The organism is Novosphingobium subterraneum (genome assembly GCF_000807925.1).
GTDB classification, from domain to species: Bacteria; Pseudomonadota; Alphaproteobacteria; order Sphingomonadales; family Sphingomonadaceae; genus Novosphingobium; species Novosphingobium subterraneum.
This window is the reverse complement of sequence record NZ_JRVC01000003.1, coordinates 1-53,104: the sequence shown is the minus strand read 5'-3', so window position 1 is coordinate 53,104 and position 53,104 is coordinate 1. Positions and strand designations below refer to the sequence as shown.

64 protein-coding genes (1 of these 64 cut by a window edge) are annotated in these 53,104 nt (G+C 65.0%); 26 read left to right on the top strand and 38 right to left on the bottom strand.

All coding sequences use genetic code 11. The features are described 5' to 3' along the window. Both NJ75_RS03785 and NJ75_RS03780 read left to right on the top strand, forming a co-directional pair. Positions 1-378, top strand: the 3' portion of a protein-coding gene (locus NJ75_RS03785; RefSeq protein WP_039331618.1) for a nuclear transport factor 2 family protein. Its footprint begins 75 nt before the window's first position; 378 of the gene's 453 nt are visible here — the last part of the coding sequence; the start codon falls outside the window, past its left edge; the stop codon is at positions 376-378. Position 379: 1 nt separating this feature from the next. Continuing rightward, a complete protein-coding gene (locus NJ75_RS03780) occupies positions 380-1,123 on the top strand; it encodes an SDR family oxidoreductase (RefSeq protein WP_039331617.1) in 744 nt (247 codons plus the stop codon). A gap of 12 nt (positions 1,124-1,135) precedes the next feature. Here the strand turns inward: NJ75_RS03780 and NJ75_RS03775 are convergent, their stop codons facing one another. The 12 genes from NJ75_RS03775 to NJ75_RS03720 form a co-directional block, all read right to left on the bottom strand. After that, positions 1,136-1,345: a hypothetical protein gene (locus NJ75_RS03775; RefSeq protein WP_039331616.1), complete on the bottom strand. Its 210-nt coding sequence runs from the start codon at positions 1,343-1,345 to the stop codon at positions 1,136-1,138. Between the two features lie 112 nt (positions 1,346-1,457). Then, positions 1,458-1,817 (bottom strand): hypothetical protein, encoded by a 360-nt coding sequence (locus NJ75_RS03770; RefSeq protein WP_039331613.1) that lies wholly within the window; start codon positions 1,815-1,817, stop codon positions 1,458-1,460. Positions 1,818-1,861: 44 nt separating this feature from the next. After that, positions 1,862-2,776: a class II glutamine amidotransferase gene (locus NJ75_RS03765; RefSeq protein ID WP_052241949.1), complete on the bottom strand. Its 915-nt coding sequence runs from the start codon at positions 2,774-2,776 to the stop codon at positions 1,862-1,864. Beyond that, positions 2,776-3,738: a cyclic nucleotide-binding domain-containing protein gene (locus NJ75_RS03760; protein ID WP_039331611.1), complete on the bottom strand. Its 963-nt coding sequence runs from the start codon at positions 3,736-3,738 to the stop codon at positions 2,776-2,778. The genes NJ75_RS03765 and NJ75_RS03760 overlap by 1 nt, the downstream gene beginning before the upstream one ends. A gap of 31 nt (positions 3,739-3,769) precedes the next feature. Then, entirely contained in the window at positions 3,770-4,210 is a 441-nt protein-coding gene (locus NJ75_RS03755; RefSeq protein WP_039331606.1) for an SRPBCC family protein, read from the bottom strand. 17 nt (positions 4,211-4,227) lie between these two features. Next, on the bottom strand, positions 4,228-4,884 hold the full coding sequence (locus tag NJ75_RS03750) for a glutathione S-transferase family protein (RefSeq protein ID WP_322788200.1): 657 nt from the start codon (positions 4,882-4,884) through the stop codon (positions 4,228-4,230). Then, the gene (locus NJ75_RS03745; protein ID WP_039331604.1) at positions 4,884-5,372 is read right to left on the bottom strand and encodes a VOC family protein; all 489 of its coding nucleotides are present in this window, start codon (positions 5,370-5,372) and stop codon (positions 4,884-4,886) included. Before NJ75_RS03745 ends, NJ75_RS03750 begins: the two co-directional genes overlap by 1 nt. Then, complete coding sequence (locus NJ75_RS03740; RefSeq protein WP_039331904.1) at positions 5,369-5,998, bottom strand: glutathione S-transferase family protein; 630 nt, start codon at positions 5,996-5,998, stop codon at positions 5,369-5,371. Before NJ75_RS03740 ends, NJ75_RS03745 begins: the two co-directional genes overlap by 4 nt. Before the next feature lie 2 nt (positions 5,999-6,000). Beyond that, on the bottom strand, positions 6,001-6,789 hold the full coding sequence (locus tag NJ75_RS03735; RefSeq protein ID WP_039331601.1) for a VOC family protein: 789 nt from the start codon (positions 6,787-6,789) through the stop codon (positions 6,001-6,003). Then, positions 6,786-7,151: a DUF1428 domain-containing protein gene (locus tag NJ75_RS03730; RefSeq protein WP_039331600.1), complete on the bottom strand. Its 366-nt coding sequence runs from the start codon at positions 7,149-7,151 to the stop codon at positions 6,786-6,788. Before NJ75_RS03730 ends, NJ75_RS03735 begins: the two co-directional genes overlap by 4 nt. Before the next feature lie 6 nt (positions 7,152-7,157). After that, positions 7,158-7,763, bottom strand: coding sequence for a TetR/AcrR family transcriptional regulator (locus NJ75_RS03725; protein ID WP_039331599.1), 606 nt, complete (start codon positions 7,761-7,763; stop codon positions 7,158-7,160). Positions 7,764-7,889: 126 nt separating this feature from the next. Beyond that, complete coding sequence (locus NJ75_RS03720) at positions 7,890-8,537, bottom strand: glutathione S-transferase family protein (protein ID WP_039331598.1); 648 nt, start codon at positions 8,535-8,537, stop codon at positions 7,890-7,892. Between the two features lie 79 nt (positions 8,538-8,616). On the opposite strand from NJ75_RS03720, the gene NJ75_RS03715 reads away from it, so the two are divergent. Continuing rightward, positions 8,617-9,597: an AAA family ATPase gene (locus NJ75_RS03715; RefSeq protein ID WP_039331597.1), complete on the top strand. Its 981-nt coding sequence runs from the start codon at positions 8,617-8,619 to the stop codon at positions 9,595-9,597. 23 nt (positions 9,598-9,620) lie between these two features. Here the strand turns inward: NJ75_RS03715 and NJ75_RS03710 are convergent, their stop codons facing one another. The 4 genes from NJ75_RS03710 to fmt form a co-directional block, all read right to left on the bottom strand. Beyond that, positions 9,621-11,993 carry a putative bifunctional diguanylate cyclase/phosphodiesterase gene (locus NJ75_RS03710; protein ID WP_169745692.1) on the bottom strand — a complete coding sequence of 791 codons (2,373 nt, stop codon included), beginning with the start codon at positions 11,991-11,993 and terminating at the stop codon, positions 9,621-9,623. A 116-nt stretch (positions 11,994-12,109) separates the two neighbouring features. Continuing rightward, positions 12,110-13,219, bottom strand: a complete 1,110-nt coding sequence (locus tag NJ75_RS03705) for a zinc-binding dehydrogenase (protein WP_039331596.1) — start codon at positions 13,217-13,219, stop codon at positions 12,110-12,112. Between the two features lie 3 nt (positions 13,220-13,222). Next, positions 13,223-13,975: a tRNA pseudouridine(38-40) synthase TruA gene (truA, locus tag NJ75_RS03700; RefSeq protein ID WP_039331595.1), complete on the bottom strand. Its 753-nt coding sequence runs from the start codon at positions 13,973-13,975 to the stop codon at positions 13,223-13,225. Next, positions 13,972-14,877: a methionyl-tRNA formyltransferase gene (fmt, locus tag NJ75_RS03695; RefSeq protein WP_039331593.1), complete on the bottom strand. Its 906-nt coding sequence runs from the start codon at positions 14,875-14,877 to the stop codon at positions 13,972-13,974. Before fmt ends, truA begins: the two co-directional genes overlap by 4 nt. 52 nt (positions 14,878-14,929) lie before the next feature. Here fmt and recR point away from each other — a divergent pair, with 52 nt between their 5' ends. Both recR and def read left to right on the top strand, forming a co-directional pair. Beyond that, entirely contained in the window at positions 14,930-15,526 is a 597-nt protein-coding gene (gene recR / locus NJ75_RS03690) for a recombination mediator RecR (protein ID WP_039331592.1), read from the top strand. A 65-nt stretch (positions 15,527-15,591) separates the two neighbouring features. After that, on the top strand, positions 15,592-16,158 hold the full coding sequence (gene def / locus NJ75_RS03685) for a peptide deformylase (RefSeq protein WP_039331590.1): 567 nt from the start codon (positions 15,592-15,594) through the stop codon (positions 16,156-16,158). Between the two features lie 15 nt (positions 16,159-16,173). On the opposite strand, the gene NJ75_RS03680 is transcribed toward def, so the two are convergent. Further along, on the bottom strand, positions 16,174-16,584 hold the full coding sequence (locus NJ75_RS03680) for a four-helix bundle copper-binding protein (protein ID WP_039331588.1): 411 nt from the start codon (positions 16,582-16,584) through the stop codon (positions 16,174-16,176). Positions 16,585-16,732: 148 nt separating this feature from the next. On the opposite strand from NJ75_RS03680, the gene NJ75_RS03675 reads away from it, so the two are divergent. Together NJ75_RS03675 and NJ75_RS03670 are read left to right on the top strand one after the other, a co-directional pair. After that, positions 16,733-18,247: a DNA recombination protein RmuC gene (locus NJ75_RS03675; protein WP_174544563.1), complete on the top strand. Its 1,515-nt coding sequence runs from the start codon at positions 16,733-16,735 to the stop codon at positions 18,245-18,247. Further along, the gene (locus tag NJ75_RS03670) at positions 18,244-19,017 is read left to right on the top strand and encodes a hypothetical protein (RefSeq protein WP_156135698.1); all 774 of its coding nucleotides are present in this window, start codon (positions 18,244-18,246) and stop codon (positions 19,015-19,017) included. The genes NJ75_RS03675 and NJ75_RS03670 overlap by 4 nt, the downstream gene beginning before the upstream one ends. Here the strand turns inward: NJ75_RS03670 and NJ75_RS23200 are convergent, their stop codons facing one another. The 8 genes from NJ75_RS23200 to NJ75_RS03630 all read right to left on the bottom strand — a co-directional run bounded on the left by NJ75_RS23200 (position 19,018) and on the right by NJ75_RS03630 (position 24,923). Next, positions 19,018-19,422: an META domain-containing protein gene (locus NJ75_RS23200; protein WP_052241945.1), complete on the bottom strand. Its 405-nt coding sequence runs from the start codon at positions 19,420-19,422 to the stop codon at positions 19,018-19,020. Between the two features lie 55 nt (positions 19,423-19,477). After that, positions 19,478-20,281, bottom strand: a complete 804-nt coding sequence (locus tag NJ75_RS03660; protein WP_039331582.1) for a TrmH family RNA methyltransferase — start codon at positions 20,279-20,281, stop codon at positions 19,478-19,480. A 38-nt stretch (positions 20,282-20,319) separates the two neighbouring features. After that, positions 20,320-20,616 carry an HPr family phosphocarrier protein gene (locus NJ75_RS03655; protein WP_039331581.1) on the bottom strand — a complete coding sequence of 99 codons (297 nt, stop codon included), beginning with the start codon at positions 20,614-20,616 and terminating at the stop codon, positions 20,320-20,322. A 1-nt stretch (position 20,617) separates the two neighbouring features. Next, a complete protein-coding gene (locus NJ75_RS03650; RefSeq protein WP_039331580.1) occupies positions 20,618-21,022 on the bottom strand; it encodes a PTS sugar transporter subunit IIA in 405 nt (134 codons plus the stop codon). 151 nt (positions 21,023-21,173) lie between these two features. Next, on the bottom strand, positions 21,174-22,106 hold the full coding sequence (gene rapZ, locus NJ75_RS03645; protein WP_039331578.1) for an RNase adapter RapZ: 933 nt from the start codon (positions 22,104-22,106) through the stop codon (positions 21,174-21,176). A gap of 63 nt (positions 22,107-22,169) precedes the next feature. Then, positions 22,170-22,583, bottom strand: coding sequence for an HPr kinase/phosphorylase (locus tag NJ75_RS03640; protein WP_039331898.1), 414 nt, complete (start codon positions 22,581-22,583; stop codon positions 22,170-22,172). Between the two features lie 8 nt (positions 22,584-22,591). Further along, complete coding sequence (locus NJ75_RS03635) at positions 22,592-24,181, bottom strand: stimulus-sensing domain-containing protein (protein ID WP_052241943.1); 1,590 nt, start codon at positions 24,179-24,181, stop codon at positions 22,592-22,594. After that, a complete protein-coding gene (locus NJ75_RS03630; RefSeq protein ID WP_052241942.1) occupies positions 24,168-24,923 on the bottom strand; it encodes a response regulator transcription factor in 756 nt (251 codons plus the stop codon). The genes NJ75_RS03635 and NJ75_RS03630 overlap by 14 nt, the downstream gene beginning before the upstream one ends. A gap of 242 nt (positions 24,924-25,165) precedes the next feature. Here NJ75_RS03630 and NJ75_RS03625 point away from each other — a divergent pair, with 242 nt between their 5' ends. Continuing rightward, positions 25,166-26,770: a phosphoenolpyruvate carboxykinase gene (locus NJ75_RS03625; protein WP_039331574.1), complete on the top strand. Its 1,605-nt coding sequence runs from the start codon at positions 25,166-25,168 to the stop codon at positions 26,768-26,770. An 81-nt stretch (positions 26,771-26,851) separates the two neighbouring features. On the opposite strand, the gene NJ75_RS03620 is transcribed toward NJ75_RS03625, so the two are convergent. Continuing rightward, positions 26,852-27,694 carry an N-acetylmuramoyl-L-alanine amidase gene (locus tag NJ75_RS03620; RefSeq protein ID WP_039331572.1) on the bottom strand — a complete coding sequence of 281 codons (843 nt, stop codon included), beginning with the start codon at positions 27,692-27,694 and terminating at the stop codon, positions 26,852-26,854. Positions 27,695-27,804: 110 nt separating this feature from the next. Continuing rightward, positions 27,805-28,395 (bottom strand): J domain-containing protein, encoded by a 591-nt coding sequence (locus NJ75_RS03615; protein WP_052241940.1) that lies wholly within the window; start codon positions 28,393-28,395, stop codon positions 27,805-27,807. Between the two features lie 40 nt (positions 28,396-28,435). On the opposite strand from NJ75_RS03615, the gene NJ75_RS03610 reads away from it, so the two are divergent. From NJ75_RS03610 to NJ75_RS03600, 3 genes are read left to right on the top strand one after another with little or no spacing between them, the layout of a single operon-like run. Beyond that, positions 28,436-28,708, top strand: a complete 273-nt coding sequence (locus tag NJ75_RS03610) for a BolA family protein (RefSeq protein ID WP_156135697.1) — start codon at positions 28,436-28,438, stop codon at positions 28,706-28,708. Then, a complete protein-coding gene (locus NJ75_RS03605; RefSeq protein ID WP_039331567.1) occupies positions 28,701-29,153 on the top strand; it encodes an NUDIX hydrolase in 453 nt (150 codons plus the stop codon). The genes NJ75_RS03610 and NJ75_RS03605 overlap by 8 nt, the downstream gene beginning before the upstream one ends. Further along, the gene (locus NJ75_RS03600; RefSeq protein ID WP_039331566.1) at positions 29,150-30,040 is read left to right on the top strand and encodes a pirin family protein; all 891 of its coding nucleotides are present in this window, start codon (positions 29,150-29,152) and stop codon (positions 30,038-30,040) included. The genes NJ75_RS03605 and NJ75_RS03600 overlap by 4 nt, the downstream gene beginning before the upstream one ends. A gap of 3 nt (positions 30,041-30,043) precedes the next feature. On the opposite strand, the gene NJ75_RS03595 is transcribed toward NJ75_RS03600, so the two are convergent. Next, entirely contained in the window at positions 30,044-30,871 is an 828-nt protein-coding gene (locus NJ75_RS03595; protein ID WP_039331564.1) for a 23S rRNA (adenine(2030)-N(6))-methyltransferase RlmJ, read from the bottom strand. 240 nt (positions 30,872-31,111) lie between these two features. On the opposite strand from NJ75_RS03595, the gene NJ75_RS24260 reads away from it, so the two are divergent. The 4 genes from NJ75_RS24260 to NJ75_RS03580 all read left to right on the top strand — a co-directional run bounded on the left by NJ75_RS24260 (position 31,112) and on the right by NJ75_RS03580 (position 34,803). Further along, the gene (locus NJ75_RS24260) at positions 31,112-31,432 is read left to right on the top strand and encodes a hypothetical protein (protein ID WP_156135696.1); all 321 of its coding nucleotides are present in this window, start codon (positions 31,112-31,114) and stop codon (positions 31,430-31,432) included. A 6-nt stretch (positions 31,433-31,438) separates the two neighbouring features. Continuing rightward, on the top strand, positions 31,439-32,977 hold the full coding sequence (locus NJ75_RS03590) for a methyl-accepting chemotaxis protein (protein ID WP_039331562.1): 1,539 nt from the start codon (positions 31,439-31,441) through the stop codon (positions 32,975-32,977). 105 nt (positions 32,978-33,082) lie between these two features. Further along, on the top strand, positions 33,083-33,901 hold the full coding sequence (locus NJ75_RS03585; RefSeq protein WP_039331556.1) for an SDR family NAD(P)-dependent oxidoreductase: 819 nt from the start codon (positions 33,083-33,085) through the stop codon (positions 33,899-33,901). After that, positions 33,898-34,803 carry an alpha/beta fold hydrolase gene (locus tag NJ75_RS03580; protein WP_039331551.1) on the top strand — a complete coding sequence of 302 codons (906 nt, stop codon included), beginning with the start codon at positions 33,898-33,900 and terminating at the stop codon, positions 34,801-34,803. The genes NJ75_RS03585 and NJ75_RS03580 overlap by 4 nt, the downstream gene beginning before the upstream one ends. A 3-nt stretch (positions 34,804-34,806) precedes the next feature. Here NJ75_RS03580 and NJ75_RS03575 read toward each other — a convergent pair whose 3' ends face one another. Then, positions 34,807-35,526, bottom strand: coding sequence for an extensin-like domain-containing protein (locus NJ75_RS03575; protein WP_039331549.1), 720 nt, complete (start codon positions 35,524-35,526; stop codon positions 34,807-34,809). Positions 35,527-35,571: 45 nt separating this feature from the next. Further along, on the bottom strand, positions 35,572-36,627 hold the full coding sequence (locus NJ75_RS03570; protein ID WP_039331546.1) for a DUF2332 domain-containing protein: 1,056 nt from the start codon (positions 36,625-36,627) through the stop codon (positions 35,572-35,574). Positions 36,628-36,669: 42 nt separating this feature from the next. Between NJ75_RS03570 and hisG the strand changes: the two genes are divergently transcribed. From hisG to nusB, 3 genes are read left to right on the top strand one after another with little or no spacing between them, the layout of a single operon-like run. Then, entirely contained in the window at positions 36,670-37,341 is a 672-nt protein-coding gene (gene hisG, locus NJ75_RS03565) for an ATP phosphoribosyltransferase (RefSeq protein ID WP_039331545.1), read from the top strand. Beyond that, a complete protein-coding gene (hisD, locus tag NJ75_RS03560; RefSeq protein ID WP_039331543.1) occupies positions 37,341-38,630 on the top strand; it encodes a histidinol dehydrogenase in 1,290 nt (429 codons plus the stop codon). The genes hisG and hisD overlap by 1 nt, the downstream gene beginning before the upstream one ends. Further along, positions 38,627-39,073, top strand: a complete 447-nt coding sequence (gene nusB, locus NJ75_RS03555) for a transcription antitermination factor NusB (protein WP_039331541.1) — start codon at positions 38,627-38,629, stop codon at positions 39,071-39,073. Before hisD ends, nusB begins: the two co-directional genes overlap by 4 nt. 53 nt (positions 39,074-39,126) lie before the next feature. Here nusB and fghA read toward each other — a convergent pair whose 3' ends face one another. The 4 genes from fghA to copC form a co-directional block, all read right to left on the bottom strand. Beyond that, on the bottom strand, positions 39,127-39,972 hold the full coding sequence (fghA, locus tag NJ75_RS03550; protein ID WP_039331539.1) for an S-formylglutathione hydrolase: 846 nt from the start codon (positions 39,970-39,972) through the stop codon (positions 39,127-39,129). Beyond that, the gene (locus NJ75_RS03545) at positions 39,972-40,343 is read right to left on the bottom strand and encodes a VOC family protein (protein ID WP_039331537.1); all 372 of its coding nucleotides are present in this window, start codon (positions 40,341-40,343) and stop codon (positions 39,972-39,974) included. The genes fghA and NJ75_RS03545 overlap by 1 nt, the downstream gene beginning before the upstream one ends. Before the next feature lie 98 nt (positions 40,344-40,441). Then, positions 40,442-41,287 carry a copper homeostasis membrane protein CopD gene (gene copD / locus NJ75_RS03540; RefSeq protein ID WP_169745691.1) on the bottom strand — a complete coding sequence of 282 codons (846 nt, stop codon included), beginning with the start codon at positions 41,285-41,287 and terminating at the stop codon, positions 40,442-40,444. Positions 41,288-41,301: 14 nt separating this feature from the next. Beyond that, complete coding sequence (gene copC / locus NJ75_RS03535; RefSeq protein WP_039331535.1) at positions 41,302-41,679, bottom strand: copper homeostasis periplasmic binding protein CopC; 378 nt, start codon at positions 41,677-41,679, stop codon at positions 41,302-41,304. 143 nt (positions 41,680-41,822) lie between these two features. Between copC and NJ75_RS03530 the strand changes: the two genes are divergently transcribed. The 6 genes from NJ75_RS03530 to NJ75_RS03505 all read left to right on the top strand — a co-directional run bounded on the left by NJ75_RS03530 (position 41,823) and on the right by NJ75_RS03505 (position 46,473). Next, positions 41,823-42,080: a hypothetical protein gene (locus NJ75_RS03530; RefSeq protein WP_039331533.1), complete on the top strand. Its 258-nt coding sequence runs from the start codon at positions 41,823-41,825 to the stop codon at positions 42,078-42,080. Continuing rightward, positions 42,080-42,532 (top strand): Spy/CpxP family protein refolding chaperone, encoded by a 453-nt coding sequence (locus NJ75_RS03525; protein ID WP_052241936.1) that lies wholly within the window; start codon positions 42,080-42,082, stop codon positions 42,530-42,532. Before NJ75_RS03530 ends, NJ75_RS03525 begins: the two co-directional genes overlap by 1 nt. A 4-nt stretch (positions 42,533-42,536) precedes the next feature. Next, positions 42,537-43,103 carry an RNA polymerase sigma factor gene (locus tag NJ75_RS03520; protein ID WP_052241933.1) on the top strand — a complete coding sequence of 189 codons (567 nt, stop codon included), beginning with the start codon at positions 42,537-42,539 and terminating at the stop codon, positions 43,101-43,103. A 26-nt stretch (positions 43,104-43,129) separates the two neighbouring features. Then, positions 43,130-44,899, top strand: a complete 1,770-nt coding sequence (locus tag NJ75_RS03515; RefSeq protein ID WP_039331531.1) for a copper resistance system multicopper oxidase — start codon at positions 43,130-43,132, stop codon at positions 44,897-44,899. Further along, complete coding sequence (locus tag NJ75_RS03510; protein ID WP_039331530.1) at positions 44,896-45,918, top strand: copper resistance protein B; 1,023 nt, start codon at positions 44,896-44,898, stop codon at positions 45,916-45,918. Before NJ75_RS03515 ends, NJ75_RS03510 begins: the two co-directional genes overlap by 4 nt. A gap of 81 nt (positions 45,919-45,999) precedes the next feature. Further along, a complete protein-coding gene (locus NJ75_RS03505; protein ID WP_174544562.1) occupies positions 46,000-46,473 on the top strand; it encodes a DUF2721 domain-containing protein in 474 nt (157 codons plus the stop codon). Positions 46,474-46,737: 264 nt separating this feature from the next. On the opposite strand, the gene NJ75_RS03500 is transcribed toward NJ75_RS03505, so the two are convergent. From NJ75_RS03500 to secB, 4 genes are all read right to left on the bottom strand, one after another. Continuing rightward, positions 46,738-47,469 (bottom strand): DUF4136 domain-containing protein, encoded by a 732-nt coding sequence (locus NJ75_RS03500; RefSeq protein WP_052241932.1) that lies wholly within the window; start codon positions 47,467-47,469, stop codon positions 46,738-46,740. A gap of 155 nt (positions 47,470-47,624) precedes the next feature. After that, complete coding sequence (gene trpS, locus NJ75_RS03495) at positions 47,625-48,644, bottom strand: tryptophan--tRNA ligase (protein ID WP_039331526.1); 1,020 nt, start codon at positions 48,642-48,644, stop codon at positions 47,625-47,627. A gap of 10 nt (positions 48,645-48,654) precedes the next feature. Beyond that, positions 48,655-50,226, bottom strand: a complete 1,572-nt coding sequence (gene murJ, locus NJ75_RS03490) for a murein biosynthesis integral membrane protein MurJ (RefSeq protein WP_039331524.1) — start codon at positions 50,224-50,226, stop codon at positions 48,655-48,657. A 38-nt stretch (positions 50,227-50,264) separates the two neighbouring features. After that, positions 50,265-50,783 (bottom strand): protein-export chaperone SecB, encoded by a 519-nt coding sequence (gene secB, locus NJ75_RS03485; protein WP_039331522.1) that lies wholly within the window; start codon positions 50,781-50,783, stop codon positions 50,265-50,267. Between the two features lie 247 nt (positions 50,784-51,030). On the opposite strand from secB, the gene NJ75_RS03480 reads away from it, so the two are divergent. Both NJ75_RS03480 and mltA read left to right on the top strand, forming a co-directional pair. Next, entirely contained in the window at positions 51,031-51,708 is a 678-nt protein-coding gene (locus tag NJ75_RS03480) for a Tim44/TimA family putative adaptor protein (RefSeq protein ID WP_156135694.1), read from the top strand. An 8-nt stretch (positions 51,709-51,716) separates the two neighbouring features. After that, entirely contained in the window at positions 51,717-52,934 is a 1,218-nt protein-coding gene (gene mltA, locus NJ75_RS03475) for a murein transglycosylase A (protein WP_236727052.1), read from the top strand. The last annotated feature ends 170 nt before the right edge of the window (positions 52,935-53,104 follow it).

Here is a 53,104-nt window from a genome sequence, read left to right as displayed (position 1 = left end):
CCGAAGCAGGTGGTCAGCAACTTCATGGACGAGTTCTACATCCAGAAGAAGGTCCGATCCTCGTTCGAGCGCTGGGTCGATCCCGGTTACATCCAGCACAACCCCTATGCCGCCACCGGCCGCGAGGCCGCCATCGGGTTCCTCGAAAAGTTCGTCGCCGAAAACCCGGGCCAGCGCACCACGATCCATCGCATCATCGCCGACGGCAATCTGGTGGCGGTCCACAGTCACGGCTGGATGGAGAACGGTGATGCCGCAGCCAAGCGCGGCTTCGCGGTGGTCGATATCTTCCGTGTCGAAGGCTGCAAGGTGATGGAACACTGGGACGTGCTCTCGCCCGTGCCGGAAGCGTCGGCCAACACCAACACGATGTTCTGAGATGAAGCGCTTCGACAACAAGTGCGTGGCGATTCTCGGCGGCAATGCCGGCATCGGCCTTGCCGCCGCGCGGATGTTCGCTGCCGAGGGCGCCAGGCTTGCCATCACCGGGCGCAATGCCGAGACCTTGCGGGCTGTGGCCGAGGAACTCAGCGCGCTGTGCATCCGCTCGGACATCGGTGACCTTGCCCAGACCCAGGCGGCGTTGGGCGAGATCGAGGACGCACTGGGCGGGATCGACGTGCTGTTCGTCAACGCAGGGGTCGGCGGCTTCGCCATGGTGCCTGATGTCACCCCGGAGTTCTGGGATCAGATCCACACCGTCAACATGCGCGGGGCGTTCTTCGCGATCCAGAAGGCGCTGCCGCTGATGCGCGACGGCGGGGCCATCGTCATTACCGGTTCGATCGGATCGACCGCGGCTGTGCCGGGCAACGTCGCCTATGCCGCAGCCAAGGCGGGCCTGCGGGCCATGGCGCGCATCGTCGGCAAGGAACTGCTGCCGCGGCGCATCCGCGTAAACATGGTCAGCCCCGGCCCGACCGACACCGAAATCTTCAAGCGCGATGCAAGCCCTGAGGAGATTCAAGGCATGCGCGAAATGCTCTCGTCGGTCGTGCCCCTGGGGCGCATGGGGACCTCGGAAGAAGTGGCGCGCGCAGTGCTGTTCCTAGCCAGTACCGAGGCCAGCTTCATCAACGGTGTAGACCTCAGCGTCGATGGCGGGTGCATCGAGCTGGGCTGACACTTGGGCTGATTATTGCGTGGGCCCCGCCTCGGCGGCGCCCTTCAGCGTGGCGCCGCTGCGGTCGGGCAGGGTCCAGATGATCAGGTTCACCACCATGATCCCGGCGAGCGTCAGCATCAGCGCAGGCCGCTTGCGTTCGCCCCGGCGGAACAGGAACACAGCCCCGCCGACAAGGGCGATCGCGGCCAGCATCATCAGGGACAGCGCAGCATCAAGCATGCAGGATTCCTTGAATACGGCACCGGCCCGCTCCCCCGGCCCGACCACCCATAGGATACACTGTCGGGTGGTCGGGCCGGGGGAGCGGGCCGGTGCCGCCAATCAGAATGCGTTAGCGACTGAACAGGCCCTTGGCCATACCGGCAAGATCGTCGAGCGGATTGCCGTCGCCGTCCCTGTCGAGGAAGGCGGAAACCTTGCTCAACGCATCGGGATTCTGGCCAAGCGCCGAAGCAAAACTGGCCAGTGCGCCCTCGCCGCCGATGTGGCCTACGATCTCCTGCAGTTTCGAGGCGTCGAGGCCGGAGTTGGCCGCCGCCGTCTCGATCGTGTCGCCCTTCGACTGGTGCCCCGCAGCCAGCGCCGCAATCGCGTTCTCGGCTGTGTCGGGATCGATGCCGACCTTTGCCGCAAGGTTCTTCACATCGACATTGCCGGCCACCTGGCCAAGGATCGAATCGAACAGGCTCATGACGTTTCCCCTTCACTGCTGAGCACAAGCCTATCAGGTGCCGATCAGACTTCCAGAGCGTGAATCTCCGCCCGCCGCCTTGCCCCATCGCGCCGCACCAGCAGCGCCGAATACTCCGGCACTTCGATCCATGTCGCGAAGTCGCGGGTGAGCGGCTCTGAAGCCACGATCACGCTGTCGGCATCGATGGCTCCGCCGATCAGCTTCCACTCGCCTTCGTGAAGGCCATAGTCCCGTCCGCACGTGTACCACATCGAGAGATACTCCGAACTGCCCTGCAGCGCGCCCGCGTCGAAGTGTCCGAAGTCGAAAGTAAAGCGGACAGCGGCAAGATTGGTGCCATCGCAGAACATCAGGTTGGTCGAACTTGACCGCGTGATCCCATGCCGCGCCCTGGCCTCACGCAGCACGCTCAAGGCATGGCGGATCGCGGCGAGGATGGCGTCAGGCTCGTTGATCCCGCCCGGATCAGGCAGGGCCGAGACGACCAGCGCATAGATCCATTCGCTGTCGGTGGAGCCCTGGATCTGCTTGGCAAACTCCGGCCGGATGTGCGGAGCAAGATCGAAGCGCATGTCCCGGAAACCTGCCAAATCGCCGTTGTGCGCCATGGACAGCGGCACGCCATCGAAGCGGAAGGGATGGCAGTTCTGCTCGTTGATCTGGACCGTGGAGTTATAGGGCACGCCGCGAATGTGCGCGAGCAGCGCGGATGAACGCAGCTTGCCGGCAAGCGCCTTGAGATTGCGATCGAACAGCGCGACCTGCGTCGTACGATAACGAAACGGCACGTTCGGTGCGTGGCTTGCTTCGTCCCACGCCGCCATGCCGAAACCTGCCAGGTTAAGCATCTGCAGCATCTGCGCGCCGATCGTCTGATTGAGCAGCGAGGAATCGGGCGCATAGAGCAGGTCATCGAGCAGGACCGGCGTGCCGAGATAGCTCAGGATGCGGCACATCAGCCCAGTTCTCCGGCATGGTTGAAACGCGCCAAGGACAACGAGCGGCCGAGGTGGCGGTTGGCCTTGCGCTGGTCCTGCACCAGTTGCCGCCCGAATGCTGCGTGGAGCACGGGCAGCCACGGCGGCGCATCGGCTTCCAGCGCGGCAAGCGTCACGGCAGGAAGATGGACAAGCTGTGCCTGTTCCGCCGCCGTCACCAGCAGTGGCTGCGGCCCGCCATCGCTGTGACCGGTCAGGCCGACGAAGCAGCCGGGCCCGAACACGAAGACCTGCTCTGCCATCGCGCCCCGCGGCACCGCTGCGCGCACTGCCCCGCGCAGGACGAGAAAGAGACCGTCCTGTCTGTCCCCTGGAGCAGCCACCGTAGCGCCCCGCCGCGCTTCCAGCAGTGCCCCCGCCTGCACGATATCCCCGATGCCTTTAAGACGCGCAAGGCCATGCGCCAGCACAGCCGCATCGGAGCGCGACGGGCTGGGCCCCGGCCCGGAATGCAACTGCCGCAGCGCGTGCGGATCGAAATGGCCTTCGGCCACGATCTGTTCGAGCGTCTGCCGGGTGCGCGCGGCCACGAGGCGGCGCAAGGCGTGTCCGAGCTGCATGGCCCAGCCCGAGCCATCGGCCAGCAGCGCCCGGAAGCGGCGACCGGATACCACCAGCCCGCGGGTGTCCTCCACTGCCCTGACCCGGGCCGAGCGGGGGCCATCGTCAAGCAGGGCAAACTCACCCACGAGCTCGCCGGGCCGTATTGCCGAGATCACCGCATTGTCGTCACCCGGAATGCGCGCGGCGATCTCCAGCAGGCCCGCTTCGACAAGGTAGAGTGCATCGGCATGATCGCCTTGCCGAAACAGCACTTCACCTGCGCCAACGGCGAACGGCAAGGCATTGCCCAGCAGTGCTTCCCAAGCCTCGCGATCGAGCCCGGCAAGCTGCGCCGGTGCCTGCGCTCTCTCTCCCATCCACAGAGATTGCGCCTGCCCCGCCTTTACGTCAATCGGCCTCGGCAAGCGCCTGCAACTGGTCGGCACAGGTATTCCAACCCGCTTCGAACCCCATCTCGGCGTGGCTCTGCATCGCCTCCTCGGTCCAGTGCCGGGCGCTGGCAGTGTAGCGCGTGCCATCACCTTCCGGCGCCACTTCCCAGATTCCGATCATGAAAGGTCCGGAGGGTTCGAAGTCAGACGTAACCGCATCGGTCGTGATGAATCGCCGGCCTTCTTCCCAGGCAAGGAAAATCCCCTCCTGCGGCATCTCCTCACCATCCGGGCCATGCATGACCATCGCAGACCGACCACCGGGCCGACGTTCCTGCGCGACCATGGTGATGCGCCAAGGTTTGGGACACCACCATTCCTCCTGCCGGTTGGCCAGGACGTCCCAGACTTTGACCGGGCTGGCCGCGATATAGCGGTTGATCGAAAGCTCGTGCATGTCTGTCTCCTTGCCGCTCAATCGCGATCGGGCGCGCCGAGGGGGAAGTAATGCCGGAATCGACGCGCGTCCTCGACGCAGCGCGCCACCGGCGGCAAAGCCAGAAGGTGCGCGCGCCAAGTCCGGAGGCGTGCGCAGTCATCGGGGATGGGTACCACCCAATCGGCATAAAACAGCGCGGGCGCAGCAGCGCATTCGATCAGGCTGATGGTTGCAGACATCGCATAGCCCGTCAGCCACGCATCGATCCAGCGATAGGCGCGCGTCACTCGCTCCTCGACGCGCCCCTGCACTTCGGCCGAGACGGTTCCGTGCCGGATCGCATCGTCGACACTGTCCTGCATCGCGTTCATCACGTAATTGTCGAACACCCGGTCGATCATGCGCGTCCAGACCGCCTCGTCTGCGTCGGCAGGGAGAAGCGGCGCGGGACCGGGATGGTGAAGCGCAAGATACTCGATGATCGAAGTCGCTTCGAACACCTCGCGCGATCCATCCACCAACAGCGGAAACTTGCCCATCGGGCTGGCCTGCTGGACCCGGTCATGGGCAGCTGCCTGATCGGGGTTCTCGCCATCGAGACTGTGGAACGTGAACGGCGTGCCATTGGCATAGAGCGCGATCAGCGCCTTCCATGTGTAGGACGAGAAGGGATGGCCGTAGAGCGCGAGCATCAGGCATCACCTCGCGCCGCGGCCTCGATCGCGGCATGATCGATCTTGTGCATGGTCATCATTGCAGAGAAGACCCGCGCCCGAACATCCGGGTCGGAATGAGCCATTCCCTCGGTCAGGACCCGCGGGGTAATCTGCCAGCTCAGGCCCCACTTGTCCTTGCACCAGCCGCAGGCACTTTCCGCACCACCATTGCCGACGATGGCGTTCCAGTAGCGATCGGTCTGCTCCTGCGAGTCTGTAGCCACCTGGAACGAGAACGCCTCGCTATGCGGGAACTGCGGCCCGCCATTCAGCCCCATGCAGGGCGTGCCGAGGACCGTGAACTCGACCGTGAGCACGGTGCCGGCGGAGCCGCCGGGGAAGTCGGTCGGCGCGCGATTGACCGACCCGACCTCGCTGTCGGGGAAAGTTGCGGCATAGAAGTTTGCTGCCTCTTCGGCATCGCCATCGTACCACAGGCACAGGGTGAGCGGAGGGACGGTCACGACTGCATCTCGGCAATCAGTGCGCTATCAATCGCCTTCGCCTCGCCATAGGCCGGCCGCGCTCGCACCCGATCGAGATAGGCCAGGAACTCCGGCCGCTCGGGCAGAGACTTGAAGCCGACGCCCCAATCGACGTGGCTGCCGACATAGACGTCCGCCATCGTGAACCGGTCGCCACAGACATAGGCGTTCTGAGCCAGGTGCCGCGCAAGCGAATCGACCGTGCGATCATAGCTGCCAAAGCCGGCCATGCCTTGCTGCCGTGGGTCCTTTGGATCGAAGCCGAGGCTACGCGCCGTGACCGCCTGCTCCACCGGCCCAGCCGCAAAGAATGTCCAGCGCAGATAGGCCGCACGTTCGTGATCCTGCGGCCCCAGAGCGGCCTCCGGGAAGACCTCCGCCAGGTACAGGCAGATCGCGGCGCATTCGGTGACCACGTGATCGCCTTCGTCGGCGTGGTGCACGATCGTCGGCACCTTGCCCATCGGGTTGGCAGCAAGGAAGCCCTCCGGCTTGGCCTGCCAGTCGACCAGCACGGTGTCATAAGTCGCGCCAACTTCGTGCAGTGCCCAGCGTGCGATCTGGCCGCGCGACATCGGGTTCGTGTAGAACGTGAACTTGCTCATCTTCATTCTCCCCTGGGACCGACCACGCCAAACTGCGCACCCTGCGGGTCCTGCGCCATGACGACCCAATCGCCGCCAGGCACTTGATGCGGCTCGGTCAGGATCGTGCCGCCGGCCCGGACAATGGCGTCGCGGGCCTGCAGTGCAGACGGAACGCCGAAGTAGACCTGCCAGCCCGGCGTGCGCCCGCCAACAAGCGGCATGATGCCACCCAGCGCCTGGGCGCCAAAGTCGATGAAGGCGTATTCGCCCAGTTCACCCATCGGCATCACGTTGTTGAACTCAAAGCCGAAATGCCGGCCGTAGAAAGCCTTGGCGCCAGCGGGATCGGGCGTGGCCAGATCGTGCCAGCGCACATGCTGCACGCCATCGGCCTTGAACGCGTCGCTTTGGGCGCCCGGTTGGTTTGCGGGCGGGCGCGGCTGCATCAGGTAGAACGGCACGCCTTGCGGGTCGGTGACCATGGCAAAGCTGCCCTCGTCAATATCGGTCCGGGGCATCAGCGCACGGCCGCCATCGGCCTCGATCGCCGATAGCGCTGTGTCTATATCGGCGACGGCAAGATAGGGCACCCACGCCGGATGCGCTGCGCCCTGTCGCATGGCCTCGCTCAATTGCAGCACCCCGCCATTGCCGCCCCCATCGCTGCGCAGGATCATGCGATAGTCGATCAGCGATTGCGGATCGGGCGCGCTGAAGCTCCAGCCCACCACAGCGCCATAGAACTCCGCCGCGCCATCGGCATCGCCGGTCATCAGTTCGTACCAGCAGAACGGAACGGGGCGGCTCACGCCCGCCCTCCCAAATCGAGCAGCGTGGCGAAGCCACCGGTAATCATCCGCGCCCCGTCGAACGGCATGTCCATCGGCTCGCCGCTTTCGGACATGAGCTTCTCCATCGCGGCGTGGGCCGCATCACGGGTTTGCCGGTCAGGCCATTCCGCCCAGCTGAACACGATTGTCTCGTCGTTCGTGGCTTCGGTGGCGCGGTGGAAATCAGTGCGCTTGCCGTGGGGCACGTCATCTCCCCACGCCTCGACCACCCGCAAGGCTCCGTGCTCGACCAGCATGGCGTCGAACTTGCGGGCGACTGCCTCGTATCTTTCCCTATTGGCGGTCGGTACCGCCAGCACGAACCCGTCTACATAGGACATGGGCCTTTACTCCTCTCCGGTATCCCTCCCGAACAACATCGCGAAGTAGCGTCTCAGGTGCGCCAGTTGCTCTCGCGCCAATTCCGCGGCAGCGTCTTCCGGCTGCGTCTTGGCCAGGACGAACGCGCCCTGGATCACTGCCTGGACATGCCGCGCAAGGCTGGCCCCTGTCGTGCCTGTTACGCCGCACTGTGCCACCGCTGCGTCAAGATCCGCCTCGAGCGCCCTTGCATTTGCCATGATGCTGGCTTCGGCCGCGACGCGAATTGCCGCGCTCGACCGAAACGCCTCCTGCACCAAGGTCCCGGCCACGCACGAGAAGGCCTCGGGCGGCCCGCCAATCAACGCGATCCGCAGATCGATGTAGCCCAGCACCCGATCGACCGGGTCGGGCAGAGCGTGAAAGGGCGCCTCGGCGAAGAACCCGCCAGTGCTCGCCGACCAGTACTCCGCTGCCGCCACCCCAAGCGCTTCCTTGGACGCGAAATGGTGAAAGAACGCACCCTTCGTCACCCCGGCCTCGGCGCAAAGCTGATCGACCGAGGTGCCAGCAAAGCCGTTCGATCGGATCAGCTTCACCGCCGCTTCGAGCAGCTTGTCCTTCGCGGTCACTGCCGGAGGTCGAAAGGATCGATTCGGGATCACCCAAGAAGACATACCAACTAGTTGGTATGTCGCAAGCGCAAAGCGATGAAGCGTTTCCGGGAGGACGCAGCACGCCCTCCCGGCCCCTTGATGTCACATGGCCATGATGCGCTGCGCTATCGGCTCTTCCTGCGCCGCCACGGCGGCCCACGCCGGACGCGCAGCGACACGGGCATACCACGCCGCCGTCTTGGGCCGCGCGGCTGCGTCGACACCGTGGCCGACATAGGCCAGCGTGCGGAACATCGAGGCGACGGCAATGTCGCCTAGGCTGAAGCTCTCGCCCAGCAGCCAGCCCTCATCAGGCACAGCCGTTTCCAGCCAATCCAGCCAGCGCGGCAGTTCCGCCTCGCCTTGCAGGGCAATTGCCTCGTCGCCACCGGTCTTGATCAGCTTCGGGCCGACGAGACGGTTGAACAGGATCTTCAGGCCGGACGCGCCCAGCACGGTGTCGGCGAACTCGTCCCAGAACACTGCCTTGCCCCGCAGCCTGGCTTCATCCGGGATCAGCCGCGGCTCGGGATACTGCGCATCAAGATACACCGCGATCGCGGTCGAATCGGCGAGTTGAAAGCCGTCGTCGTCGATCGCCGGGATCTTGCCCAAGGGGCTGCAGGCAAGGAACTCAGGATCGCTGCTGCCCGGCCCGCCCCGAGCGAGATCGAAGGAAATGCCCTTTTCCGTAAGGACAACCGCCACCTTTCGCACGAACGGCGAAAGCATCGCGCCGTAGAGCTTCATCGAAATTCTCCCATTCTAACGGACAGGTTCCGTGAAACCTTATTGCAGCGCCGCGCCCGCCCGTATAGGCGAGGCAGCGATGAGCGAACTTCCGAACAGCCACGCGACGACGCTGCTCGCCGCGCCCGACACCGAAATCGATGTCCGCGAGACCTTCGGCATCGACATCGACATGAAGGTCCCCGCGTTCAGCCGCGCCGATGAGCGCGTGCCCGATCGCGATGAAACCTACGTGTTCGATCCGGACACCACGCTGGCGATCCTTGCGGGCTTTGCCTACAACCGCCGCGTGATGGTGCAGGGCTACCACGGCACCGGCAAGTCGACTCACATCGAACAGGTTGCAGCCCGCCTCAACTGGCCGTGCATCCGCATCAACCTCGATGCGCACATCAGCCGCATCGACCTCGTCGGCCGCGATGCCATCGTGCTGCGCGATGGCCTTCAGGTCACCGAATTCCGCGAAGGCCTGCTGCCTTGGGCGCTGCAGACGCCCACCGCGCTTGTCTTCGACGAGTATGACGCCGGCCGGCCGGACGTGATGTTCGTGATCCAGCGCGTACTCGAAACCGAAGGCAAGCTCACGCTGCTCGATCAGAACCGCGTGATCCGCCCGAACAAGCATTTCCGCCTGTTTGCCACGGCCAACACGGTGGGCCTTGGCGACACTTCGGGCCTCTATCACGGCACTCAGGCGATCAACCAGGGGCAGATGGACCGCTGGAACCTCGTCGTCGCGCTGAACTATCTGCCCGATGCGACCGAGGTGGAGATCGTCAGCAAGAAGGTGCCCGATCTCAATCCGCAGGTCGTGGCCGACATGGTGCGCGTTGCGAACCTGACCCGTCAGGGCTTCATCAACGGCGATATCTCGACCGTGATGAGCCCGCGCACGGTGATCAGCTGGGCGCAGAACAGCCAGATCTTCAACGATGTCGGCTTTTCGTTCCGCCTCTCGTTCCTCAACAAGTGCGACGAGACCGAGCGCGTGCTGGTGGCCGAATATTACCAGCGCGTCTTCGGCAAGGACCTCCCTGAAAGCGTTGCCCACCGCGGCTGAAGCGGGTGACGGCTGCGGCGGGCTCAGGCCCGCCGGGCCTCCTGATCCACCCGGTAATCCTCAAGCTTCAGCTCCGGCAGCCTCGGCATCGCGTCAGCGGCCTCAAGCTTTTGCCGAGCAAACTGGCGGCTGATCGGCAGGTCTTCCGCGGGTATCGCCTTGCTAATCAGATAGCCTTGCACCTGCTCGCACCCCAGCGCCCGCAGGCTCGCAAGCTGCTCCTCGGATTCCACGCCCTCGGCAATGGTCTGCATGTTCAGCTTGCTGGCCAGATCCAGCACTGCTTCGATGATCGCACTGCTTTCACTGCCTGCGTTGAGTTCACTGATGAAGCAGCGGTCAATCTTGATCTTGTCGAACGGGAAACTGCGCAAATAGTTCAGCGATGAATAGCCCGTCCCGAAGTCATCGAGCGCGATGCGCACGCCGAGTGCGTGCAGACGTTCCAGTTGCTGCAGATGATCGTCACACTCCTGCATCAGCATCGTTTCGGTAATCTCGAGCTCCAGTCTGTGCGGATCGAAGCCGCTCGCCGAAAGTGCAGCGATCACCTGTTTGAGCAGAGTGAAGTCCGCCATCTGTGCGGGAGAGACGTTGACCGCCACGGTCATGTCCGAAGGCCAGGTGGCCGCCTCTGCCAGCGCCTCGCGCAGAACCCATTCGCCAAGGGCCACGATGAGGCCGGTGTGCTCGGCAATGGGTATGAACACGTCTGGCGGGATCAAGCCCCGTTCAGGGTGCCGCCAGCGCAGCAGTGCTTCGAACCCGGCAATGCGGTCGCTCGCGAGCTCATGCAAAGGCTGGTAGTGAAGCTCGAACTCGCCATTGGCCAATGCGCTGCGCAAATCCAGCTCAAGCCGGCCGCGCTCCTGCTTCAGCTCCTCCATCGCCGGGTCGTACACGATAGCCGACCCTCGCCCACGTGACTTGGCCTCGTAAAGCGCAAGGTCCGCGCTGCGCAGCAGAGTCTCGGATGTAGCGCCGTGTTCGGGCGCAATCGCGATGCCGATGCTCGCTCCGATCCGCACCGTCCGGCGTTCGATCTCCATTGGCTGGCTGATCGCTTCGACTATCGCGCGGCCGACCTCCCGCAGATCGTCCACGGTATCGAAATCGTCGACGATGCAGGCGAACTCGTCCCCGCCCAAGCGGGCAACGAAGCCTTGTCCTCCCAGCGCCGACTTGATCCGCCACGCCGCCTCGACCAGCACGCTGTCGCCAAACTGATGGCCGAGCGTATCGTTGACCGCCTTGAAGTGATCGAGATCGACGTAAAATACGGCGAAAGGATTGTTTGCAACGGCGCCGTCAAGCGCCGCCTCCAGCCTCGCCTGGAAGTTATGCCGGTTGGGCAGGACGGTCAGGCTGTCATGGTCCGCGAGGAACCTCACCTGGCTTTCGGCAGTGTAGCGATCAGTCACATCCCGAACGAACAAACGGAAGCCGCTATGACGAAGCTCCTCGTAAAGCGGATTGCCCGTAACCGACCACCAATGCAGGTCCCCCTCGATAACGATCGGGACTACCATGTCATGGAACGGCTTCAGCTTACGTGCCGCCTCACGCAATGCCTCGGTCTCCGGTCCTGCAACAAGCAGGTTGACCAGCTTCACGCCTTCCAGATCGGCTGCATCGCGCCCCAGGGCCGTGCACAATCGTTCGGACGGCAGCGCGACATTCCCGCTGGCGTCGGTCTCAAGCATCCAGTCGCTGGCATGGGTCTCGTACGCAGTGAGCAGGCCCTGTATCGTCTCGCCCGCTGCCTTCAGCCGGCGCGTCCGCAGGATACGCGTAGCGAACATGTAGTGCAGGTTGAAAAGCATCACGTGCAGGGCGATCAGCTGCAGGCCCATGACAGGCACGATCAGTTCCCCGCGCAAGTCGGACCGGAACAGCAGCGCAAAGGTCATCAGTCCCAGCGAGATCGTCTGGGAGATGATCCCCGCCACCGGGATCGTGAACTGCAACAGCAGTTCAAGTTGGGCCAGCACCAGAACGTAGATGATCAGCGCCCCGATCCGCTCGCTCGGCACGGCGATGATGCAGCAGGCGGTAAACGCGGCAAGGAATATGGCCCTCAGCCAGATGCCCTTGGCCCATATCTCGACCATCTCCGATGGCTTGTACTGCCCGCTGCTTTCCTTTCGGCGCAGTTCGGTCAGGCCGACGCGCATCTGGGCCAGCAGCAGCACGGCACCGACATAGAAATGCCAGGTCAGGCCGGGCGCGCATATCGCCAGCATCAGCGCCATGCGCAACGCCTCGAACAGGTTGCCGCTCAGGGAATTGATGTATGCGAGCTTGCGTCGGGCGAACCACTCCACCTCGCCCGGTTCAATATCATAGTGCAACAGATGCAGCAGCGAGCCTGGCCGCTCGAGCAGCCAGAGCTTCAACCTTTCCAGCCTTCCACTGCTCGCGGTCCCGTCCATCCCTGCCGGATAGGACAACACGTGTTCAGGATTGCTGGTGAACCAGTTATGTAGGCTTACGCAGTCGGACGTTTACCGCGTCACGGCGTGATCAGGTATTTCTCGCCAGTGCGCCGCGCATTGTATTCCAGCGCGGCCTCCTTCGTCAGCGCCTGATCCAGCGTGACGCGCGCCTTGTAGCTGCTCGCAAATGTCGTGGTAAGTTCCGCCATCACGCGGCTGCGCATCTTTTCGACGACTTCGGCACCCAGCTTGCCCATCCATGGCGTCAGCAGCCAGCCGGAGACATCCCACGAAAATCCGAAGTTGCGGGTCAGCACCGTCGGCGAAAGATCGAGCGCGCCGTAGATGAAAGCGTGCTTGGGGCTGTTCGAGCCATAACGGCTGTAAGCCGCACCCGAATTGGCCACCTGCTCCATCACCGTCAGAATCTGGCTGACCAGCTTGCCACCGCCGATTGCATCGAATGCCATCGTCGCCTTGGTCGCGCCGATCGCGGCAGCGAGGTCGTCAAGGAACGTTGCCTTCGAACTGTCGACGACATGCTCGGCACCGATCCCTTTCAGGATCGCCACCTGCGCATCGTTGCGCACGATGTTGACTAGTGGAATGCCATCAGCCTGGCAGATCTTCACCAGCATCTGCCCCAGGTTCGAAGCTGCGGCCGTATGCACCAGAGCGTTGTGCCCAAGGTGGCGCATCGTCTCGGTGAAGCTCAAGGCGGTCAGCGGATTGACGAAGGCCGAAGCGCCCTGCTCCGCCGTCACGCCCTCAGGAAGTTCAAGGCACATCGCCGCATCGGCCACGGCCAGCGTCGCATACATGCCGCCGGGGAAGCAGGTCACGCGCTTGCCGAGCAGTGCTTGCGCTTCCGGAGCATCGCCGGCTGCGACGACCGTCCCCGCACCTTCGTTGCCCACAGGCATGGCTGCGCCGTGGCGCGCGGCCATCGCGCGCACAGCAGGATCGGGCATCTTCGCCACAATCCTGCCGGGCGAGAACTCCGCCTTTTCGATATCTGCCGGGCCGAACAGCAGACCAAGGTCCGAGGGATTGATCGGCGTCGCTTCCACGCGGATCACCACCTGCCGCCCCTCGGGCGCAGGCAGGGTAAAGTCTTCAAGGCTGACGGTCAGGGTGCCGTCGGGATCGAGCTGCGAGACGATGCGCTGGCCTTGAAGATCGGTCATTTTTCACTCTCCGGGATATGTTGCGGAGACGAAGTATAGACCTTCGGCAGGCGCGTTAAGTCCTAATTTGCTACGGTCTTTTGCTGCCAGCGCTTCGGCCACCTGGCCGACCGGCCACTGCCCCTGCCCCACCAGCGCAAGGCACCCCACCATCGAGCGCACCTGATGGTGCAGGAAACTGCGCGCCGCTGCCTCGATGATCACCCGGTCGCCCTCGCGCCGCACGTCCAGCCGGTCGAGCGTCTTCAACGGGCTGGCCGACTGGCAGTGCACCGAACGGAACGTGGTGAAATCGTGGTGGCCCACCAGCGCCTGCGCCGCGGCGTGCATCGCCGCAGCGTCAAGCGGCTTGGCGATACGCCAGGCCCGCCCCAGTTCCAGTGTCAGCGGCGCGCGGCGATTGATGATGCGATATTCGTACGACCTGCCGATGCAAGAGAAGCGCGCATGCCAGTCGTAGGCCACGTGGCTGCAATCGAGCACCGCGATCGGATGCTCCGCCAGGCGCAGCCGCGCATTGAGTGCTTCCATCATGCGAAACGGATCGAACGCGCGCGAAAGATCGAAATGCGCTCGCATCCCCAGCGCATGAACCCCGGTATCTGTCCGCCCTGCGGCGTTGAGCACCACGGCCTCGCCCGTGACGGATTCGACCGCCTCTTCCACCGCCTGCTGCACGCTCGGCCCGTGCGACTGGCGCTGGAAGCCCATATAGGGCCCGCCGTTCCATTCGAGAGTCAGCGCAAACCGCATCAGCCGAGCCGGGTCCCCGCCGCAATCGCCCGCCCGCGCAGAAGCGATGCCGCATCCATGGCCGGACGCCCTGCCCTCTGGATCAACACAGGCCGGATCGCGCCCGAACCGCAGGCGATGGTGAGCCTGTCATCAAGCGTCACGCCAGCCTCACCCTGCGCATCAGCGACTTCAGCCGCCAGTATGCGATACCGCTCGCCCTCAAGCTCGAAGAACGCTCCGGGCACCGGCGCAAACGCCCGTACCTGCCGTTCCACCGCCACCGCATCGCGCGTGAAATCCAGCCGGCTCTCCGCCTTGTCGATCTTGTGGGCGTAAGTCACACCCGCCTCGGGCTGCACCACGGCCGGATAGGCAGCCAGATCAGTGAGCACCTGCACCATCAGCGCGGCGCCCTTCGCGGCCAGCTCCGCAGTCAGTTCGCCCGCCGTCTTGCCATCGACCTGCGTCTTAACCTCGGCCAGCATCGGCCCGGTATCCAGCCCGCGCTCCATCTGCATGATGGTCACGCCGGTCATATCGTCACCTGCAAGGATCGCCCGCTGCACAGGCGCCGCCCCCCGCCAGCGCGGCAGGATCGAGCCGTGGACGTTGAGGCAGCCCAGGCGCGGCGCGTCAAGCACCGCCTGCGGCAGGATCAGGCCATAGGCCGCCACGACCGCGACATCGGCCCCCAGCGCGGCAAGCGCCGTCTGCTCTTCGGCCCCTTTCAATGAAGCCGGCGTGCGCACCTCGATCCCATGCGCCTCCGCCGCCAGATGCACCGGCGACGGCTGGAGCTTCTTGCCCCGCCCCGCCGGACGCGGCGGCTGGCTGTAGACGGCAACCACCTCGTGCCCAGCAGCGACCAGCGCTTCCAGCGTCGGCACCGCGAAATCGGGCGTGCCCATGAAGATGATGCGCATAAGCTGTCTGCAAGGCCTTCCGTTTGTCGGCTCCGGCCCTATCTGTGCTGCCATGGCATCGCAAGAGATCGAGGCACTTTCCGGCGCATTGGCGCGCCTCCCCGGGCTCGGCCCCCGCTCGGCCCGCCGCGCCGTGCTGTGGCTGATCAAACGGCGCGAAACCGCGCTGCCCCAGTTGCTCAACGCGCTGACCCAGGTGCAGGAACTGCTGGTCGAATGCGAGGTCTGCGGCAATGTCGATACCGCCAACCCCTGCGGCATCTGCACCGATCCCCGCCGTGACCAGCGCTCCATTTGCGTGGTCGAGGAAGTCGCCGACCTCTGGGCGCTGGACCGCGCCCGCCTGTTCACCGGCAAGTACCACGTGCTCGGCGGCAGGCTATCGGCCTTGGAAGGCGTGCGCCCCGAAGACCTGACCATCGGCCAGCTGCTCGACCGCGTGGGCCACGGCGGCATCGACGAAGTCGTCCTCGCCATGAACGCCACGCTCGAAGGCCAGACCACCGCCCACTACATCGCCGAACGGCTCGAGGACGCCCCGGTCCGCGTCACGCAACTGGCGCACGGCCTGCCGGTCGGTGGCGAGCTGGATTATCTCGACGAAGGCACGCTGGCACAGGCACTGCGGGCAAGAAGGCCGGTCGGCTGACAGCCGATCACACTGATCGAAACGCTGTTCTTGCGACTCCCGCCCACATTCCTTATCTGCCCCCCATGGCCATCCGCGAAATCATCGAAGTCCCTGACCCGCGCCTCAAGCAGGTCTCCGTCCCCGTCGAAACGTTCGACGACGAGCTCAAGACGCTGGTCGAAGACATGTTCGAGACGATGTACGATGCCCCCGGCATCGGCCTCGCCGCGATCCAGGTGGGCGTGCCACTGCGCGTGCTGGTCATCGACCTTCAACCCGATGATCCCGATGCCGAACCCGTCGCCTGCGACCACGATGGCCACCATCATCACCACCAGCCGACCAAGAAGGAACCGCGGGTCTTCATCAACCCCGAGATCCTCGACCCATCTGAAGAGCACAGCCTCTATCAGGAAGGCTGCCTCTCCGTGCCCGAGATCTACGCCGAGGTCGAGCGCCCCGCCCGCATCCGCGCGCGCTGGCAGGACCTGGATGGAAACACGCACGAGGAGGAAATGGACGGCCTGATGGCTACCTGCCTCCAGCACGAGATGGATCATCTCGAAGGCGTGCTGTTCATAGACCACCTTTCGCGCCTCAAGCGCAACATGGCGTTGAAAAAGCTGGAAAAGCTGCGCAAGGCGGCGTGACCTGATGAGGCCGCGTTACGCGGCCTCATGCACCTCACGATCCAGATCTTCGAGTGCCCGGCGGCAATCGTCGGCGCATTCACGGCACATCTGCGCGCAGCGGCGGCAATGGGCGTGGTCATGCTTCGCGCACTCCGCCTCGCAAATCTCGCAGGCCTTGATGCACACGGCAAGCTGCGCCCGGATCAACTCGCGGTTGGATCCCGTGCGGCGCGTGGCAATGCGGCTCGTCGCGGCGCAGACATCAGAGCAATCCAGGCAGGTGCGGATGCACTGATCCATGTCCATCGCCTCGGCGAGACAGGCATCTGCGCACGAATTGCAGATCGCGGAGCAATACATCGCATGCTTCACTGCCATCCCCAGCGAGGCGTTGTAGTTGTCACCCACCTGCGGGTGTTCCGAAATCATCTTCTCGATCGACATGAGCGCTCTCCTTCGTTCGCAAGGGCTTAGCGGGTCGCGCTCCTTTCCGTTCCGCGCCCTGTCCTGCCTGTGGAACACGCCGGCTGAATCGGTTGCGCCAATTTGCCCGTCACGGTAGGTTCCCATTTCGTTCCTTCTGGAGAATTTCGTGGAATCTGCCCTTTTCGTCATCGTAGCGCTTGTGATCGGGCTTGGTATCGGCTGGTTTTTCGGCTCCCGCCCTGCTGCCGAGTGGCGCGCCCGCCATGACAGCCGCGATGCCGAGGCCAAGGCCCACGAAGGCACGGTCAAGGCAATGACGGTCGACCTAGCTGCCACGGTGGAGCGCGCCAAGGCACTGGAAGCCGGCCTTTCCGAACTGCAGGATGTTCGCCGCCAGCGCGATGAACTGGCCCCTGCTCTCGCCGCCGCCCGCCAGCGCGCTGCCGATGCAGATCAGGTCCGCGCCGAACTTGCTCAGGTCCGGGCCGAGCGCGAAGCCTTGCGCGCCGAGCTTGAGCGCATGAAGGCCGATGCCGAGAACTTCGCCGAACAGAAACGCCTGCTGATCGAGGCGCAGGAGGCCCTGCGCAAGGAGTTCGAGAATGCTGGCAACAAGGTGCTGGAAAAGGCGCAGGAAGCCTTTCTCAACCGTGCTCATGCCCGTTTCGAGGAAAGCGAGAAGACCAGCGCCGAACGCCTCAAGTCCCTGCTCGCCCCTGTAGACCAGCGGCTGCGCAGTTATGAGGAACAGGTGCAGAGCCTCGAAAAGCAGCGCGTGGACTCGTTTGGCCAGCTGACCGGTCTGATCCAGTCGATGCGCGATGGGCAGGAAGCAGTGCGTGCCGCAGCCGCCCAACTCGGCAACTCGCTGCGCAATGGCCCGAAAACTCGCGGGCGCTGGGGCGAACTGCAGTTGCGCAACGTGCTGGAACAATGCGGCCTGTCCGAACACACCGATTTCATCACGGAACATTCGGTCGATACCGACGAAGGCCGCCTGCGCCCGGATGCCATCGTCCGCGTTCCCGGAAACAAGCTGCTGGTGATCGACGCCAAGGTTTCGCTCAATGCCTATCAGGATGCCTTCGAGGCGGAGGACGACGATACGCGGAAGATCGCGTTGAACGCCCACGTCCAGTCGATGCGCAACCACATCCAGACACTGGGCGCCAAGTCCTATCAGTCGCAGTTCGAAGAGGCGCCGGACTACGTGCTGATGTTCGTCCCCGGCGAACACTTCATTGCCGCCGCGCTGGAGCGTGACCCCTCGCTATGGGATTTCGCCTTCGAACGGCGCGTTCTGCTGGCCAGCCCGACCAACCTCGTCGCCATTGCCCGCACCGTGGCCCAAGTCTGGCGGCAGGACGGCCTGGCCCGCGAAGCGCGCGAGATCGGTAAGATGGGCGGCGAGCTTTACGATCGCCTTGCCGTCGCCGCCGAACACCTCAAGCGCGTCGGCAACGGGCTGGACAGTGCAGTGAGCAACTACAACAAGTTCGTCGGCAGCTTCGAACGCAACGTGCTGTCGGCTGGTCGCCGCCTGAAGGACAAGCACATCGAGATCGGCAAGCGCGAGCTTGAGGAAGTGCCTCTTGTCGAAGCCGCCCCGCGCTATGCCGAGGCAGAACCGGCGCCGCTCGCAGCGATTGCCAACGACGATGGAGACGTCGCTGCGGAATGACACAGAGGCTCGCCCGGCTCCTTTTCGCCACTGCCGCACTGGCGGCTCTGGCCGGGTGCGGGAGCGGGAGCGAGCCTCAAGCGTCGCCAAGCGCTAGTGAACCCTATCAGGCCCCGCCAGCGCCCCCGCCGGCCTCCGAGCCAGTGGTGGAGCCCGAACCTGAAGCAAGCCAGTCTGCCACCCCAGCGCCTGCTACGGTGCAGGAAGCCCGCTACGCGCCGCGGGACGAATGCCTGAAGCAGCCAGGCTGGCCCGCGTTTCACAAGGCCTTGGTGGCCGCGATCCTGAAACGGGACGCGCAAGCGATGTCCAAGCTCGCGGCACCCGATATCGCGCTGGACTATGGGGGCGGCAACGGGCCTGCCGAACTGGTCAAGCGTCTCAACGATCCCGATACGAAGCTGTGGCTTGAACTCGAAGCGATGTTGCCGCTGGGCTGCGCCGTGCAGGGCGGGCTGGCCGCGATGCCATGGGTCTTCTGGAACGTGCCAGAAGACATCGACAGCTACAGCGCGATGCTGGTGCTCGGCGACGACACGCCCATGCGGGATAAACCGGGCGGCAAACCCTTGGCGCCAGCAGGCTGGAGCATTGTCGGCATAGATCCGATGGACTTCGACAGTGAAGCCAGAGCGATCCGCGTTACCACGCATGACGGAACCAAAGGCTACATCGAAACGGCCAAGCTGCGCAGCCTGCTCGACTATCGCCTGATTGCCGAACCCAAGCAGGGTCAGTGGCAGATCACCGCCTTCATCGCCGGGGATTGATCAGCCGGTCGTCAGCTCGAGGTCGAGCGCATGTCCGCCGGACACCAACCGCATCGTCCGTCCGCGGCGCTCGATCTCGGGTGCGGCAGATAGCAATGCGTTGACCGCCTCCTCCTGTTGCCACACCGGACCCTCGCAGAACATCCGCGTCGCCATGAGCGGGCCAGCGACCAACCTCTGCCCATCGACGCGATAGTCGCCGCCGATGCCGTTGCAGCCGACGCTTGCGCTCAGCCGCCCGTCCTCGAACTTCAAGGTGGCCTTCTCGGGCGCAACCGGCGCGGCCCCATCCACGCTCAGGATCGTCCAAGCCGTACCGGCCAGCCCCGCACTACCCGAAGGCGCAGTGGCGCAACCCGCCAGGAGCGAGGCCGAAACCGCGAGAAAGGCGAGAGTAGAGCGCATGAGGCTACCCATGCTCCCGCGCGACTGAGCGTGCGATTAACCGGTTGGTACGTGGTTATTCAGGCAGGCTGGCAAGTACTTCGTAGGCCAGCACAGCCCCTGCCACTGCCGCGTTCAGGCTGTCCGCGCGCCCCTTCATCGGCATGGTCACGCGCAAGTCGCAGGCCATCTCGTAATCTTCAGGCAGCCCACGCGATTCGTTGCCGACCATCACGAAGCATGGGCTGGCATAGGCCGCACCACGATAGGGCACCGCCTCGCGCAAGGATGCCGCCACGAGTTGCCCCTTGCCCTGCCGCAACCAGGCGATGAACTCGTCCCACCGGGCCTGCGCCAGCCGCTCGGTAAAGATCGCGCCCATGCTCGCCCGCACGGCTTCGACCGAGAACGGATCCACGCAATCGTCGATCAGGATCAGCCCGCCTGCCCCCACCGCGTCCGCCGTGCGCAGCATCGTGCCAAGATTGCCGGGATCTCGCATGGCGTGCGCAACCAGCCAGATCGGCGCGGCATTGCGATCGATCAGATCGATCGAAGTGTCCCACTCGGCAAACACCCCCGCAACTGCCTGCGGATTTTCCTTGCCGGTCACCTTGGCCAGGATGTCCAGCGGCAGCTCGATCACATCGCCGCCGGCGCGGGCGACATTCGCCTCAAGCTCGTCAAGCAGAGGGTGCCCTTCGCGCCCTTGCGCCATGAGCAGGATTTCCGGCAGTCGCCCCCCCTCACGCGCATCGGTCAGCAGGCGCAGCCCCTCGGCCAGGAACTTGCGCTCGCGCCGCCGGTGCTTCTTCTCGCGCAGGGAGCGGACGAACTTTACCGTCGGGTTGGAATAGCCGGTGATGATCTTGCGCGTCATGGCATCCCCATGCGCGACTGAGCGGGTCGCAGCAACCGTTAGTCTTCGCCGAAGCCGTCCTTGATCAGGCCGGTCAGCTTCATCAGGATCGCGTCTGCCTCGCCTTCAGGGCCAGCTACGCTCACATCCACCGTATCGCCCTTCGCCGCGCCCAGCATCATCAACCCCAGGATGGAAGCCCCGGCGGCATCGGTGCCGTCCTTGGCCACGGTCACCTCGAACCCGGCAGGCAGCTTGGCCACCGCGTTGACGAACTTGGCGCTGGCACGTGCATGGAGGCCGCGCTGGTTGACGATCGTTACTGTCTCCCGGGTGACGTAACCCTGTTCAGCCATCTCATGCATCCTGCCCTAAGAATTCCGAAGCGATCGTTATGTAATTCCGCCCCGCATCGCGCGCGGCGGCTGTCGCTTCCTTTACACCCATGCAATTGCGCGCCTTTGCGAGGCGGATCAGCATGGGCAGGTTGATCCCGGCAATCACTTCGACGCGCCCCGCCTGCATCAGCGAGATCGCAAGATTCGAGGGCGTTCCACCGAACAGGTCGGTCAGGATGATCACGCCTTCGCCGCTATCGACGCGCCGAATCGCGTCGGCGATCTCCTTGCGGCGCTTCTCCATGTCATCGTTGGGACCGATGCACACGCCGATCACGTCGCTTTGCCGGCCGACGACATGCTCCATCGCATGGATGAACTCGTCGGCGAGAGCGCCGTGGGTAACCAGAATAAGACCGATCATGAAAGGGGCAGGCTCCGAAGTGCGGCCGGGCAATCTGCACTGCTGGCGATGAACGCGAGCTTGGCAGGATTGCAGGGCGCGCAAGACGACTGGGAATCAAAACGCATGGCTTCCAGTGCTGCCCCGCCCATCCTTGTTATCCCCCGCTGTCTCAAGCTTTCCGACCTTCAAGCAGATCGGCCGCGCGCGACGCGAGGTTGCGATGCAGCAATGTGGGTGAAAATCCTTCCGCGCGCAAGGCTGAAGCGATCTGCTCGGCCATGAACACCGAGCGATGCTTGCCGCCGGTACAGCCAAATGCCACGTGGACATATGCCTTGCCCTGTTGGCGATAGCGCGGAAGCAGCAGCAGCAGCAGATCGCGAATCCGTTGGAAAGTCTCGGCAAAAGCAGGGTCCTGCCGGATAAAGTCCCCCACCGCCGGGTCCTGCCCGGTCTGCGGCCGCAGTTCGTCCACCCAGTGCGGGTTGGCAAGAAACCGCATGTCGAACACCAGATCAGCGAGCGGCGGCGTGCCCCGCGAAAAGCCGAAGCTGCTGATCGTCAGCGTCGGTGCAGAGGCGGTCACATCGCCGAACTGGTCGCGAATCGCCTGCTGCAGGTCGTTCGAGGTGAAGCTGGTGGTCGAGATCACCACATCGGCCCAGCGTCGCAGCGGCTCGAGCAGTTCGCGCTCGGCCATGATCCCGGTCGAGGCCGGCTTGTCCTCGCTCATCGGGTGGCGGCGGCGGGTTTCGTTGTAGCGCCGCTCGAGTTCAGCCCCGCCACAATCGAGGAACAGGGTGGTGACTTCGATGTCCTTCCGCTGCGAGAGCTTCTTGACCAGTTGGATCGTCCTGGCCGGATCGAACCCCCGCGTGCGGGTATCGAAGCCGATCGCCATGGGCGCGCCCGATTCCATCCGCGCCGATCCCGGTTCGGTTTCGAGCAGGCGATCGAGCAGGCGGATCGGGAAGTTGTCGATCGCCTCCCAGCCCAGATCCTCCAGCGTGCGCAGCGCGGTCGTCTTCCCCGCGCCGAGCAAGCCGGTGACGAGGAGAATGCGCTGAGGGCCGGAGCCTGGAGAGCTTGAGTCTTGCGCCATCGGAAGCCCGCTTTGCGCCTTTGCCGCACGCTTGGAAAGTCCGCAAAATGGACCTGTCCCCAATCAGGAAAACGTCAACCCATAGCGGGCAAGCGCCAGCTCCGCGCGCAGCGGCAGCACCGGCGACTCCGGCCAGAGTGCCACGCAAGGAATTCTTATCCCTTCCATTTCATACGCTTGCGCCTGCTCGATGAACCGCGGTGCGGTGCTGTCCAGTTGCACGAGCAATGCAGCGGGGACCGGCGCCGAGACGGGAAAATCAAGAATACCAAGGTTGCGCACTTCCAGCTTGCCGACCGTATTGGGATGTGCGGCAACGATCAGGTGCCCCTCCTTAGCTTCCACCATCACCCCATCGTCGCCGACCAGCACTGCCCCGCGATCGATCAGCGCCAGTGCGAGACTCGACTTGCCCGTCCCCGGCGCTCCAGCGATCAGCAGGCCCCTCCCGCCAATCGCCACGCAGGTCAGTTGCATTGCCCGGCTCACTCCGCTTCCTCCTCGACCGCGAGGGGAATGCTCAGCAGGAAGTAGGCCCCGGCCTTGCCATCGGGCCGATCATGGATCGTCAGCGTGCCGTCATGGGCCTCGGCAATCGTCCGTGCGATGGCAAGGCCAAGGCCGCTGTGCGCGCCGAACGCCTCTTCGGCCGGCCGCACCGAATGGAACCGCTCGAACACCTTGTCCCGTTCCGCCACGGGCACGCCCGGGCCCTGATCGCTTACCGCAATATGCGCCCAGTCCCCGTCGCCCCAGACCTTGACGTCGACGCAGCCACCCGTCGGCGAGAACGAGACCGCGTTGTCGAGCAGGTTCTCCAGCACGCGCTCCAGCCGCGCGGCGTCGCCCGGCACGGTCGTCTCGCCGTCCAGCTGCACCATCCTGATCGGTACGGTGGCGCTGGCCCGCACATCGCGCGCGCCCACCACCTGAGAGGCCAGCAAGGCGAGGTCCACCGCGACAAAGGTCGCGCGGCTCAGCTCCGCATCGATCCGGCTCGCGTCCGCGATCTCGGTAATCAGGCGGTCGATCCGCTGCACATCATGCGCGGCAATGTCCGAAAGCTGGCGGCGCAGTGCCGGTTCCTCAACCCGCTCCATCGTCTCGAGCGCGCTGGAAAGCGAGGCGAGCGGGTTCTTGAGCTCGTGTGCAACGTCGGCGGCAAAGCTTTCCACGGCGTCGATCCGCTGGCGCAAGGCCGTGGTCATGTCCGAAACCGCGCGCGCCAGCAGGCCGATCTCGTCGCCACGATCGGGCAGGCGCGGCACCACCACCTCGCGCTCGCGCCCCAGCCGCACGCGCACCGCCGCCCGCACCAGCGCCCGCAGCGGCTGCACGATCGTCCGCGCCAGAAACAGCGAGAGCTGGACCGACAGCAGCAGCGCGATGCCGATGATGATCACCAGCGTCTGGCGGGCATCACGCACCGATTGCGTCACGTCGAGCGCATTGCGCAAGGTCAGCAGCACCTCGCCCTTGTCACCCACCGGGGTCGCCGCCGTGATCACGGGGGTGCGGTCGGGGGCATAGCGCAGGTACACTTCCGTCCGCCCCGACTGCCGCGCCGCCTGGATCTCGGGCCAGCTCCCGGCCGGCCGCTCGGAGGTATCGCTGTAACGCTCCACTGTCGGCGCGTTGACGATGAAGTCCACGCCCCGGTCCAGTAGTCGCGCCGCCTTCTGGTACCAGGGCTCGGTCTCGGGATTGATCAGCGCGAAGGATGGGGGCGCCAGAGCGAAGCTGTCGGCCAGCAACTGGCTTTCAGGATCATAGAGCCGCAAGCGCAACACCTGATCCGTGCCGATCCGCGCCAGCAATTCCTTGCGCTGCGCCATCTTCGCCCCGTCCAGAGCATCGGCGGCGATCTCCGCCTCGGCCCGGGCCAGCTTGAACCGCTCCTCGATCAGCTGGGTCCGATAGCTGTCGAGATAGAAGAACCCGCCCGCAAGCAGCGCCAGGGCAATGACGTTGACGAACAGGATACGGGTGGTCAGCGAGACGCCGCGGATGCGCCACAGCGTCCGCAGGCGCCGCCGACGCAAACCCGGCTGAACATTGCCGTCAGTCTTCGGCAAAACTGTAACCGGCGCCGTAGAGCGTCTCGATCGCCCCGAACTCGCCGTCCACCGCGCGGAACTTGCGCCTCAGGCGCTTGATATGGCTGTCGATCGTGCGGTCGTCGACGAACACGTCATCGTGATAGGCCGCATCCATCAGCTGGTTGCGCGTCTTCACCACGCCCGGCCTGATTGCCAGCGCTTCAAGGATCAGGAACTCGGTCACCGTAAGCGAAACGGGCTCACCCTCCCAGGTCACCGCATGGCGCGCCGGATCCATGACCAGTCGCCCGCGACGGATCGGCTCGGGCAAGGGTTCGCTGTCCGCCTCCTGTTCGGCCGCCTCGCGCCGCACGATTTCGCTGCGCCGCAAAATCGCCTTTATCCGCGCTACGAGCAATCGCTGGCTGAACGGTTTGGCGATATAATCGTCGGCCCCCATCGACAGGCCGAGCGCTTCGTCGGCCTCGTCGTCCTTGCTCGTCAAGAAGATGACAGGCAGATCGCTCTTCTCGCGAAGCCGGCGCAGCAACTCCAGCCCGTCCATGCGTGGCATCTTGATGTCGCACACAGCCAGATCCGGCGGATTGTCGAGCAGCGCCTTCAGGGCCGCGTCGCCATCATTGTAGAGCCGCGTGGCGAAGCCCTCGGTCTGCAGTGCGATCGAAACAGTCGTCAGGATATTGCGGTCGTCGTCCACAAGCGCGATCGTGCGCGGCAGGTCTGCACTTTCGGCGCGAGGCGGTTGCGGCGTGGCCATGGTTTCGAGCGATACCGGGCCGACGCAAAGCTTGCAACTTCAAGCGCAAATGCCGCTGCACTGCAGCATTCCCAGTTGCATGGAACGCAACCTGATGCGCAAAAAAACTTCGTTGCCGCGTGTCATTTGACGCAGCAAACGCAGGTGACTATGCGCAGGTCGAGAATCAGCGCATTCGTATTCGCAATCCGTGCGCAAGCGGGCAAATCTCTGTCCAAAGCGCCACCAACGGGAGGCCCCAAGTGTCCGATACCAGCCTGAACGTGTCCCTCGCCAGCCAGGGCTATCCCGAACCGGCAGAGCTGTTCGCCAACCTCGGCACCGCGCCTCTGGTCGAACACGCCGTCCGCAACGGTGAAGGCCTGCTCTGCGTCGATGGTCCGCTCGTGGTCGAGACCGGCAAGCACACCGGCCGATCCGCCAAGGACAAGTTCATCGTCCGCGACGCCGAGACCGAGAACACCGTGTGGTGGGGCAAGACCAACGTGCCCATGACGCCGGAGCACTTCGCCGCGCTCAAGGCCGATTTCATCAAGGCCCTGGGTGAAAAGGACCGCCTCTACGTGGCCGATCTGTTCGGCGGCTCGCAGCCCGAACACCGCGTCAACGTCCGCGTCATCAACGAATTCGCCTGGCACAACCTTTTCATCCGCACCCTGCTGGTCCGCCCGACCACTGACGAGCTGGCCTCGTTCGTGCCGGAATACACCATCATCGACCTGCCGAGCTTCCGTGCTGATCCGGAACGCCATGGCAGCCGCAGCGAAACCGTGATCGCGGTCAACTTCACCGAGAAGCTGATCCTGATCGGCGGCACCCCCTATGCGGGTGAAATGAAGAAGTCGGTGTTCGGCATCCTCAATTACCTGCTGCCGACCAAGGGCGTCATGCCGATGCACTGCTCGGCCAACGTCGGTCCTGATGGCAAGACTGCCGTGTTCTTCGGCCTGTCCGGCACCGGCAAGACCACGCTGTCGGCCGATGCTTCGCGCACGCTCATCGGCGATGACGAGCATGGCTGGTCCGACACCGCCGTGTTCAACTTCGAAGGCGGCTGCTACGCCAAGATGATCCGCCTCTCGGCCGAAGCCGAACCGGAAATCTTCGCCACCACCAAGCGCTTCGGCACCGTGCTCGAAAACGTCGTGATCGATCCCGTCACCCGCACGATCGACCTCGACGACAATCGCCTCGCCGAAAACAGCCGCGGTTCCTACCCGATCGACTTCATCCCGAACTGCTCGGAGAAGAACCTCGGCCCGGTTCCGGCCAACCTGATCTTCCTCACCGCCGATGCCTATGGCGTCCTGCCTCCGATCGCGCGCCTCACGCCCGATCAGGCGATGTATCACTTCCTCTCGGGCTACACCGCCCGCGTCGCCGGCACCGAGATCGGCGTGACCGAGCCGGAAGCCACCTTCAGCACCTGCTTCGGCGCGCCGTTCATGCCGCGCCACCCGTCGGTCTATGGCAACCTGCTCAAGGAACGCATTGCCAAGGGCGGCGTGAAGTGCTGGCTGGTCAACACCGGCTGGTCGGGCGGCAAGGCCACGCAGGAAGGCATCAAGCGCATGCCGATCAAGGCCACCCGCGCCCTGCTCAACGCCGCGCTCGATGGCAGCCTGAACAACGCCACCTTCAAGAAGGACCCGAACTTCGGCTTCGAAGTGCCGGTCGAGGTTCCGGGCGTCGACACGAAGCTGCTCGATCCGCGCGGGGCATGGGCCGATGCCGAGGAATACGACAAGACCGCGCAGGAACTCGTGCGCAAGTTCGTCGACAACTTCCAGCAGTTCGCCGAACACGTTGACCAGTCGGTCCGCGATGCGGCGCCGGTAACCGCCTGATCGCAGGTACCACTGCTGAAAACGCTGCGGGGCTCCTTCGGGAGCCCCGTTTCGTTTCAGGCGCCCGCTTCCTTTCTGGCCTCAGTCCAGATCAAGATAGTGGCTGTGCACCCAACCGGTCTTGCTGGGCTTGCCCGCCGCATCGAGAGTGGTGACCTCGATCCACGATCCGTTCACGCCCATCGGCATGACCTTGCTGCCGTCAGCCAGCAACTGGACCACGGCGAAGTTCGTGCCCGGACCGCTGCGCAGGTTGAGCCCGCCGGGCGAGCGGACCACGCCCACGTTCGCGCCGTTCTGGTCGCGCCCGCCCAATGCCCGCTGGCGGAAGCGGACCATGTCGAACGCCGGGCCGGGATCGGACTTGCGCACCGGGGCGATATCGTCATGCCCGACGATCTCCGCAATCGGATAGACTTCGCGCAGCGCCCGCACGAGGGCGACCACGGCCTCGAACTGCGCTGCCGGATAGGCCTCCCAGCCGATCGGCGTGCGCGATCCATCGGGATTGCCGTTGCGGTGGACCGCCATCACCACATTGTCGACCTTCTGCCCGGCCGCGTTGTACCAGCCATTGGCGCCGCCCCGCAGCGCCCCCCAGTTGGCGATCTCTATGCCGATGGAATGCTTGTTCAGCCCGGCGAGACCGCGCCAGCTCGACTTGCCCGCATGCCACGCCACCTCGTTGAAGTTGACGCATTGGATGATCGAGCCATCCCGGTCGACGACCACGTGTGCCGATGAATTGGTGTTTTCCCGCGAAGCGAACCAGTTGGCCGACGAGGCGGCAGATCCGCCTGCGGTAAAGTGAATTACGACGATTCCGGGCGGTGCCGGAAAGGCGCCGCCGGTGTTGCGCGATCTGATCTGTCTTACGGGATTGGAGTTGTCGTTGAGGATTCCGTTCTTGATGACGTAAGCCATGTCCGTGCCTCCATGCGCTGTTGGCATGGAGTGCATAGGAAATTTCCTATGAAAAGTCTGTGCGAGACGTCACCAGACTGGCGCGAGAAATGTCATTCAGCGCCCGGAAATCAGGCGAACAGCGCACTGCCTTTGAGCAGGTTGTAGGCCTCGACCACTTCCTGCAGCCGCCCTTCGAAGGTGCGGTCGCCGCCGTTGCGGTCCGGGTGATACTTGCGCACCAGCTCGGAATAGCTCTGCCGCAACTGCCGCCGATCGGCGTCATAGGCCAGATGCAGCGCGTCGTAGGCCTTGCGCTCGTCAGGACTGATCCCGCGCCGCGCCGCGTCGGCGGCCTTCTGGTGATCGGCCCGCCGCGCCTTGGCGCGCTGGGCGATCGCCTCGAGCGGATCGGCAAAGTCCGCCCATCGCGGCGCCTGGTCGATCCCGGCGTCGGGCCGGAACGCCCGGGTCTCGCGCTCCCAACCGGCCAGCGGCGATTGTGCCTTCAGGATTTCCTCCGGCGTCATTCCGGCAAAGAAATCATATCCCGAATTGAACTGCCGCACGTGTTCGAGGCAGAACCAGCGATAATCGCCCGGCCCGTCGAACCCGGCTGAGCGCACGCCCGGCGCGCGGAATTCGCCCGGCTCGTCGCAGCCGGGGGCATTGCAGATACGCCCCGTACCCTGGACTCGACCGTGGAACTTGTCATTTCGCATGTGCTGTCCACATGGCGATGAAGACGCTAGAAGAAAAGCCATGACCGGACCAATCGCACAGGAAATCGAACGGCTTCTGACCGAAGCCCTCTCCCCCACCCATCTCGCTGTCATCAACGACAGTGCCAGCCACTCGGGCCACATGGGCGATGATGGCACCGGCGAATCGCACTTCACGGTAGAGATCGAAAGCGCCGCCTTTACCGGCCAGTCGCGCCTCAGCCGCCAGCGCATGGTCAACAAGGCACTGGGCGACTTGCCCGGCCAGCGCGTCCATGCTCTCGCCATCAAGGCCAAGGCTCCCGGTGAGTGAAACTCCGCGCCGCATCCGCCGCGCTGCCCGCATCCTCCTGCTCGACGAGCAAGACCGCCTGCTCCTCATCCGCTTCGCCCCGGCAGACCGCCGCCCGTTCTGGTGTGGCGTCGGGGGCGAATGCGATCCGGGCGAGGACTTCGCCATTGCGGCGGTGCGCGAGCTTTACGAGGAAACCGGCCTCGTCGTTGACCACTGCGGCCCCGAAGTCGCCGCCCGCGCCGACGATTACCTCACACTCGAAGGCGAACCGATCACTTCGGACGAACGCTTCTTCCGCGTCCGCACGCAAGGCTTCACCCCGGACACCTCGGGCCACACCGCCATTGAGCGCGAACTAATCAAGGAATTTCGCTGGTTTACCCGCGAAGAACTGGCAAACTGGCATGAACCGGTGTTCCCGGTGAATCTGCTCGAACTGCTTGACCTCGAGGCGGACGCATGACTGATTTGATCATCCAGACCATCACCCCCGTCGCCCATGATCTCGGCGCGTTCGAAGTCCGCCGCGCCATTCCTTCGCGCCAACGGACCATGGTGGGTCCGTTCATCTTCGTCGACCAGTTCGGCCCCGCCCACCTGCCTGCCGGCACCGCGATGGACGTGCGCCCCCACCCGCACATCAACCTCGCCACCGTCACCTGGCTGTTTGAAGGCGCAATCGACCATCGTGACAGCCTCGGCTCCTTCGCCACGATCCGCCCGGGGCAAGTCAACCTGATGACCGCCGGCACCGGCATCGTTCATTCCGAGCGTTCGCCCGAGACAGAGCGCCCCGGCGGCCCCCACCTTTATGGCATGCAGACCTGGCTCGCCCTGCCCGATGGCAAGGAAGAGATCGCACCCGCCTTCGAACAGGTCACCGCCCTGCCGCTCGTCGAGGACGTCTGCGTCAGCGCCCGCGTGATCATGGGCACGCTCTGGGGCCAGACCGCGCCGACCACCCAGCACGCCGCCACGATCTACGCCGAAATCCTGCTGGCGCCGGGCGGCGCCCTGCCGATCGACGCCGAGGCCGACGAACGCGCCGTCATGCTCGTTGGCGGCGAAGCGCAGGTCGACGGCTTGCCGCTGGCCCTCTACGACCTCGTCGTCCTCGCACCCGGCGCCGTGCTAAGACTGCAGTCCGAAACCGGCGGCCGCGTCATGCTGATGGGCGGCGAAGCCTTTGCCACCAAACGCCACGTCTGGTGGAACTTCGTCAGCTCCAGCCGCGAGCGCATCAACCAGGCCAAGGCCGACTGGCAGGACGGCCGCTTCCCCAAGGTGCCGGGCGACGAGGAAGAATTCATACCCCTGCCCAAGGTGGCGACGACGGTGAGCTATCCGTAGTCGTCAACTCAACCACTCCGCGCCCAGCGTGCCCCGATGCCCCTCCGGCGCCAGCGCGGCGCGAAGGGCTTCCAGCATCGGCGCCAGGCCTTGCGTAAAGACATAGGGCGGGTTCACGATGAACAGCCCTGCGCCGTTATAGATGCCGGGCTGGTCGGCATCGTAAAGCCAGTGCTCCACGTTCAGCAGCTTCGTGATCTCCAGCCTGCGCAGCTTTTCCTTCCAGTGCACGTGCGCAGACCGGTCCTTCAGCGGATACCAGATTACCGTCACGCCATGGGCCCACTTGCGGTGCGCGGCAGCGAGGGTCTTGGTGATCCGTGCGCGTTCGTCGGTCTGCTCGTAGGGCGGGTCGACCACCACTAGCCCTCGCGGGGTCCGGGTCGGCAACATTGCCAGCCAGAACTCGTAGGCATCGCGCTCATGCACGGCAGCATGCGTGCCGCGCATTGCACCGCGCAGGGCATAGGCGTCCTCGGGATGCTTTTCGTTGATGATCAACAGGTCTTGCGGACGGAGAAGCTGTGCAAGAATCCGAGGCGAGCCGGGATAGAGCAGCGGCTCAGGCCCGGCATTCACCGCCCGCACCGCGGCGCGGTAGTCGTCTAGCAGAGGGTTCGCGCCGGCAAAGACACGCTCCACGCCCTGCGCGGCCTCCCCGGTGCGCTGCGCATGATCCCCACGAAGGTCGTACAACCCGCAACCGGCATGGGTATCGATCAGCGTCAACGCGCCCGGCTTTTGCTGCAGGGCACGGACCAGGGCAATCAGCAGGCTGTGCTTCACCACGTCGGCGCTGTTGCCGGCATGAAAGGAATGGCGATAGTTCACTGTGCTTCGATATCCCGACGACCGGCCCTGAACACGCCAGAGCGCCCCAAGGCGATCAGCCTCGTAAGCTCCAGCCGCCGCCACATCAACCGGGCAGAGATCCGATTACCGCGAGGGCATGGCCCAGGCGCGCGAAGCCCTCCGTTCCATCAATCCGTTCATAAATCCTGCGTCCGACCCACGCATTTTCCCGGAGCACGTCCTAGGCAACCAGAAATAATCTTTCGTTATCGCAAGCTTATGAGGACAGATCCGCATCCGCGAGAAACCAGCCAGTCCGGCAGCCTTGCGCTGCTGGGATTTGCAGGCGTCCTTCTCCTCGCCACCGCACTTGCACCAAGGCAGGGTTCGGCGCTTGCCGTGCTTTCACTCCTGCCATCCGGGTCGGCGTCCTACGTTAAATGGGCGATGGAGCGGGGAGGCCGGATCGTCGGCACGACACCGCTTGGCGGGTTGATCATCGATCATGCTCCCGACGGAGCGTTCTACGCAGCATTGCGACACGGCACGATCGCCATTGCGGTCCCACTGGGGCTGTGCAGTCCCACACCAGGAAGTTGAACGGCCATGGAACAATTGCAGGCACTTCGCGCAAACGGTCTGCGGGCACTCGCCTTCACATCGATGATCGGCGCCCTGATCATATGCGTTGGAGCGATCTGGGCTGGATCGGGCATAATCCCCCCGATTGTCGCGGCCGTCGCGGCAGGCCTCACCACTTTCGTCGCCAGAAGCCCGGACGGCGATGCCACACAGCGCTGTGCTGTCGCCGCGGGCATAATGACTTTCCCGATGATCCTGCTCTACCAGTGGGCCGAATCGGCCTGGATGGTCGACCTGCACATGGTCTTCTTCGCCTGCCTTGCGATCATCGTCGTTCTCGCAGACTGGCGTCCCATCGTCACCGGTGCGGCATTGACGGCAGTCCACCACCTGCTTGGCAATCTTGTCGCGCCTGAACTGGTCTACAACAATGGCGGCGACATTCTGCGGGTAATCCTGCACGCGGTCGTCGTCGTTGCCGAAACTGCCGCGCTGGTGTTCCTGAGCGTTCAATTGCAGCGCCTGATCATTGCCCAGGCAGAAGCCGAGGCGCACAAGCTTGCCATGGAGGCGGCTGCCGCCGCCGAGCGGCAGCGTATCGCCGACGAACAGAGACTGGTAATCGCAGCCGTCGAGCAGCGGCTCGAAGAGCTGGCCGGCGGCGATCTCAGCACCAAGATCGAAGTCGATTTTCCGCCAGCCTACATCAAGCTCAAGAACAGCTTCAACGCCGCGACGAGCGATCTGGACCGGCTGGTCGGCGCCGTATCGTCCACCACCAACCACATTGCCCGTGGCTCTTCCGAGATCCGCGGGGCGTCGGACGACCTCGCGCGCCGGACCGAGCAACAGGCGAGTGCCCTCGAACAGAACACCTCGGTCACGCGCGAACTCGTAGCCGAGATCGATCAGACCGCCAGAAACGCAGGCAACACCCGGGAAGCCATTGGCGAAGCCCAGCAGTTTGCCGAAACGGGCGGCGCGGTCGTATCGAGTGCGGTTGCCGCGATGAACGAGATCGAACGGTCCTCCAATGAAATCGGACAGATCATCTCCCTGATCGATGGCATCGCCTTCCAGACGAACCTGCTCGCCCTCAACGCCGGTGTCGAAGCAGCGCGCGCTGGCGATGCCGGCAAGGGTTTCGCAGTAGTCGCGACAGAAGTCCGCGCGCTGGCGCAGCGCTCCGCCGAAGCGGCGAGCAGCATCCGCAATCTGATCCAGACGTCGAGCGAACAGGTCGCCCAAGGCGTCAGCCTTGTCGGCCGGACCGGAACGGTGCTCGACGATATCGTCAGCCGCGTCTCGCAGGTCAGCGGCTCGGTTTCGGAAATTGCCGATTCTGCGGTACGCCAATCGGCAGAGCTCGCGCGCGTCACCGGTTCCTTTGCGAACCTCGACACTCTTACGCAGCAGAACGCTGCAATGGTCGAGGAAAGCAACGCAGCGGCCCACCAGCTGGCAAGAGCGGCAGAGGAACTGCGCCAGCTGGTCAGCAGGTTCCGCACCAGCCAATTCGATACCACCGCAGATCGCATGGCCCCGATGCTGCGGGTGGCTTGAAAACGACGCACGGCCGGAAGGAATTCACCCCCTTCCCTCCTTTGCAAAAGCCTGACACGATGCCTTTAACGGGTCGATTAAGGCCCGACGAAGGAGAGCAGGCCGATGGCATTCGCAGGGCAGGTCACGTGGATTACCGGGGCGTCGTCCGGCATTGGCGCAGCATTGTCACGGGCCCTTGCTGCGCAAGGCGCGCATCTGATCCTGTCCGGCCGGAATGAAGCCGCGCTTGGCGAAGTCGCAGAACAGTGCGGCAGCGCCCTCGTCCTGCCATTCGAAGCGACTGACTATGCCGCTGCTGCCCGCGCGGCCGATCAGGCATGGGGCTGGAAGGGCCGCGTCGACATGCTGGTCAACAATGCCGGCATCTCGCAGCGCTCACTGGCTGTAGACACTGCCTTCCCCGTCTATGAACGCATTGTCGCGGTTGATCTGCTTGCGCCCATCGCGTTGACGCAGGCCCTCCTGCCGCGCATGGCGGAGCGCAAGTCCGGGCGGATCGTCATGGTCTCGAGCATTGCCGGCAAGGTCGGCTCGCCGCTGCGCACCGGTTACAGCGCCGCCAAGTTCGGCCTGTTCGGCTATTCCGATGCGCTGCGCGCCGAGGTCGCCGGACTTGGCATCAAGGTCCATGTGATCGCGCCCGGCTCGATCCGCACCGACGTTTCGCGCAACGCCATTACTGCCGACGGATCGCGACGCGGGGTCAGCGATGCGGTCATTGAGCGCGGGCTCGACCCGGATGTAGCTGCAGGAATGATGCTCGATGCCATTGCTGCGGACGAGCGTGAGATCATCATGGGCGAAGGCATGGAAAAGGAAATCGGCGAACTGCGCCGCACACCTGATGCGCTGCACGACCGCATGGCCGCAGTCGTCGCAGCAGGCTATGCGCAAAAGATGGACGAAGGAGCGCCGGAATGACTGCACTTGCCCCTGCAACGCCACTTCAGCGCGTGAAACTTGCCAGCGGGATCGAACTCGATGTGCTGGATGTGGGTCCCCGCGATGCACCGGCCCTGATCTTTCTTCACGGCTTCCCCGAAAGCCACCGCACCTGGCGCCACCAGATCGCCCACCTCTCCTCCCGCTTCCGCTGCATCGCGCCCGACCAGCGGGGCTATCGCGGCTCGTCCAAGCCCGAGGGCGTGGAGAACTACACCCCGGACAAGCTGATCGGAGACGTTTTCCAGCTTGCCGATGCATTGGGCGTGCAGCAGTTCACGATCCTCGGCCATGATTGGGGCGGTGCGATCGCCTGGGGCGTTGCGCTGCTCGGCCAAGGAACGCGGGTCACCCGCGCGGTCATCGCCAATGCCCCGCATCCGGTGATCTTCCCGCGCCTGCTCTGGACCGACCGCCAGCAGCGCGAGGCCAGCCAGTACATGCGCGCCTTCCGTGATACTGCAAACGATGCCATGGTGCGCGAACATGGCCTCGGGGCGCTGTTGATGAAGGCGCTCAACTGGAACCGCTCACCGGTAATGGAAGAGGAAGAGCGCGCCGCCCTGTTCAAGGACTGGTCGAACCCTGATGCCGCAATCGCCATGCTCAACTGGTATCGCGCCAGCCAAATGGCCGTACCCCCGATGGACGCTCCGTTCGGACTGCCTGAAGGTTATCAGGACACTCCCGTTCCGCCGCTGCAGATACCAACGCTGGTGATCTGGGCGATGGACGACATGGCCCTGCCGCCGTGCAACCTGGATGGCATGGACAAGCTCGTCACCAATCTCACCGTAGAGCCGGTGCACGATTGCGGGCATTTCGTGCCATGGGAAGCACCGGACACGGTGAACGCCGCGCTCGACAGGTTTCTTGGCTGAAGCCTAACGGCAAGCCGCCCAGCCGCCAGCGCGCTGCGCCTGATCGAGGTGCAGGTGGTCGGCATGGGCGGCGTTGTAATCGGGGGACAGCACGGTCGCGAAGCCGAGGCACGCCGCATCGCGCACGGCCCGGAGGAACGCCGCTTTCTCGTCGCCCGATCCCCAGTCCTTGAGTACTGAAACGCGGCGTCCGTCCTCCAGCACGAACGCGCTCACATCGATGGCGTTGCCGGTCGCGTGCTCGCTCCACGTACCTTGCTGCCCGCCACCAATCCTGCGGCAGTTGCTGGTGCCGAAATGCTCGACCGATGCAACAGCGCTGCCAAGCAGCCGCTGCGCCGCGGGCTGGATGCCATGCTGCAGCCAAAGGGCCAGCCCCGCATCGATCGCGCAAGTCGCCTGCGCTCCGCCCGGTGCCAGCTTCACTTTCGCCTGTGCCAGACCTTGCAGAACCTGCCGGTCATGCCGCAGGCATTGCCCTTCGCCAGCAGGCGGCAGGGCCTCGGCCATAATTCCGCTGCTTTCCAGAAACCTGCTGCACACCGCTCGGTCACCCCGCAACGTCTGCAGCTTCATCGCTGTCGCCCAGCCCGGTGGATCGGCCAATGCCAGCGGCGCCCATGGGTTATGCTCGGGATGCCGTTGCAGCCATTCACGCCCCGCCAGCCCTGCCGAACCGATGATCAACAGGACGACGACAGTGCGGAGAAAAGAGCGGCGCATCCTCGCTCAACCCTTGCGCGCAGCGATCGTTTCGCGACACAGACCTTAGGCTGTAAACTCCACCCAGGCGCCATGGGCATGGGCGGTGCCGAGCAAGGCAGGCTCCTCTCCGCCGGGCCAATGGCGCACGGTCAATTCATGCCGGAAGGTCTGGCGGTTGGTTTCCAGCATGACCCATGCCAGCCGCCGCGAGGCATCGGCCTTCGCGCCCGCCTGCGCCATCAGCGCCTCGATCCGCGCCCGGGTTTCGGCCGGCAGATATTGCCAGACGATGGAATGGAAGATCACGCGCGTGGTGTCTTCCTCCTGCGGTGCCGCCAGCCGCTCGGCCACGAAGTCGCCCGCATCCATCTGCACCACGTCCGGCGCCCGCTGGGCCGCAAGCGCAATCGCCGCATCGATCCGCCCTATCCGCTCGGTCACCTCAGCCCAGACATAGGACTTCAGCCGCAGCGCCTGTTCCGGATCGGCCAGGTTCATCGGCGCGCGATCGCATCCCCTGATGCCGACGATCTCGACCCCGGCCCGCGGCGGCGGGGCCCCCCGCCATTCCGGCACGATCCGCATCGGCGAATCCGCGGGGCCAGTGGTCATCCCGCCAAGGTCGAAGAAGAAGCGCTCCATCATCGTGTTGACGCCAGCGCTTGCGCCCAGCTCGTTCAGCTCGAAGCGCGGGCCAATGCGGACCGAAAGCCACAGCAGCGCCGCCATGATCGAGGCCGACCGCCCAGCCTCATTGGTCTGCGGGGGTCCATCCAGCCACGGCAAAAGCTCCGCATCATGCTCCCGGGTCACCGCCACCACCAGCGCATCGACTTGCCCCTGATCGGTCACCTCGCCGCGATAGACCGGCGCCAGCCGCATGTCCTTGCCGGTCAGCACCAGATTGTGATGTCCGCCAGCCAGCCGCAATGGCAGCGCATCTTCCAGCGGCTTTCCCGGCCACGCAGCGATTCGCCTGCCCACCTCGGTTTCGCGATCCAGCAGCCGCAATTGCGCCCGCACCACGCGGCCAGTGCAGGGTGCACCATTGTTCGTGGCGTGGTCTGCCTGCCATTCTATGGCCTTTGCGACCTGTTCGATCTCCATGATCGGGTTCATTCGGTTGCCCTTTGCGCCGTGCTGCCATAAGGGCGGCGGGTTATGTCCACCGCCGCACCGCTCGTTTTCGCCCTGCCCAAGGGTCGCATCCTCGACGAGGCCCTGCCTCTGCTCGAGAAGGCCGGGATCGTGCCCGAGGCCGATTTCTTTAACAAGGCCTCGCGCGCACTCTCCTTCGCCACGAACCGCGACGACGTGAAGATCATTCGCGTCCGCGCTTTCGACGTGGCGACCTTCGTCGCGCATGGCGCGGCGCATGCCGGCGTGGTGGGATCCGATGTGATCGACGAGTTCGACTATGCCGATCTCTATGCGCCGGTTGATCTCGACATCGGGCACTGCCGCCTTTCGGTGGCCGAGCCGGTCAGCATGGTGGAATCGGGCGCGAACGCGCGCGAAAGCCACGCCCGCGTGGCGACCAAGTACCCCAACCTGACGCGGCGGCATTTCGAAAAGCTTGGCGTTCAGGCCGAAGTCGTCAAGCTCAACGGCGCCATGGAGCTGGCCCCCTCGCTGGGCCTCGCCAGCCGCATTGTCGACCTGGTGTCGACCGGTCGGACGCTCAAGGAGAATGGCTTGGTCGAAACCAGCCAGATCCTGCCCGTCTCGGCCCGCCTGATCGTCAACCGGGCCGCGCTCAAGACTGACAGCGCCCGCCTCGGCGCACTGGTCGATGCTTTCCGCGAGATGGTCGCCACAAGGAAGGCCGCCTGATGCTGCGCCTCAAGTCCAGCGATTCCGGCTTCGCCAAGGCCTTCGCCCGCCTCGTCAAGGACCGCCGCGAGAGCGACGAGAACGTCGCGCGCGACGTGCAGACGATCATCGATGACGTGCGCATTCGCGGCGACGAAGCGCTCGCCGAATACACCGCCAAGTTCGATGGCCACGCTCCGGCAGATGACGACTGGCGCATTTCGCCCGAAGCCTGCCGCGAAGCCTTCGACGCGCTGAAGCCCGATCTTCGCGCCGCGCTCGAACTCGCCGCACAGCGCATCCGCGACTATCACCGCGCCCAGTTGCCGGAGAATCGCGATTATACCGACGCCAGCGGCATGCGCCTCGGCGCACGGTGGAGCGCTGTAGATGGCGCCGGGCTTTATGTCCCCGGCGGCCGCGCAGCCTATCCCTCGTCGCTGCTGATGAACGCCATTCCGGCCAAGGTCGCTGGCGTCGAGCGGCTCGTCGTCGTCACGCCGACGCCCAAGGGGGAGGCCAACCCGCTGGTTCTGGCCGCAGCCCACCTTGCCGGTGCCGACGAGGTCTGGCGCCTGGGCGGGGCCCAGGCCGTGGCCGCGCTCGCCTATGGCACCGGCCGGATCAAACCTGTCGATGTCATCACCGGACCCGGCAACGCCTGGGTAGCCGAAGCCAAGCGCCAGCTGTTCGGCGTGGTCGGTATCGACATGGTCGCAGGGCCATCCGAAATCCTCGTGATAGCGGACGCGAAGAACGATCCGCAGTGGATCGCCGCCGACCTGCTCAGCCAGGCGGAGCACGACCCGGTGGCTCAGTCGATCCTCATTACCGACGATGCCGCCTTTGCCGATCAGGTGGCGGACATGGTCGGCGTCGAGATCGCCATGCTGCCAACGGCCAAGGTCGCCAAGGCCAGCTGGGACGATTACGGCGTCATCATCGTCGTGGACTCGCTCGACGAAGCTCCCGCGCTCGCCAACGCCCTTGCCGCCGAACACGTCGAGATCGCGACCGACGATCCGCAAGCCCTGTTCGACAAGATCCGTCATGCCGGCTCGGTCTTCCTTGGCCGCATGACCCCCGAAGCCGTCGGCGATTACGTCGCCGGGCCGAACCACGTCCTGCCCACCGGGCGCCGCGCGCGCTTTTCCTCGGGCCTTTCCGTTCTGGATTTCATGAAACGCACCAGCTTTATCGAGGCGACTGACGCCGCGCTTGCCGCCGTTGGCCCCGCCGCCATCGCCCTTGCCGAAGCCGAGGGCCTTGCCGCCCACGCCCGTTCGATCGAAGTGAGACTGGGCCTGTGAACGCGATCTCGGGCAAGGCCCGCGCCGCCTCGCGTCTTGCCGCGGTGCAGGCGCTCTACCAGGTCGACATGGAGAAGACCGCGCTGCACCTGCTGCTGGACGAGTTCCACCAGCACCGGCTGGGCGCGGAGATCGAGGACGTCGAATACCTCAAGGCCGACGTCGCCTTCTTCGATGATGTGGTGAAAGGCGTCGACGCCCGCCGCAACGAGATCGACCTGCTGCTCTCGTCCAAGCTGGCGAAGGGCTGGTCGCTCGCCCGGCTCGACAAGACCATGCTGCAGATCCTGCGCGCCGGCTCCTATGAACTGCTCGCCCGCAAGGACGTGCCGGTGGCAACGGTCATCACCGAATACGTCGATGTCGCCCACGCCTTCTTTGAAGAGCGTGAGGCGAAATTCGTCAACGGCGTGCTCGATGCCGTGGCCAAGGACGTGCGGTAAGAGAAAGTTCCTCCCCGTTTTCCCGAAGGACAAAGGGGGAGGATTTCCAAACGCTACAACCGCTCGGCATGCCAGCGGATGTGGTCTTCCATGAACGTGGAAATGAAGTTGTAGCTGTGGTCGTACCCCGGCTGCAGCCGCAGCGTCAGGTCAACGCCGGCCGCCTTGCACGCCGCGTCCAGCAGTTCGGGCCGTAGCTGCTCCACAAGAAACCCGTCGGCATCGCCCTGATCGACCAGCACCGCGCCTGCGGGCCGCTTGCCATCCTCGATCAGCGCCACGGCATCATGGCTGCGCCATGCCGCACGGTCATCGCCCAGATAGCCGCCCAGTGCCTTGTGGCCCCACGGCACCTGCCCCGGCGCGACGATGGGCGCGAAGGCCGAAAGCGACTTGAACTTCTCCGGGTAGGTCAGCCCCAGCGTCAACGCGCCGTGCCCACCCATGGAATGGCCGGTGATGCCCATCCGATCCAGATCGACCGGGAAGTTCGCGCCCAGCAGGGCGGGCAGTTCCTCGGCGATGTAGTCCCACATGCGGTAGTGCTGTGCGAACGGCTCCTGCGTGGCATTCACATAGAACCCCGCGCCAAGGCCGAAATCGTAGGCCCCATCCGCATCGTCGGCCACGCCTTCGCCACGCGGCGAGGTATCAGGCGCGACAAAAACGATGCCGAGTTCGGCGCACGCCTTGCGGTATTCGCCCTTGTCGGTGACGTTGGCGTGGGTGCAAGTCAGCCCCGAGAGGTAGACCAGCACCGGAAGCTTAGCTCCGTCCACCGCCTGTGGGGGCAGGAAGACCGAAAAGGTCATCCCCGTCCCCGTCGAGGCGGACTCATGCTTGTAGACGCCCAGCGTTCCGCCGTGCGCCTTCGATGTCGAGACCGTTTCGAGTGTCATCAGGCGATGATGTCCAGCGCGCACAACTTGTTGCCGGCGGGATCACGGAGATAGGCAAGGTAATAGGGCGAGCCTTCACGCGGTCCCGGCGGGTCTTCGCAAGCCGTTCCGCCATTGGCGACGCCAGCGGCGTGCCAGGCGTTGGCCTGTTCGGGATTCATGCGGAAGCCGATGGTACCACCGTTGGCGCCGCAGGCCGGCTCGCCATTGATCGGCTTGGTCACGATGAAAAGGCCGCCGTTGTGCTGGTAGATCAGGCGTCCCTTCGGGTCCGTGATCGCCTCTGGCCCGCCGAACGCGGCGAAGGTGGCATCGTAGAACTTCTTGGCAGCGTCGATATCGTCGGCGCCGACCATGACATGGCTGAACATAGGCTCTCTCCCGTTGACAGGTTGCAGCGGCAAGAGAGCTAAGCCACTGGCTTGTACGGTCAAGCGTCCCTGCGGGAATTCTTTGTTGCCATTTGGCCTCAAGCCAGAGGGTCAAGCACGCCAAGCAAGGCGACTGCGCCGACAACGCCAAGACCCGCCGCAAATTCCAGCACAAGGGAACGGCGCAGGCGCGCAGTGGCGCCAGACTCGCCTCGTTCGAGCGCCGGGACGATCCGCCAGCGGTTGCCTGCAGCCAGCGCCAGCATGACGGCGAACAGCGCAAGCTTCACCGCAAGTATGCTGAACCAGCGCGCCTCGAACATCATCGGCCATCCGGCAATCGCCAGCGTGTTGAGCAGGCCGGTCAGGATGAGGACCGCCACCACCACGCTCCCGGTGCGGGCAAATCGTGCGAGTGCGGCATTATCTGCCCCCTCGCGCGACAAAGCCGAAGTGACGAACACGGCCAGAGCGCCGATCCATGTCGCTGCGGCAAGGACGTGCGCCACGTCCGATACCCGGTGAAGCGCCATTTCGCTGGCGCCAGCGTGGCCGGTCCACGCCACCGAGCCGAGCGCAACGCTCCCCGCCAGCGCCAGGATCGGCAGGCGCAACACGCGCAACGGCACGAAGCAGGCGAGGAACACTGCGGCGAGCGCGGTCAGCCGCCACTCCATGACCTTGCCCAGCGGCGTCTGCGCCAGCACGACCTCTGCCGTCGCCTGATCGAGTTCGGCCAGAGTGATGCCGGCCATGGCGGCAACGCTTTCAAGCGCCCACCATGCAGAGGCAAAGGCCGCGACGATGGCCAGCAGGGCCAGCACGAGGCGGGCGCGGAAAGCCAGCACCTGCCCCGCTGCCAGCGCATGCAGGGGCACGCCCGCCACAAGCAGCAACGCAAGATACGCCGCTGCGCGTGCGGCCAGAAGGCCAGTCGTTTCCACGCCCCCGGGCCCCGTCAGCGAACCGTGAAGGCGTACTGGCCCTCGATGCGGTGCTGGTCACCGGCAACGGCATGCCACTTGAGGTTATAGGTGCCGGCAGGCAGCGCGCGCGGCAGGGTAACGGTCAGGACCTTCCCCGATGCAACGCTCTTGAAGCCCTTGATCGGCATCGGCGCGTGGTTGGCCATGTCGGGCATGCCGGTCATCACCAGTTCGATGCCCGAGAGCGGGCCGACCAGCTCTTCAGAGAACGTCAGGGTCAGCTTGGTCGGCTTGGCCACGGCGGTGTTCGGCGCCGGGTTCGACGAAAGGAGCTTGGGATGGGCAAAGGCTGCGCCGGGCAGGGCCAGCATGGCAAGGGCGGGAGCAGCAAGGAGCGCAAGACGGCGCATGGGAAGTCCTTTCGGGTTGGGATCTGCAGTGTGATACGCAGAGCGTGGGACCATCCCTCAAGCCATAGCGCAAATTTTGTCTTGAGGGATTTGGCCCGGGCGCGCGTAATGGGAATCGCGTGGAAAAAGGAAACCAGCCAGCAATGGCCGATATCGACGAACTCTTGGGCGCTCTTGCCGCCAAAGCGACACCGCCTTCGCTCTCCATCATCGATGACGAAGTGATGCGCGGGCTCACCCGGAGGCGCGAGAGCGCCACGGCACGGCGCGGCATGGTGATGGCCGTGGCGATAGCCGCTGTCGTCGGGATCGTCGGCTCCGTCGCGCCCGCGGCTCCGGCACAGGCAGAACCCCTGTTCGGCGTACCCTCGGGCGCGCCCTCGCACCTGCTGGCGGACTGATGGGCGCGGCCATGCGCTATGTCGTGGTGGCGGTGGTCTCGGCCGCCGTCGCCCTTGCCGCCAGCCACTTTGCGCGTGGCTTCATGCCGATGCAGCACGGCAGCGAACTCCACCAGCTGATGCACGAGCGACTCGATCTCTCCGCGCAGCAGAACCAGGAGATCGACCGGCTCGAGGCGGAATTCGCGAACACGCGTCGCACGCTGGACGATCGCCTGCGCGCCTCGAACGCGGACCTTGCCCGCGCGATCGAGAGCGAACACCAGATCGGCCCGAAGGTGACCGGCGCAGTCGATGCCTCGCACATGGCGATGGGCGAGCTGCAGAAGGCGACACTGGCCCATGTCTTTGCCATGCGTGCAGTGCTCAAGCCCGATCAGCAGGCGATCTTCGACCGCGAGATCGCCCGCGCCCTGACTTCGCCCGACCGCCCTTCCCCCGACCGCCGCTGATCCAGTGGCGGGGGGCGACGCTCCAGGGGAAAGCGACCCACAACTGGTCGCAAGCGCGCTTGCGGGCCGGCAGAGCGCCTATGCAACGCTGCTCGCACGCCATCGCGAAGCCGTGTTCCGGCTCGCCCGTCACCACGCCGGCGACGAGGGCGAGGCACTCGACATAACGCAGGAAGCCTTCATCGCCGCCTTTGCCTCGCTGGCGAAGTTCGACGCCGCACGCCCGTTTCGGGCCTGGCTGATGCGCATTGCCGTCAACAAGTGCCGCGACTGGGCGCGGCGTCGTGCGGTCCGACGGCTGTTCCGCATGGCGCGGCCCCTGGAAGATGCCTTCGATGTTGCCGATCAGAACCTCGATCCCGAGGCGCAAGCGATCTCGCAGGCCGAACTGGCCCGCGTCTCGGCTGCCATCGCTGCACTTCCAGCCAATCTCAAGGACCCGCTGATCCTGTGCCGCCTCGAAGGGATGAGCATGGCCGAAGCTGCCGACGTGCTCGGCCTGACCGAGAAGGCCGTCGAGACGCGGATCTACCGGGCGCGGCAGAAATTGTCGGAACTGCTTGAGGGATAACCCGTCTTCCTGCGTAATCGCAGGTAATGATCGACATGCTCCATCTCAACCGCCGCAACCTGCTTCTCGGAGCCGGTGCCCTCGCCGCAACGCCGCTTGTCCCTGCCTGGGCGCAATCGGGCCACGGTGGTCATTCTCGTGAAGGCGGCGCCATGGCCGGGCGCAACACCGGCGGCGTCCTCTCGGGCGAGAGCATCGCCCTGTCGATCGGCGCGGCCAGATTCGCGGTGGGGGACCGTTCCGCCCCGGCCATCGCGGTCAACGGCTCGATCCCCGCCCCGCTCATCCGCCTCCGCGAGGGGCAGAAGGTGCGCATCGCCGTCAGCAACGCGCTGGCCGAACAGAGCTCGATCCACTGGCACGGGCTGCTCGTGCCGTTCCAGATGGATGGCGTGCCCGGCCTGTCGTTCCCCGGAATCGATCCGGGCGAGACTTTCACCTACGAGTTCCCGATCGTGCATTCGGGCACCTTCTGGTATCATTCGCACTCGGGAATGCAGGAGGCCGAAGGGCTCTATGGCCCGATCGTTATCGACCCGGCCGAGCCTGACACCGCCGCCCCGTTCGACCGCGAATACGTGCTGATGCTGGCGGACTGGAGCCCGATGAACCCGCACGAGCAGCTCCGCAAATTGAAGGCCATGGGCGGCTATTTCAACTGGCAGCGGCAGACCGTCGGCGGCTTGCTGAAAGGCAAGGACCAGAGCCTGAAGGAGCGGCTCGAATGGGCAAAGATGCGCATGGATGCGACCGACATCTCGGACGTCACCGGTGCGACCTACGCCTTCGTCATCAACGGGCACGATACCGCCGCCAACTGGACCGCGCTGTTCCGCCCCGGCGAACGGGTCAAGCTGCGCATCATCAACGCCTCGTCGATGACCAACTTCAACTTCCGCATCCCCGGCCTGCCGATGACTGTCGTCGCGGCCGACGGCTGCAACGTCCAGCCGGTCGAGACGGATGAGTTCCAGATCGCGATTGCCGAAACCTACGACGTCATCGTCCAGCCGACCGACTCCGCCCCCTTCGGCATCATTGCCGAAGCGATCGACCGCTCCGGGCTGGTGCGCGCCACGCTTGCGCCGCAGATCGGCATGGCCGGTCCCATCCCTGCCCGCCGCGCCCGCCCGGTGCTCACCATGCGCGACATGGGCATGGACATGAGCGGAATGGACATGGGGACGGGTGGCGCGATCGACCTGTCCCAGCCCGCCAACGAAAGCATGGCCGGCCATTCGATGAAGATGCGCGATCTATCGCTCGCGCCGGGCGTCAAGCCGGGGCCGGGCGTCGCCACGATCTCGCCGATGCCCGCAGACCGCCTGGCCGACAAGCCGACCGGCCTCGAAGATGTCGACCATCGCGTGCTGACCTATGCCGATCTGCGCTCGCGCGATGCCAATCCTGACCGGCGCACGCCCTCGCGCCAGATCGACGTGAACCTGACGGCCAACATGGAACGCTACATGTGGTCCATCGACGGCGAGACCATCTCCGATGGCGCCAAGCCGATCCCGTTCCGCACGGGCGAGCGGGTTCGCGTCAATCTCATCAACCACACGATGATGCCGCACCCTATCCACCTGCACGGCCACTTCTTCGAACTGGTCACGGGCGAACCGGGCAACCGTCCGCGCAAGCACACCGTCAACGTCCTGCCCGGCGGCAAGGCCAGCTTCGACCTGACGGCCGATGCCGAGGGCGACTGGGCCTTCCATTGCCACATGCTGCTGCACATGCATGCCGGGATGATGCGCGTCGTCACGGTACGCGCTGCGGGAGACGCAGCATGAAGCGCCTTCTGCTCGCCGGTGCAGCCCTGATCGCCACGCCATCGCTCGCGCAGGAAGCGCAGGACCCTCACGCCGGCCACGACATGAGCCAGATGCAGGGCATGGACCATTCCGGGCACGACATGGGCGCCATGAACGACCAGCCTGCTGACGGGGCGGCAATGCAGGGCATGGATCACTCCATGCACCAGCAAACCGCGCCCGATGCGCCTCAAGCGGGCACGCCGATGGATCATTCGGCCCACATGGGCCACACCATGCCAACGGTATCCGACAGCGAAGTCGGCAACGCGCCCCCGCCGCCCGTCCCGACCGACCATCCCGCCGATGCCTTCTGGGACAAGCAGCGCATGGCCCAGGCCCGCGCCGATCTCTCGAAGGAAGGCCGCTTCTTCGGCAACGCGCTGATCCTCGACCGCTTCGAATACCGCCCCCGCAATGGCACGGACGGCTATGCCTGGCAGGCCATGGGCTGGATCGGCGGCGATATCGACCGGCTGGCCGTGGAAACCGAAGGCGAAGGGGGGTTCGGCGAACCGCTCGAAACCGGTGAAGTGCGCGCGGCATGGCGCCACGCCCTTGATCCGTGGTGGAACTTCGAACTCGGCGTGCGGCAGGATTTCGGTGCCGGACCGGACCGGACCTACGGCGTGGTCGGCTTCGAAGGCCTTGCCCCCTACTGGTTCGAGGTCGGCGCCCACGCCTTCGTCTCGAACAAGGGCGACGTGCATTTCCGGCTTGAAGCGGAACACGACATGCGCCTGACCCAGCGCCTCATTCTGCAACCTTCGATCGAGATCGACGCCTCCGCGCAGGACGTGCCCGAACTCGGCATCGGCGCGGGGATCGAGAAGATCGAACTGGGCACCCGTCTGCGCTACGAGTTCGCCCGCGAATTCGCCCCCTATGTCGGCGTCCATTGGGAGCGCAAACTGGGCGAAACGGCCCGGCTGGCACGGCTCGAAGGCGAAAGTCCATCGCAGGTCAGCGCCGTCGTCGGCGTGAGGATGTGGTTCTAGCGCAAACCCGGCCGAATTCGTATCCGGCTTGCCCGCCCGCGGCGCAACGTGCGACAAGGCGGTGATGCAGCGAGACTTTTCATGAATCCGGGTCATAGCGGCGTGATCGCCCAGACCATTCAGCTGGCACTGGCCCCGGTGTTTGTCCTCGTGGCGATCGGGAACATCATGAACATCCTGACGACGCGGCTCGGCCGCATCGTCGACCGCTCACGCGCGCTGCAAAGCCAGCACGCCCAGACCACGGGCCGGGAGCACGATCTTGTCGTGATCGAGATCCGTTACGTCGATCGCCGCATCCACCTCATCGGCAGGGCGCTGTTGCTGCTGGTGGTGTCGGGCCTCGCCATCGGCGTTACCGTGGGATCGCTGTTCATCGGCGAAATGGCCGGCCTCGAACTGCGCAACCTCACCGGGATCACCTTCTTCGGCGCCATTGCCCTGCTGATGATCGCGCTGGTCTACCTTCTGCTGGAAACGCGCATTGCGGCACGTTCCCTGCGCCTGCCGCAGGGGCTGCTCGAGCTCGAACGCGACATCCCGCACCAGCAGTAAATTGCCGGGCGATTGGCGCTGCAAAATGATCGAAATGGTAAAGCCCGACGCGGCGCGAACGTTGTCGCATCCTCTCCCAAGGCCGCGTCGGGCAACGTTTACCCGGGCTGAATAGCGCATCCCCAAAGGGCTGTCACAAACAATCCGCGATCGTTCGCAGCATGGCGCAAACCTGATGCAAACGCACAACACCCTGCCTGCCGCACAAGCAGAAAGGCCCCGCATCGCTGCGAGGCCTTTTTGCATTCGGTCCGTCGGGAAAGGTCAGTTGACCTTCTTCACCGTCTTCTTTTCCGGCGCGATCGAGATCCTCACCGTTTCCCCGTTGTTGCCGGGGAAGTCGGTAAACATCGCCTCGACGAGGTTCGGCACGACATAGGACAGGCGATTCGAGGACGAAGCTGCTTCAGCCTTGCCTTCGAACAGGCGCTGGCCATCGGCGCGGCGATCGATCTTGAGGTCCATGCCCGAAGTGTAGACGGTCACGACATCGACGCTGTTACCCCAGCCGGGACCGCCGAAGAAGAACGGATCGTTCCACCCCCAGCCCCAGCCACGGCCGTAGAAGCCTGCGCGGCCCCAGCCTCGACCATAACCCGGGCCCCAGCCGCCCCAGCCACCCCAACCGCCCCAGAACGGGTCGGCAAAGCCGGTGGATCGGACGCGGTCACGCCCGCCATCGATGCCGTAGTCGAACTTGACCAGCAGGTCGGCATTTTCAGGAGCGGCGGGCTGATAGCCCAGCTTCTCCATCTGCTTGCCCACCAGCGATGCATACTGCGCGAACTCGAGCCCGCCTGCATCCCTGGGATCGTCGGCGACGACCGCGAAGGTCTGGCCAGCGGGTGCCGGCAACTGCGCCTGGAAGCGCTTGACGTCGGCCTTGAACGGCGTGGCGCACCCGGCGAGCGAGACGAGCATCAGCGAAACTGCCGAAAGCCCGAGAAGCCGGCGCTTGCCGGAAGAAGAGGGCTTCACTTGCGAAACGGAATTCATCCTTGCGACTCCTGTTATGCGTCCGCCGCCCCTTGCCAGACACACGCACTGCATAGCATGCCGCCTTTTTGGACGGGAAGTGCTGAATGCACGTTGAATGGTGCCTGCAACATATGTTGCAGGCACGTAATGTTTTGCAACGAACTGAAGGAAAATCAGCCTCTTACAAGGCCCAATGCCTGATAGGTCCGGGCGAGGGTCGGCGCCGCAAGGTCACGAGCCTTCAGCGCGCCCTTGGCAAGGATCGCGTCCAGCGCCTCGCCGTCCTGGCGCAGCTGGCGATAACGTGCCGCCATCGGCGACAGCGTCTCGACCAGCAGTTCGCCCAGTGCAGGCTTGAACTGGCCGAAGCCCTTGCCTTCGAACTGCGTCAGAACCTCGGCAGGCGAAGTGCCAGCCATGGCCGCATAAATGCCGACAAGGTTGTTCGCTTCCGGACGCCCGGCCAGCCCTTCGACCGTGCCCGGCAGCGGTTCGGGATCGGTCTTGGCCTTCTTCACCTTCTGCATGATCGCATCGGCATCGTCGGTCAGGTTGATCCGGCTCATGTCCGAAGGATCGGACTTGCTCATCTTCGCGCTGCCATCACGCAAGCTCATGATGCGCGCAGCCTCGGGCGGGATGATCGGATCGGGCAGCGTGAACAGCGGCGCGTCTTCTGAACAGAAGTCGTTGTTGAACTTCTGCGCGATGTCGCGCGCCAGCTCGAGATGCTGCTTCTGGTCCTCGCCCACCGGGACGTGCGTTGCCTGATAGAGCAGCACGTCGGCCGCCTGCAGCACCGGATAGGTGAACAGCGCCACGCTCGCGCCCTCGCGGTTCTTGCCCGCCTTGTCCTTCCACTGCGTCATGCGGTTCAGCCAGCCCATCCGCGCCGTGCCGTTGAGCAGCCATTGCAGCTCGGCATGGGCGGGCACCTGCGCCTGGTTGAACAGGATCGACTTGTCGGGATCGATCCCGCACGAAACCAGCGCCGCCACCATTTCGCGCGTGTTTGCCGCCAGTTCCGCGGGGCTATGCGGCATCGAGATCGCGTGAAGATCGGCAAGGAAATAGAGGCATTGCCCACCCTTGGCCGACCACTCGTCCTGCATGCGCACCCAGTTCCGGATCGCACCCAGGTAATTGCCGAGGTGGAGATTGCCGGTGGGCTGGATGCCGGAAACGATACGCATTTCAGTGCCTTCAGTTGGAGCGGCGACGCCGCAGGAGAAGCTTGAGGTCGTCCACCCGGAATGCTCCGGTCAGGACGGCGGCAAGGCCATAGACGACGACCCCGGACGTGACCAGTGCAGCCATGGCCGCCACGCGAATGGTCCACGTGCCATGGACATAGGGCATCACCAGCCCCTGCCCTGCCCACAGCACCGCGCCCATTGCCAGCGCCGCCAGCGCCAGCCGAAGGGTGCGCCGCTTGAGACGTGCATCGGCGGCAAAGTGCCCGCGCTTGACCAGCGTGTGATAGAGCAGCCAGACGTTGACGGTCGAGGCAATTGCCGTCGCCAGCGGCGGCCCCATGTGCCTCAGCGGCACGATCAGTGCCAGATTGCCGACAAGGTTCACCACCATCGAGATCGTGGCATAGCGCACCGGAGTCTTCGTATCCTGCCGCGCGTAGTATCCCGGCGTCAGGACCTTCACCAGGATGTAGCTCGGCAGCCCGATAGAGAACGCGGCCAGCGCCTGCGCGGTGAAATGCGTATCCATCGCGTCGAACTTGCCATAGCCGAACAGCGCTGCCGCAATCGGCTCGCCGCACAATACCAGCGCCACCGTTGCGGGCAGCGTCAGCAGCAGCGCCAGCTCCATGCCCCGGTTCTGCGTTTCCATCGCTGCCACTTCCTCGCCCCCGCCCAACTGGCGCGAGATCGTCGGCAGCAGCACCGTGCCAAGGCCGATGCCGATCAGCCCCAGCGGCAACTGGTTCAGCCGGTCGGCCATGTAGATGTAAGTGACTGAACCGTGATCGAGCAGCGATGCGGCCAGCGCGGTCGAGATTACCAGGTTGATCTGCACCGCGCCTGCCCCTGCCGCCGCCGGCAGGATCAGCTTGAGCAGCTGCTTCACTTCAGGTGAAAGCCGCGGGCGGCGCAGCCGCAGCCGCACACCATTCCGGCGGCAGGCCCAGGCCAGCCACAGCAGCTGCAGCGCGCCCGAGACCGAAACGGCAATCGCCTGATTGCGCGCCGTCACCAGCGGATCGTCGGAATGAAAGCCCAGCAGCGCCACGATCAGCGTCAGGTTCAGCAGGATCGGCGCCGCCGCGTTGACCCAGAACTTGCCCAGCGAATTGAGGATGCCGCCAAACAGTGAGACGATGCTGATCAGCATCAGGTAGGGGATCGTCCAGCGCGACAGCTCGACCGCATAGGCGAACTGGTCCGCACTCACCCCGTTGAACTTGCCCGACAAAAGCAGCGTCACCGGCCAGGCAAAGACCTCGAGCACCACCGTCATGAACAGCAGCACCGGCAGCAGCACGGCAAGCGCGGCTTCCGCAAAGTCGAGCCCGTCACGCAGGCCCTTGCCCTCGGGATCGGCGACCTTCTTGTTGAACATCGGGATGAAGGCGCTGGCAAACGCGCCTTCGGCGAACAAGGCGCGGAACATGTTGGGCAGCCGGAACGCGACAAGGAATGCGTCCGAGGCAAACGCCGCGCCGACGAAGCGCGCGAACAGGCTGTCGCGCACCAGTCCCAGAATGCGGCTGAGCAGGGTCAGTCCGCCAATCGATCCGGTGGCCTTGAGGAGGTTCATGGGCGCATCCCTCGGGCCACCGGATTCAGTCTGTCAGATCAGGCCTGGCCAGCCGGAGTCGCTTCCGCGGTCGCCTGTGCCTGCGCGAGTTGCTGCATGTACAGGCCGTTGAAGTCGATCGGCTCGAGCATCAGCGGCGGGTAACCGGCATCGCGCACGGCATCGGCGACGATGCGGCGGGCAAACGGGAACAGGATGCGCGGACCTTCGGCGAACAGGAACGGGTGGGCCTGGTCGTCGGGCACGTTGCGCATGCCGATGAGGCCGCAATAGGCCAGTTCCACGATGAACGCAGTGCCTTGTGCGCCCTTCGAGGTCACGTTGATCTTGAGCTCGATCTCGTGGATTTCCGGCTGGATCACGCGGGCCGAGATGTTGAAGTCCACGGCGATGTCGGGCGCTTCGCTCCACTGGTAGGATTCGGGCGCGTTGGGGTTCTCGACCGAAAGGTCCTTCACGTACTGCGAGATCAGGCCGATCGCGGGCGAAGTGTCTTCCCCGTTCGGAACGGGGCCATCGACATTGAGATTCGAAATGATGTTGCCTTCGTCGGCCATGTCAGACGTGCTTTCTGTGTGGGTTTCCCTTGGCCGCGCGCCTAGCATCATGCCCCAAGGGCCGCAATCCGCCTTTGTCTGGCGCAACGAGGCCACAACCTGACGAGATTCTTTGCCAAGGGATGAGCCCAAAGGGTCATGCACGCGTTGTTCATTTGTAATCCGTACCTATTTGAGGCACGTTGGAATGACGCCGTGAGCTCAGGTCTTCCGATCCGGGGCCATGGACAGTTCGGGAATCTTGCGCGTGATTGTTCAAATTGTGATCCTGGCGATGATTGCGGCCTTTCTGGGCCTGCGCCTCTACTCCGTCCTCGGCCGCCGGCCCGAGCATGACGAGGAGCCGATGCGCCGCCGGATCGAACAGCCCGATCCCTCGGCCAAATCGCAGCAGCAGCCGGTCCAGCAGCAGGGCGGTTCCGCCGCTCCGCGCCCGCGCGAACTTGCCGCACCTGCGCCCAGCACGTTTGACAACAGCGCCGAAGCCGGCGTCCGCGCGATCATCTCGGCCGATCGCCGCTTCGATGTCGCGCAGTTCCTGGCAGGGTCAAAGGGCGCCTATACCATGATCCTCGAAGCCTTCTGGCGCGGGGACAAGAACGATCTGCTCCAGCTCTGCGACGCCGACGTCTACGAAGGCTTCAGCTCGGCCATCGATGCCCGCGCTCAAGCCGGCGAGACGATCGACGCCCGCGTGATTCGCATCGAGGAAGCGCGCATCGTCGCGGCCTCGATCGAAGAACAGACCGCGCGCATCACCGTCCGCTTCCTCGCAGATATTGCCTCGGTTACCCGGAACGCAGAAGGCACCGTCATTGCCGGCTCGCTCGACGATGCGATCGAAGCGCGCGATCTGTGGACTTTCCGCCGCGATCTCACCTCGCGCGATCCCGACTGGCTGCTCGACGAAACCGACGAGGCCTGAGGCTTCAAGTGAGGGGCATTCAAGGGTTCTGCAAAACGAAGAGCGCTGCGATCATCGCGGCGCTCTTTCTGCTTGGCGGCTGCGTGCGCCTTGTGCCCGAAGGCAGTGCTCCGCGCCCGGTCACGCCGCCAACCCCGCCTGCGGTAAAACCCGCCACCGCCGCGCTCACCGGCGTCATGCGCGGCCCCGTCGTCGCAGGCCTCGGCTTCAAGCCTGATAACACCGCCGCCGCGCTGCAGGCCTTTGCCACATCCTGCCCCCGGCTGACAAAGCGCACCGACAATTCCGGCCTCACCCGCCCAGAGGACTGGGCTCCCGCCTGCGCCGCCGCCGCCACCTGGCCCGCGGGCGAATCCGCGCGCTTCTTCACCACCTATTTCGAAACCGCCGAAGTCGGCGATGGCGCGGCCTTCGTCACCGGCTATTTCGAGCCCGAGATAGCCGGATCCCGCACCCGCCAGCCGGGCTTCGACGTGCCGGTCTATGCCCTGCCGAAGGACCTCGTCCGCGCCAAACCCGGCGACGCGCAGCCCCTGCCCGACGGCAAGATGCCATTGGGCCGCTATGACGATGCCGGCGTCTTCACCGCCTATCACGATCGCGGCCAGATCGAGGATGGCGCCCTTCAGGGCAAGGGCCTCGAACTGGCATGGGCGGCCGATCCGGTCGAATTCTTCTTCCTGCAGATTCAGGGCTCGGGCCGTCTGCGCGCGCCTGATGGCAGCGTGATCCGCTTGGGCTTTGCCGGGCAGAACGGCCATGCCTACACCGGCATCGGCTCGCTGATGCGCGAGCGCGGGTTGATCGGTTCCTCGCCGGGGCAGTATTCCGGCTCGATGCAGGGCATCCAGCAATACCTGCGCGATTTCCCCGACGCCGGACGGCAGCTGATGCGCCAGAACCGCAGCTATGTCTTCTTCCGCGAATTGACCGGCCCCGGCCCGGTCGGAGCGCTCAACGTCCCCATCGCCGGGCGCAGCACCGTCGCCGCCGATCCCGCCTTCGTGCCCTTGGGCGCGCCCGTCTGGCTGCAGGTGGACCGCAAGGAAGCCAGCGGGCTATGGGTGGCGCAGGACACCGGCGGCGCGATCCAGGGCGCCAACCGCTTTGACAGCTTCTGGGGCGCAGGCCCCGAAGCCCGCCAGATCGCCGGCGGCATGAGCGCAAGGGGCCGCGCCCTCATCCTCCTGCCCAAGGGGACGCTGGCGCGTCTCGGCCAGCAGTGAGGAAGGCTCCCCGAGGCCTCTCGCCCGAGGAGGCCGACCTGTGGAACAAGGTCGCCGCCACGATCACCCCGCTCCACCCGCCGCGCCCCAAGGCCCCAAAGGCGGTTGAGCCAGCGAGCACCAGCACCCTCCCGCCGCCGCCACCGGCAAAGCGCGTGAAAGGCCGCGTC

Excerpts from the sequence above, each read along its gene's own strand:
- NJ75_RS03780 (WP_039331617.1), top strand. The coding sequence starts at position 380 with ATGAAGCGCTTCGACAACAAGTGCGTGGCGATTCTCGGCGGCAATGCC.
- NJ75_RS03775 (WP_039331616.1), bottom strand. The coding sequence starts at position 1,345 with ATGCTTGATGCTGCGCTGTCCCTGATGATGCTGGCCGCGATCGCCCTT.
- NJ75_RS03770 (WP_039331613.1), bottom strand. The coding sequence starts at position 1,817 with ATGAGCCTGTTCGATTCGATCCTTGGCCAGGTGGCCGGCAATGTCGAT.
- NJ75_RS03765 (WP_052241949.1), bottom strand. The coding sequence starts at position 2,776 with ATGTGCCGCATCCTGAGCTATCTCGGCACGCCGGTCCTGCTCGATGAC.
- NJ75_RS03760 (WP_039331611.1), bottom strand. The coding sequence starts at position 3,738 with ATGGGAGAGAGAGCGCAGGCACCGGCGCAGCTTGCCGGGCTCGATCGC.
- NJ75_RS03755 (WP_039331606.1), bottom strand. The coding sequence starts at position 4,210 with ATGCACGAGCTTTCGATCAACCGCTATATCGCGGCCAGCCCGGTCAAA.
- NJ75_RS03750 (WP_322788200.1), bottom strand. The coding sequence starts at position 4,884 with ATGCTCGCGCTCTACGGCCATCCCTTCTCGTCCTACACATGGAAGGCG.
- NJ75_RS03740 (WP_039331904.1), bottom strand. The coding sequence starts at position 5,998 with ATGAGCAAGTTCACGTTCTACACGAACCCGATGTCGCGCGGCCAGATC.
- NJ75_RS03730 (WP_039331600.1), bottom strand. The coding sequence starts at position 7,151 with ATGTCCTATGTAGACGGGTTCGTGCTGGCGGTACCGACCGCCAATAGG.
- NJ75_RS03720 (WP_039331598.1), bottom strand. The coding sequence starts at position 8,537 with ATGAAGCTCTACGGCGCGATGCTTTCGCCGTTCGTGCGAAAGGTGGCG.
- NJ75_RS03715 (WP_039331597.1), top strand. The coding sequence starts at position 8,617 with ATGAGCGAACTTCCGAACAGCCACGCGACGACGCTGCTCGCCGCGCCC.
- NJ75_RS03705 (WP_039331596.1), bottom strand. The coding sequence starts at position 13,219 with ATGACCGATCTTCAAGGCCAGCGCATCGTCTCGCAGCTCGATCCCGAC.
- fmt (WP_039331593.1), bottom strand. The coding sequence starts at position 14,877 with ATGCGCATCATCTTCATGGGCACGCCCGATTTCGCGGTGCCGACGCTG.
- recR (WP_039331592.1), top strand. The coding sequence starts at position 14,930 with ATGGCATCGCAAGAGATCGAGGCACTTTCCGGCGCATTGGCGCGCCTC.
- def (WP_039331590.1), top strand. The coding sequence starts at position 15,592 with ATGGCCATCCGCGAAATCATCGAAGTCCCTGACCCGCGCCTCAAGCAG.
- NJ75_RS03680 (WP_039331588.1), bottom strand. The coding sequence starts at position 16,584 with ATGTCGATCGAGAAGATGATTTCGGAACACCCGCAGGTGGGTGACAAC.
- NJ75_RS03670 (WP_156135698.1), top strand. The coding sequence starts at position 18,244 with ATGACACAGAGGCTCGCCCGGCTCCTTTTCGCCACTGCCGCACTGGCG.
- NJ75_RS23200 (WP_052241945.1), bottom strand. The coding sequence starts at position 19,422 with ATGCGCTCTACTCTCGCCTTTCTCGCGGTTTCGGCCTCGCTCCTGGCG.
- NJ75_RS03660 (WP_039331582.1), bottom strand. The coding sequence starts at position 20,281 with ATGACGCGCAAGATCATCACCGGCTATTCCAACCCGACGGTAAAGTTC.
- NJ75_RS03655 (WP_039331581.1), bottom strand. The coding sequence starts at position 20,616 with ATGGCTGAACAGGGTTACGTCACCCGGGAGACAGTAACGATCGTCAAC.
- NJ75_RS03650 (WP_039331580.1), bottom strand. The coding sequence starts at position 21,022 with ATGATCGGTCTTATTCTGGTTACCCACGGCGCTCTCGCCGACGAGTTC.
- rapZ (WP_039331578.1), bottom strand. The coding sequence starts at position 22,106 with ATGGCGCAAGACTCAAGCTCTCCAGGCTCCGGCCCTCAGCGCATTCTC.
- NJ75_RS03640 (WP_039331898.1), bottom strand. The coding sequence starts at position 22,583 with ATGCAACTGACCTGCGTGGCGATTGGCGGGAGGGGCCTGCTGATCGCT.
- NJ75_RS03630 (WP_052241942.1), bottom strand. The coding sequence starts at position 24,923 with ATGGCCACGCCGCAACCGCCTCGCGCCGAAAGTGCAGACCTGCCGCGC.
- NJ75_RS03620 (WP_039331572.1), bottom strand. The coding sequence starts at position 27,694 with ATGGCTTACGTCATCAAGAACGGAATCCTCAACGACAACTCCAATCCC.
- NJ75_RS03615 (WP_052241940.1), bottom strand. The coding sequence starts at position 28,395 with ATGCGAAATGACAAGTTCCACGGTCGAGTCCAGGGTACGGGGCGTATC.
- NJ75_RS03610 (WP_156135697.1), top strand. The coding sequence starts at position 28,436 with ATGACCGGACCAATCGCACAGGAAATCGAACGGCTTCTGACCGAAGCC.
- NJ75_RS03600 (WP_039331566.1), top strand. The coding sequence starts at position 29,150 with ATGACTGATTTGATCATCCAGACCATCACCCCCGTCGCCCATGATCTC.
- NJ75_RS24260 (WP_156135696.1), top strand. The coding sequence starts at position 31,112 with ATGAGGACAGATCCGCATCCGCGAGAAACCAGCCAGTCCGGCAGCCTT.
- NJ75_RS03590 (WP_039331562.1), top strand. The coding sequence starts at position 31,439 with ATGGAACAATTGCAGGCACTTCGCGCAAACGGTCTGCGGGCACTCGCC.
- NJ75_RS03585 (WP_039331556.1), top strand. The coding sequence starts at position 33,083 with ATGGCATTCGCAGGGCAGGTCACGTGGATTACCGGGGCGTCGTCCGGC.
- NJ75_RS03580 (WP_039331551.1), top strand. The coding sequence starts at position 33,898 with ATGACTGCACTTGCCCCTGCAACGCCACTTCAGCGCGTGAAACTTGCC.
- NJ75_RS03575 (WP_039331549.1), bottom strand. The coding sequence starts at position 35,526 with ATGCGCCGCTCTTTTCTCCGCACTGTCGTCGTCCTGTTGATCATCGGT.
- NJ75_RS03570 (WP_039331546.1), bottom strand. The coding sequence starts at position 36,627 with ATGAACCCGATCATGGAGATCGAACAGGTCGCAAAGGCCATAGAATGG.
- hisG (WP_039331545.1), top strand. The coding sequence starts at position 36,670 with ATGTCCACCGCCGCACCGCTCGTTTTCGCCCTGCCCAAGGGTCGCATC.
- hisD (WP_039331543.1), top strand. The coding sequence starts at position 37,341 with ATGCTGCGCCTCAAGTCCAGCGATTCCGGCTTCGCCAAGGCCTTCGCC.
- fghA (WP_039331539.1), bottom strand. The coding sequence starts at position 39,972 with ATGACACTCGAAACGGTCTCGACATCGAAGGCGCACGGCGGAACGCTG.
- NJ75_RS03545 (WP_039331537.1), bottom strand. The coding sequence starts at position 40,343 with ATGTTCAGCCATGTCATGGTCGGCGCCGACGATATCGACGCTGCCAAG.
- copC (WP_039331535.1), bottom strand. The coding sequence starts at position 41,679 with ATGCGCCGTCTTGCGCTCCTTGCTGCTCCCGCCCTTGCCATGCTGGCC.
- NJ75_RS03530 (WP_039331533.1), top strand. The coding sequence starts at position 41,823 with ATGGCCGATATCGACGAACTCTTGGGCGCTCTTGCCGCCAAAGCGACA.
- NJ75_RS03525 (WP_052241936.1), top strand. The coding sequence starts at position 42,080 with ATGGGCGCGGCCATGCGCTATGTCGTGGTGGCGGTGGTCTCGGCCGCC.
- NJ75_RS03515 (WP_039331531.1), top strand. The coding sequence starts at position 43,130 with ATGATCGACATGCTCCATCTCAACCGCCGCAACCTGCTTCTCGGAGCC.
- NJ75_RS03510 (WP_039331530.1), top strand. The coding sequence starts at position 44,896 with ATGAAGCGCCTTCTGCTCGCCGGTGCAGCCCTGATCGCCACGCCATCG.
- NJ75_RS03505 (WP_174544562.1), top strand. The coding sequence starts at position 46,000 with ATGAATCCGGGTCATAGCGGCGTGATCGCCCAGACCATTCAGCTGGCA.
- NJ75_RS03500 (WP_052241932.1), bottom strand. The coding sequence starts at position 47,469 with ATGAATTCCGTTTCGCAAGTGAAGCCCTCTTCTTCCGGCAAGCGCCGG.
- trpS (WP_039331526.1), bottom strand. The coding sequence starts at position 48,644 with ATGCGTATCGTTTCCGGCATCCAGCCCACCGGCAATCTCCACCTCGGC.
- murJ (WP_039331524.1), bottom strand. The coding sequence starts at position 50,226 with ATGAACCTCCTCAAGGCCACCGGATCGATTGGCGGACTGACCCTGCTC.
- secB (WP_039331522.1), bottom strand. The coding sequence starts at position 50,783 with ATGGCCGACGAAGGCAACATCATTTCGAATCTCAATGTCGATGGCCCC.